General features: G+C 39.0%; 52 protein-coding genes and 2 pseudogenes (2 of these 54 running past the window's edge). 44 read left to right on the top strand and 10 right to left on the bottom strand.

Going from position 1 to position 57,671, the window contains the following annotated elements; genetic code table 11:
• From ACR42H_RS15940 to ACR42H_RS15920, 5 genes are all read left to right on the top strand, one after another.
• Window positions 1-354: the final stretch of a PD-(D/E)XK motif protein gene (locus ACR42H_RS15940; protein ID WP_436371779.1), read on the top strand. Its footprint begins 582 nt before the window's first position; only the last 354 of its 936 coding nucleotides appear in the window; the start codon falls outside the window, past its left edge; the stop codon is at window positions 352-354.
• Between the two features lie 15 nt (window positions 355-369).
• Window positions 370-2,445, top strand: coding sequence for an AIPR family protein (locus ACR42H_RS15935; RefSeq protein WP_436371777.1), 2,076 nt, complete (start codon window positions 370-372; stop codon window positions 2,443-2,445).
• A 354-nt stretch (window positions 2,446-2,799) separates the two neighbouring features.
• Window positions 2,800-5,187: an AAA family ATPase gene (locus ACR42H_RS15930; protein WP_436371775.1), complete on the top strand. Its 2,388-nt coding sequence runs from the start codon at window positions 2,800-2,802 to the stop codon at window positions 5,185-5,187.
• The gene (locus ACR42H_RS15925) at window positions 5,159-7,639 is read left to right on the top strand and encodes a DUF2357 domain-containing protein (protein WP_436371773.1); all 2,481 of its coding nucleotides are present in this window, start codon (window positions 5,159-5,161) and stop codon (window positions 7,637-7,639) included. Before ACR42H_RS15930 ends, ACR42H_RS15925 begins: the two co-directional genes overlap by 29 nt.
• Window positions 7,640-7,669: 30 nt before the next feature.
• Entirely contained in the window at window positions 7,670-7,993 is a 324-nt protein-coding gene (locus ACR42H_RS15920; RefSeq protein WP_436371771.1) for a nucleoside triphosphate pyrophosphohydrolase, read from the top strand.
• A 266-nt stretch (window positions 7,994-8,259) separates the two neighbouring features.
• On the opposite strand, the gene ACR42H_RS15915 is transcribed toward ACR42H_RS15920, so the two are convergent.
• The 3 genes from ACR42H_RS15915 to ACR42H_RS15905 are packed head-to-tail and all read right to left on the bottom strand — an operon-like array spanning window position 8,260 to window position 11,208.
• Window positions 8,260-9,438 carry an MFS transporter gene (locus ACR42H_RS15915; protein WP_436371769.1) on the bottom strand — a complete coding sequence of 393 codons (1,179 nt, stop codon included), beginning with the start codon at window positions 9,436-9,438 and terminating at the stop codon, window positions 8,260-8,262.
• 25 nt (window positions 9,439-9,463) lie between these two features.
• Window positions 9,464-9,964, bottom strand: a complete 501-nt coding sequence (locus ACR42H_RS15910) for a 3-isopropylmalate dehydratase small subunit (RefSeq protein ID WP_436371767.1) — start codon at window positions 9,962-9,964, stop codon at window positions 9,464-9,466.
• Window positions 9,961-11,208, bottom strand: coding sequence for a 3-isopropylmalate dehydratase large subunit (locus ACR42H_RS15905; RefSeq protein ID WP_436371765.1), 1,248 nt, complete (start codon window positions 11,206-11,208; stop codon window positions 9,961-9,963). The genes ACR42H_RS15910 and ACR42H_RS15905 overlap by 4 nt, the downstream gene beginning before the upstream one ends.
• Before the next feature lie 356 nt (window positions 11,209-11,564).
• On the opposite strand from ACR42H_RS15905, the gene ACR42H_RS15900 reads away from it, so the two are divergent.
• The 7 genes from ACR42H_RS15900 (at window position 11,565) to ACR42H_RS15870 (ending at window position 20,298) form a co-directional block, all read left to right on the top strand.
• Window positions 11,565-12,338, top strand: coding sequence for an IclR family transcriptional regulator (locus ACR42H_RS15900; protein WP_436371763.1), 774 nt, complete (start codon window positions 11,565-11,567; stop codon window positions 12,336-12,338).
• Window positions 12,339-12,362: 24 nt separating this feature from the next.
• Window positions 12,363-14,030, top strand: a complete 1,668-nt coding sequence (locus ACR42H_RS15895; RefSeq protein ID WP_436371761.1) for an L-aspartate oxidase — start codon at window positions 12,363-12,365, stop codon at window positions 14,028-14,030.
• Window positions 14,031-14,049: 19 nt separating this feature from the next.
• Window positions 14,050-15,027 (top strand): TAXI family TRAP transporter solute-binding subunit, encoded by a 978-nt coding sequence (locus ACR42H_RS15890; protein WP_159344519.1) that lies wholly within the window; start codon window positions 14,050-14,052, stop codon window positions 15,025-15,027.
• Window positions 15,028-15,042: 15 nt separating this feature from the next.
• The gene (locus ACR42H_RS15885; RefSeq protein ID WP_436371759.1) at window positions 15,043-16,980 is read left to right on the top strand and encodes a TRAP transporter permease; all 1,938 of its coding nucleotides are present in this window, start codon (window positions 15,043-15,045) and stop codon (window positions 16,978-16,980) included.
• Window positions 16,981-17,064: 84 nt separating this feature from the next.
• Window positions 17,065-18,273 (top strand): CaiB/BaiF CoA transferase family protein, encoded by a 1,209-nt coding sequence (locus tag ACR42H_RS15880; protein WP_436371758.1) that lies wholly within the window; start codon window positions 17,065-17,067, stop codon window positions 18,271-18,273.
• Between the two features lie 28 nt (window positions 18,274-18,301).
• Complete coding sequence (locus ACR42H_RS15875) at window positions 18,302-19,243, top strand: hydroxymethylglutaryl-CoA lyase (RefSeq protein WP_436371756.1); 942 nt, start codon at window positions 18,302-18,304, stop codon at window positions 19,241-19,243.
• 578 nt (window positions 19,244-19,821) lie between these two features.
• On the top strand, window positions 19,822-20,298 hold the full coding sequence (locus ACR42H_RS15870; RefSeq protein ID WP_436371754.1) for a carboxymuconolactone decarboxylase family protein: 477 nt from the start codon (window positions 19,822-19,824) through the stop codon (window positions 20,296-20,298).
• Between the two features lie 122 nt (window positions 20,299-20,420).
• Here ACR42H_RS15870 and sigJ read toward each other — a convergent pair whose 3' ends face one another.
• The gene (gene sigJ / locus ACR42H_RS15865) at window positions 20,421-21,290 is read right to left on the bottom strand and encodes an RNA polymerase sigma factor SigJ (RefSeq protein WP_436376963.1); all 870 of its coding nucleotides are present in this window, start codon (window positions 21,288-21,290) and stop codon (window positions 20,421-20,423) included.
• 359 nt (window positions 21,291-21,649) lie between these two features.
• On the opposite strand from sigJ, the gene ACR42H_RS15860 reads away from it, so the two are divergent.
• The 5 genes from ACR42H_RS15860 (at window position 21,650) to ACR42H_RS15840 (ending at window position 27,050) form a co-directional block, all read left to right on the top strand.
• Window positions 21,650-22,771: a sensor histidine kinase gene (locus ACR42H_RS15860; protein WP_436371752.1), complete on the top strand. Its 1,122-nt coding sequence runs from the start codon at window positions 21,650-21,652 to the stop codon at window positions 22,769-22,771.
• A gap of 215 nt (window positions 22,772-22,986) precedes the next feature.
• On the top strand, window positions 22,987-23,619 hold the full coding sequence (locus ACR42H_RS15855) for a response regulator transcription factor (protein ID WP_436371750.1): 633 nt from the start codon (window positions 22,987-22,989) through the stop codon (window positions 23,617-23,619).
• Between the two features lie 116 nt (window positions 23,620-23,735).
• Window positions 23,736-24,668, top strand: a complete 933-nt coding sequence (locus tag ACR42H_RS15850) for an ATP-binding cassette domain-containing protein (protein WP_436371748.1) — start codon at window positions 23,736-23,738, stop codon at window positions 24,666-24,668.
• Window positions 24,669-24,681: 13 nt separating this feature from the next.
• Window positions 24,682-25,947, top strand: a complete 1,266-nt coding sequence (locus ACR42H_RS15845; RefSeq protein ID WP_436371746.1) for an ABC transporter permease — start codon at window positions 24,682-24,684, stop codon at window positions 25,945-25,947.
• Window positions 25,947-27,050, top strand: a complete 1,104-nt coding sequence (locus ACR42H_RS15840; protein WP_436371744.1) for an ABC transporter permease — start codon at window positions 25,947-25,949, stop codon at window positions 27,048-27,050. Before ACR42H_RS15845 ends, ACR42H_RS15840 begins: the two co-directional genes overlap by 1 nt.
• Before the next feature lie 272 nt (window positions 27,051-27,322).
• Here ACR42H_RS15840 and ACR42H_RS15835 read toward each other — a convergent pair whose 3' ends face one another.
• Window positions 27,323-27,856 carry a DUF3231 family protein gene (locus ACR42H_RS15835; RefSeq protein ID WP_436371742.1) on the bottom strand — a complete coding sequence of 178 codons (534 nt, stop codon included), beginning with the start codon at window positions 27,854-27,856 and terminating at the stop codon, window positions 27,323-27,325.
• Window positions 27,857-28,352: 496 nt separating this feature from the next.
• On the opposite strand from ACR42H_RS15835, the pseudogene ACR42H_RS15830 reads away from it, so the two are divergent.
• The 4 genes and pseudogenes from ACR42H_RS15830 to ACR42H_RS15815 all read left to right on the top strand — a co-directional run.
• Window positions 28,353-28,544: pseudogene (locus tag ACR42H_RS15830) on the top strand (thiamine pyrophosphate-dependent enzyme); the annotation flags it as partial.
• A complete protein-coding gene (locus ACR42H_RS15825) occupies window positions 28,522-28,650 on the top strand; it encodes a helix-turn-helix domain-containing protein (protein ID WP_347876532.1) in 129 nt (42 codons plus the stop codon). The pseudogene ACR42H_RS15830 and the gene ACR42H_RS15825, both read left to right, overlap by 23 nt.
• A 248-nt stretch (window positions 28,651-28,898) precedes the next feature.
• Window positions 28,899-29,798 carry a formyltetrahydrofolate deformylase gene (purU, locus tag ACR42H_RS15820; RefSeq protein ID WP_436371740.1) on the top strand — a complete coding sequence of 300 codons (900 nt, stop codon included), beginning with the start codon at window positions 28,899-28,901 and terminating at the stop codon, window positions 29,796-29,798.
• A 424-nt stretch (window positions 29,799-30,222) separates the two neighbouring features.
• Window positions 30,223-30,711: a DinB family protein gene (locus ACR42H_RS15815; RefSeq protein ID WP_436371738.1), complete on the top strand. Its 489-nt coding sequence runs from the start codon at window positions 30,223-30,225 to the stop codon at window positions 30,709-30,711.
• Between the two features lie 89 nt (window positions 30,712-30,800).
• On the opposite strand, the gene ACR42H_RS15810 is transcribed toward ACR42H_RS15815, so the two are convergent.
• Window positions 30,801-31,271 carry a DinB family protein gene (locus ACR42H_RS15810; protein ID WP_436371736.1) on the bottom strand — a complete coding sequence of 157 codons (471 nt, stop codon included), beginning with the start codon at window positions 31,269-31,271 and terminating at the stop codon, window positions 30,801-30,803.
• 146 nt (window positions 31,272-31,417) lie between these two features.
• On the opposite strand from ACR42H_RS15810, the gene ACR42H_RS15805 reads away from it, so the two are divergent.
• Complete coding sequence (locus ACR42H_RS15805) at window positions 31,418-31,618, top strand: hypothetical protein (protein WP_436371734.1); 201 nt, start codon at window positions 31,418-31,420, stop codon at window positions 31,616-31,618.
• Here the strand turns inward: ACR42H_RS15805 and ACR42H_RS15800 are convergent.
• The gene (locus ACR42H_RS15800) at window positions 31,615-32,958 is read right to left on the bottom strand and encodes a short-chain fatty acid transporter (RefSeq protein WP_436371732.1); all 1,344 of its coding nucleotides are present in this window, start codon (window positions 32,956-32,958) and stop codon (window positions 31,615-31,617) included. The genes ACR42H_RS15805 and ACR42H_RS15800 overlap by 4 nt on opposite strands.
• Before the next feature lie 201 nt (window positions 32,959-33,159).
• On the opposite strand from ACR42H_RS15800, the gene ACR42H_RS15795 reads away from it, so the two are divergent.
• The 6 genes from ACR42H_RS15795 (at window position 33,160) to ACR42H_RS15770 (ending at window position 39,035) form a co-directional block, all read left to right on the top strand.
• On the top strand, window positions 33,160-33,753 hold the full coding sequence (locus tag ACR42H_RS15795; protein ID WP_071155415.1) for a TetR/AcrR family transcriptional regulator: 594 nt from the start codon (window positions 33,160-33,162) through the stop codon (window positions 33,751-33,753).
• A gap of 226 nt (window positions 33,754-33,979) precedes the next feature.
• The gene (locus tag ACR42H_RS15790; RefSeq protein WP_436371730.1) at window positions 33,980-35,494 is read left to right on the top strand and encodes a class I adenylate-forming enzyme family protein; all 1,515 of its coding nucleotides are present in this window, start codon (window positions 33,980-33,982) and stop codon (window positions 35,492-35,494) included.
• 41 nt (window positions 35,495-35,535) lie between these two features.
• Window positions 35,536-36,495, top strand: a complete 960-nt coding sequence (locus ACR42H_RS15785; protein WP_436371728.1) for a GntP family permease — start codon at window positions 35,536-35,538, stop codon at window positions 36,493-36,495.
• Entirely contained in the window at window positions 36,455-36,838 is a 384-nt protein-coding gene (locus ACR42H_RS15780; protein WP_436371726.1) for a hypothetical protein, read from the top strand. Before ACR42H_RS15785 ends, ACR42H_RS15780 begins: the two co-directional genes overlap by 41 nt.
• 17 nt (window positions 36,839-36,855) lie before the next feature.
• Window positions 36,856-37,803, top strand: coding sequence for a 3-hydroxyacyl-CoA dehydrogenase family protein (locus ACR42H_RS15775; protein WP_436371724.1), 948 nt, complete (start codon window positions 36,856-36,858; stop codon window positions 37,801-37,803).
• A 53-nt stretch (window positions 37,804-37,856) separates the two neighbouring features.
• Window positions 37,857-39,035, top strand: coding sequence for a thiolase family protein (locus ACR42H_RS15770; protein ID WP_436371722.1), 1,179 nt, complete (start codon window positions 37,857-37,859; stop codon window positions 39,033-39,035).
• A 134-nt stretch (window positions 39,036-39,169) separates the two neighbouring features.
• On the opposite strand, the gene ACR42H_RS15765 is transcribed toward ACR42H_RS15770, so the two are convergent.
• Window positions 39,170-39,727, bottom strand: a complete 558-nt coding sequence (locus ACR42H_RS15765; protein WP_436371720.1) for a helix-turn-helix domain-containing protein — start codon at window positions 39,725-39,727, stop codon at window positions 39,170-39,172.
• A 113-nt stretch (window positions 39,728-39,840) separates the two neighbouring features.
• Here ACR42H_RS15765 and ACR42H_RS15760 point away from each other — a divergent pair, with 113 nt between their 5' ends.
• From ACR42H_RS15760 to ACR42H_RS15720, 9 genes are all read left to right on the top strand, one after another.
• On the top strand, window positions 39,841-40,437 hold the full coding sequence (locus ACR42H_RS15760; RefSeq protein WP_436371718.1) for a LysE family transporter: 597 nt from the start codon (window positions 39,841-39,843) through the stop codon (window positions 40,435-40,437).
• 174 nt (window positions 40,438-40,611) lie between these two features.
• A complete protein-coding gene (locus ACR42H_RS15755; protein WP_436371716.1) occupies window positions 40,612-42,186 on the top strand; it encodes a helix-turn-helix domain-containing protein in 1,575 nt (524 codons plus the stop codon).
• Between the two features lie 110 nt (window positions 42,187-42,296).
• Entirely contained in the window at window positions 42,297-43,481 is a 1,185-nt protein-coding gene (locus tag ACR42H_RS15750) for an amidohydrolase family protein (protein ID WP_436371714.1), read from the top strand.
• A 201-nt stretch (window positions 43,482-43,682) separates the two neighbouring features.
• Window positions 43,683-45,089, top strand: coding sequence for a sodium:solute symporter family protein (locus ACR42H_RS15745; RefSeq protein ID WP_436371712.1), 1,407 nt, complete (start codon window positions 43,683-43,685; stop codon window positions 45,087-45,089).
• Window positions 45,090-45,128: 39 nt separating this feature from the next.
• On the top strand, window positions 45,129-46,250 hold the full coding sequence (locus ACR42H_RS15740; RefSeq protein ID WP_436376961.1) for a M24 family metallopeptidase: 1,122 nt from the start codon (window positions 45,129-45,131) through the stop codon (window positions 46,248-46,250).
• Between the two features lie 70 nt (window positions 46,251-46,320).
• Entirely contained in the window at window positions 46,321-47,487 is a 1,167-nt protein-coding gene (locus ACR42H_RS15735) for an amidohydrolase family protein (protein ID WP_436371710.1), read from the top strand.
• 232 nt (window positions 47,488-47,719) lie between these two features.
• Window positions 47,720-49,243 carry a spore germination protein gene (locus ACR42H_RS15730; protein WP_436371709.1) on the top strand — a complete coding sequence of 508 codons (1,524 nt, stop codon included), beginning with the start codon at window positions 47,720-47,722 and terminating at the stop codon, window positions 49,241-49,243.
• Window positions 49,243-50,340, top strand: coding sequence for a GerAB/ArcD/ProY family transporter (locus ACR42H_RS15725; RefSeq protein WP_436371707.1), 1,098 nt, complete (start codon window positions 49,243-49,245; stop codon window positions 50,338-50,340). The genes ACR42H_RS15730 and ACR42H_RS15725 overlap by 1 nt, the downstream gene beginning before the upstream one ends.
• A complete protein-coding gene (locus ACR42H_RS15720; protein WP_436371705.1) occupies window positions 50,337-51,452 on the top strand; it encodes a Ger(x)C family spore germination protein in 1,116 nt (371 codons plus the stop codon). The genes ACR42H_RS15725 and ACR42H_RS15720 overlap by 4 nt, the downstream gene beginning before the upstream one ends.
• A gap of 160 nt (window positions 51,453-51,612) precedes the next feature.
• Here the strand turns inward: ACR42H_RS15720 and ACR42H_RS15715 are convergent, their stop codons facing one another.
• Complete coding sequence (locus ACR42H_RS15715; protein WP_113881670.1) at window positions 51,613-52,011, bottom strand: DUF1259 domain-containing protein; 399 nt, start codon at window positions 52,009-52,011, stop codon at window positions 51,613-51,615.
• 277 nt (window positions 52,012-52,288) lie between these two features.
• Between ACR42H_RS15715 and ACR42H_RS15710 the strand changes: the two genes are divergently transcribed.
• The 3 genes from ACR42H_RS15710 to ACR42H_RS15700 all read left to right on the top strand — a co-directional run bounded on the left by ACR42H_RS15710 (window position 52,289) and on the right by ACR42H_RS15700 (window position 54,939).
• A complete protein-coding gene (locus tag ACR42H_RS15710) occupies window positions 52,289-52,651 on the top strand; it encodes a DUF2294 domain-containing protein (protein ID WP_436371703.1) in 363 nt (120 codons plus the stop codon).
• Window positions 52,652-52,777: 126 nt separating this feature from the next.
• Entirely contained in the window at window positions 52,778-53,800 is a 1,023-nt protein-coding gene (locus ACR42H_RS15705; RefSeq protein WP_436371701.1) for a Nif3-like dinuclear metal center hexameric protein, read from the top strand.
• Window positions 53,801-53,817: 17 nt separating this feature from the next.
• A complete protein-coding gene (locus tag ACR42H_RS15700) occupies window positions 53,818-54,939 on the top strand; it encodes a hypothetical protein (RefSeq protein WP_436371699.1) in 1,122 nt (373 codons plus the stop codon).
• A 48-nt stretch (window positions 54,940-54,987) separates the two neighbouring features.
• Here the strand turns inward: ACR42H_RS15700 and ACR42H_RS15695 are convergent, their stop codons facing one another.
• Window positions 54,988-55,452: a hypothetical protein gene (locus ACR42H_RS15695; RefSeq protein WP_436371697.1), complete on the bottom strand. Its 465-nt coding sequence runs from the start codon at window positions 55,450-55,452 to the stop codon at window positions 54,988-54,990.
• A 1,002-nt stretch (window positions 55,453-56,454) separates the two neighbouring features.
• On the opposite strand from ACR42H_RS15695, the pseudogene ACR42H_RS15690 reads away from it, so the two are divergent.
• The 4 genes and pseudogenes from ACR42H_RS15690 to ACR42H_RS15675 form a co-directional block, all read left to right on the top strand.
• Window positions 56,455-56,544 (top strand): annotated as a pseudogene (locus tag ACR42H_RS15690) (YjcZ family sporulation protein); the annotation flags it as partial.
• 52 nt (window positions 56,545-56,596) lie between these two features.
• Window positions 56,597-56,686, top strand: a complete 90-nt coding sequence (locus ACR42H_RS15685; protein ID WP_083390419.1) for a YjcZ family sporulation protein — start codon at window positions 56,597-56,599, stop codon at window positions 56,684-56,686.
• Window positions 56,687-56,863: 177 nt separating this feature from the next.
• The gene (locus ACR42H_RS15680; protein WP_436371695.1) at window positions 56,864-57,094 is read left to right on the top strand and encodes a hypothetical protein; all 231 of its coding nucleotides are present in this window, start codon (window positions 56,864-56,866) and stop codon (window positions 57,092-57,094) included.
• Between the two features lie 321 nt (window positions 57,095-57,415).
• On the top strand, window positions 57,416-57,671 hold the 5' portion of the coding sequence (locus tag ACR42H_RS15675) for a hypothetical protein (protein ID WP_436371693.1). The gene runs 95 nt beyond the window's last position; only the first 256 of its 351 coding nucleotides appear in the window; the start codon lies at window positions 57,416-57,418; its stop codon lies beyond the right edge, outside the window.

Below are 57,671 nucleotides of genomic sequence, written 5' to 3'. Positions count from 1 at the left end.
TCCTCTCTTGAACAATTAGACTCTCCGGTCCCTGGTGAATTAGTCATATATTTTTTAGAAAAGACCGCACATAACGATGTATATGGTTTTACACTCGAGAGCTTAATAAGTGAAATTAGGGAATGCTTAATGGAGAGCCTAGAAATAGTAAATATGTTTAATGAAAAACTTTTACAGTATGGGTATATTGATTTACCAGAATATCAAAAGCAATTTTATAGATTGAGAAAAGTCAGTAAGTATAAAGTGAATAGTAAGTTTCCTAAACTTGTTAAAGGTAATGTTCCTATTCAAATTGCAAGCGCAGGTTACCAACTTAGTATCCAGGCCATAGAACCTTGGAAATTGGTTTAGCAGGGGGAGTGTACTATGGATATTAAGGAATTTAGAAAAGAATTAATAGAGGATGTGCGTTCTACAGCTGCTGCTTATGGAGAAGGATCAAATACAGCGTTTGTAAATATTATAGCGGACAACTTAGTTTCGGCTGAGGTGATTCCTGATTTTACAAACGCATTTTATCTGGGGCAGGGAATAAGGAATAGAAAGGTGAGAATTGATGGTTATGCCTTAGATGAGTTTGATAATACTTTAAATCTAATAGTTTCTGATTATAATGCAAGTGAAGAAGGTGCCATTTTAACGCGTAAAGACGCCGAGCAGATATTTCAATGGCCGATCCGCTTTATTGATGAAGTGTATAAGAATAATTTAAGCCAAAGAATTGAAATAAGTACTTCTTCGGCTGATTTAATCGATTTGTTTGTTCGGAATAAAGGTAAAATTAATAAGTATCGAGTATTATTATTTACAGATCGATATATAAGTGGTCGAATTGAGAGCTTTGAATTTGGTGAATATGATGATATCCCTATCGAATATCAAATATGGGATATAGAACGTTTATTTAAGATATTCTTAGCCGAATCAGGTAGGGAAAGCATAGAGATAAATTTCACTAGCTTTTTACCGAATGGCATTCCTTGTTTGGAAGCAAGTAATGAAGGGATAATAGACTATCGCTGTTTTTTATGTATAATTCCTGGAAAGGTTTTAGCAGATATATATGACTTTCATGGAGCCCAATTATTAGAAGGAAATGTTAGATCATTCTTGAGTACCAAAGTAGCAGTCAATAAAAAAATAAGGCAGACAATATTAACTGAACCAAAAATGTTTTTTGCATTTAATAATGGTGTTTCTGCAACAGCAAATTCTGTAACTATAGAAAATAAACCTGAAGGGAAATTTATCACCCATGTTCGAGATTTTCAAATCATTAACGGGGGACAAACTACCGCTTCCCTTTCCAATGCAAGATTCCGAGATAAGGCAGATTTAAGCGATATTACGTTACAAATGAAATTGACAGAAGTTAATGAGGATATTGATGAAACCCAAGGGTTACTTCAAAAAATTTCTCGTTCCTCCAATAGTCAAAATAAAGTAAGTGACGCTGACTTTTTTTCCACACACCCTTTCCATATACGAATGGAACAAATTTCAAGAAGGCTGTTTGCACCAGCAGTTAAAGGCGCACAACATGATACTCATTGGTTTTATGAGAGAGCTAGGGGACAATATCTTCAAGCGCAAATGCGTATGAAAAAGAGAGAAAAGGATAGATTTTTATTGCAAAATCCTAAAAAGCAATTAATATCTAAAACCGATCTAGCAAAAGCTCAAAACTCTTGGCGATGTCTGCCTCATATAGTAAGTAAGGGAGCACAGAAAAATTTTAAAGAATTTGCAGAATGGGTAGACAAAGAATGGTCTTCATCATCAGAAAGTTTTAACGAAAGATATTTTCAAGAATCTGTGGCCCTATACATTTTTTTTAAACATGTTGAAAAGTTAGTTCCCAATCAGACTTGGTATGAGCAAGGTTACAGAGCGAATATTGTAACGTATTCCATTTCCTTATTTGCACACTTACTAAAGAAGCAGTACAATGATTACACTTTAGATTTACAAATAATTTGGAACAAACAAGAGGTACCTGAGGTAATTACTAACCAAATGGCAAAAATAACCAAATCGGTATACGAATCAATTACAGATCCATCTCGAGGGAATGCTAACGTGACACAATGGTGTAAACAGGAGGCTTGTTGGAAACGTGTAACAGATTTAGATATTGTGATCGATAACAAAATAGAATCTATTTTATTGCATAAAAGGGATGTTAAATCAGAAGTAAGACAAGCAGTTAGGGAACAAAAAGTTATAACAGGTATAGAAGCCCAAACTGAGGTTGTAAATAAGGGAGTGGAATATTGGAGCAATTTACATACCTTTATTATTGACAAAAAAATTGCAACCTTTCTCGAAATGCAAGCATTAAAAATAGCTTGCAAATTACCGCTAAAGCTACCAAACTCAGTACAGAGCCAATTATTACTTTCTTTAGTTGAAAAGGCGAAATTAGATGGCTGGAAAGAATAACTTTGTTTTTGAAAACATTTGTATTTAGATGCTATGATCAAATGGAGAAGCAATTCAAATAGTTTAGGAAAACTGGTGGAAACTGCCGCTAGTATAACATTAACATTAACTAACTGGGATCAAGCCCAAGTTCTTAAAAGTAGTTACTTCATTAGAAGATAGCAGCTTGCAGGTAAATGTCAAAAAAGACTTTTGCCTGTAGGCTTTTTATTTATTTTGATGAAGTAGTATTTTTAATAAGCATTTAGGAAAGTGGCTGTTGCCAAAATGGTTAGACACTATAAAACTGTATGAACTGACAAATCTTAGTGAGGCAAAAACTATAAGAGAAAATTTTATTGAGGAGCAGGAGTAATGGGCAAAGAAGATACAATATTAATTAAAATTGGAGTTTCGTTTAAAGAAGGTATGACACCTGAAGAGTTGTATCATGCAACTAGCGTTAGCTGGGTAATTAGTGAGAATAGACTCCGTTCTGGTGATCTGAAATACTTTTGTGCGGTTTATAATAACGAAATTAAAGAGATTTATAATCTAAATGATTATGAAAAGGATAATCATCCTGATAATAAAGGCCGTTTTATTTTGTTTGGCGAAATAGCTGAAGATCCAATTAGGTCAAAACTCCTAGACCTTAATATTCGAGATATACACAAAGGTTCAGGTAATCCAATTAAATATGTAAAAATGGAATGTTTATTATCAAAGGTTAATAACGATGGTCTGAGAGAAACAGAGATACCAGATAACTCAATGAAATCAATTTTTATGTCCATAGCCAAAAATAAATCGGAAATTAGAACTTTAAGTACAAATAAGCCTAACTGGATAACAAATTTTAACGAAGCAGAGATACTTGTTGAAACTGAATCGTCAAGAGAGAGGTTTTCGCGAGGTGAAGAACAAAACCCATATGCTGCTATTACTTACGATTCCCTTTCAACAGCATGGGAAGAGTTTTTAAATGTTAGGATAGCTTCACCAAATGACTTTATTAAGACAAAAGGCAGGTCTGGGTTTATCATGTCATTTTTTCATGAATTGCCTTTTGTTGATAAAGTAGTAAGTGACAACACACAATATATCAAATTGAAAGAGTTTACAACTGACCAGCTACCTGAAGCAAGTTTGGAGCAGACAATGCAGCTCTTAAACGACATTATTAACCAGGATATAGACCCAAAAGAAATATCTCAAAAATATAAAGAAGACTCAATAAAAAGGCTGAAGCTCCGTGCTCGTCAGGGGCTAAAATTATTGGGGTTCTTAAATGGAGAATATCAAATCCAGCAAAGTATTTTAAATGGATATATTGATGCTGTAAATAAGAACGAATATCTTTCAAAACTGATGCTGCACCATCCATACTTTTTGGTGATTTATCAGACACTTTCTTTATTAAAAGGAATAAATAAAACAGATAAGCTTTCATTACTTTCAGAAATTGGGATGATAATTGTCAGAAACTCCAAAGGCTCTAATTTAATGGAACCCTCTGTTTCCCAGTATAGGACAAGAAATATTCTGAATTGGCTTAGAGAAACAGATTTGGTGAATGAGGAGTGGGATGTGTTAGATGATAAGTTAGATGCAAAATATACCTTATCTACAAGTCCATCAATGGTGAGAGAAGATAAGTCTAAAATATTATCTTTCAATGAAATAATCAATCACATTTACTCTTACATAAATAGCAAAGGCTTTTACTACCCAAAAGAAGAAGTCATTAATTTATTCCTATCTCTAAAAACCAAACCCTTTGTGATCCTATCAGGTATCTCAGGAACAGGTAAAACCAAAATGGTGCAATGGTTTGCCGAGAGTATAGGAGCTACTGAGAAAAATGGACAGTTTACATTGATCCCTGTCCGTCCTGACTGGAGTGACGGATCAGATCTATTAGGATATGTAGATATCAAAGGCGATTTTAAAGAAGGACCTTTAACAAAAGCGATTAAAGCAGCAGAAGAGCATCCAGAGTTGCCTTACTTTGTTCTTTTAGATGAGATGAATTTAGCACGAGTGGAATATTACTTTAGTGATATTCTCAGTGTAATGGAGAGTAGAAGATGGGAGGATGGAAAGGTTGTTTCTTCTACTTTATTATCGGAGGAGGTCGCAAAAGGAGAGGTCACACTTCCTAATAATCTTTATGTTATTGGAACCGTTAATATGGATGAAACGACGCACCCTTTTAGTAAAAAGGTGTTAGACCGTGCTAATACAATTGAGTTTAATCGAGTTGAGTTGGATAATTTAATTTTTCTCCAGGATCTTGAGGACAAAGATCCATTAGAAATAGGTCAGAGTCAGCTTGCCTCAAAATATTTGCACTTAAAGGATCTGTACAAGGTAGATACAGAGATTATTGAAAAGGCTACAAGTGAGCTGGTAAGGATTAATAAGAGTCTTCTACTTATTAATGCACATATTGGGTACCGGGTTAGGGATGAGATTTGTTTCTTTCTGGCCTATAACAAAGAAGGTGATCTAATGACCTTTGAGGAAGCATTTGATCATTGCATCCTTCAGAAGATCCTGCCGCGTCTGTCTGGAAGTGACTCAAGAATTGATCAGCTGCTAAGGGAGTTATATCTACTATTTACAAATACTGAGTTTCAGGAGGATGAGAAATCTCAGTTCGATGAACAAAGTGCTATTTATCCTAAGAGCGCTCGAAAAGTGATTGAGATGCTTAGGAGGTTACAAGCGGATGGCTTCACATCCTTCTGGATCTCGTAACGAAGTTGAATTGGTTAAGATTGAAACCGATGATTTCTCTCTTGTGGTGAAAGGAAAACCGTATCATGTGAGATATGAGGGGTTAAAACAGTATCGTGCAATGGATATGCATGATGTCATGCAGTTTTCTGTTCATGGGGATCAGGTAAATCAGGTATTAGTCTATGATATTGAAACACAGCTGCTTCAGGAATCTACTCAATTAAGGCCTATCTTTTTCGAAAATGGAGTTTATCAGGTTATTGTCATACCTAAAACAAGCAGAGACTTATCCTTTTATCATGAGCATCCTGGTTTAAGGCAATCAATATCTAAAGTGGAAATCCCAAACACTTATATGTTAATGGGAAACTTACAATTCCAGAATGAAGTGGGATTTACGACCTTTGAAATTAGAGATGGTAGTAAAAAGCTGTTAGAAGTAACGTTAGAGATTTTTCCAGCAAAGCTTGACTACAAGAATGATTATAAAAAGCTACTAGAAGAAGTTAATGATGAAATTTATAATCTTGCCTTTCATTTTATCCGGAAAACCTATTTAGGAGCTAGAATGAAGCTTGACTGCAAGCCTTCCAGAAGTGAATTTTACCGGTTAATTAGCAAGCATTTTGATCAGTTTCTGCAGGCGATTACCCGTATTGAACGGCAGCCTCATCACCTTCTCCAGAAAACGTATGAAAAGGTAAGGGGAGACCAATTAAATAAGCTGGACACTAGAAGCAGGAGCTATTTGCAAAAAAGACCTCATCTATTTACTGAGGTTTCAAATGGCATCCATATCAATAACAAAACACTCATGCCAACCGAAGGTCTTCGTGTTAAAAAGGAGCTTACCTTTGATACATTAGAGAATCGATATGTGAAATGGATGATGCAGCGGGTTACACATAAGCTTTATGATTTGCTGAAGACATTAAGAAATAGAAACTCCAGGTGGGAAGTAGAACCTGATGCTGATCTTTTAGACAAGATGCTCGAAATGATTAAGCATTTGGAGGGTAAGCTGAAAAGTCCATTTTGGAAGGCAATAAAAAAGCTGGATCGCTCTATCCTAAGCCTGGTTTTGCAAATGGCCCCTGGCTACCGCGATGCTTTTCAGATCTATCTGACGGTTTCTAAAGGGTTAATGCTTCAAGGAAAGCTTTATCAAATGTCTGTTAAAGATGTAGCAACTCTATATGAATATTGGACATTCCTGAAGCTCGGGCAAATCCTTGATAAAAAGTATCAGCTTGTGAGCCAGGATATTATCCAGGTAAACCGTGAGGGACTGTTTGTGAATCTTCAAACCAATCGGTCTGCAACAAGAAAATATAAACATCCCTATACCAAAGAGGAAATTATTCTAACTTACCAAAAGTATGAAAGTGGTTTGCCGACCATTCCTCAAAAGCCCGATACCATGCTCAGCATCGCTAAAAAGGGGAAAGACTTTACCTATAATTATGTATTTGATGCCAAGTATCGAATCGATTACGCCCAGGAAGGAAGTTATTATCAAAACCGATATAAGCAACCCGGACCACTTGAAGATGATATTAACACCATGCACCGTTATCGAGATTCTATCGTTGTCTATAATGATGGGCCATATGAAAGAACCGCTTTTGGAGCCTATGTACTTTTTCCTTGGTCCTATGAAGAGCTTTACCAGGATCATCACTTCTATAAAAGTATTGATAATGTCAATATTGGAGGGCTTCCTTTTCTTCCGAATGCAACGGACCTTGTCGAAATGTTTGTGGAGAGGCTTATTGAAAAAAGCCCTGAGGAAATCCAGCAGGAAGGAATCTTGCCAAGGGGTACATTGGAAAATTGGAACTCCAGCCTGGAAGAGAAGGTTCTTATCGGGCTTGTTAGAGATCGAGAAGAATATATTAGCTATAAACTGACATGCAGCTACCGTATCCCTGTAAATAAACTAAAATCTGGATGGCAAGAGACAAAGTATATAGGTCTTTATGTGAGGAACGGTGTATTAGAGCATAATGGAGTTATTTGCTATGGCATGGTTACGGATATTAGGCCACAAAAATTAGGAATCGATGAATACATGCAATTTAAAGTTGAACATTGGATCAATTGTAATCCTATCATTAAACCTGTTGGATATGGTATCGCTGAATATATGCATACGACATTGAGCAATTTGAAAGAATCTACAGAGCTTCCAGAACTGTTTATGAAATCCAAGGAAGAAAAAACGTTATGGAGAATGCTCAGGAGGGTCTCAGACAGAATATCCCTTGAACTTGACTCAGTTAATCTTGATATGGCTACTAAGGTTGAGGAATATAAGATTAAAAATGTTGCGATAAAAATTAATAAAGAAAATAGAGAAGTTTATTTCATTGGTGAAGGTGATCAAAAAACTGTACTTTTTGATACTTTACAAAGGAATCCTTCTTCCATTTTTAGAGACTTGATTAACCTGTTAGGCGGTAAGCAGTAAGAAAACTAATCATTTTAAGTGAGGGGAATAATGCCTGCATATAACAAGCTAGTCCGTGACCGGATCCCAGAAATCATTGCAGAAACAGGCAAGAACTATTCAACAAGGATTCTTGATCAGTCAGAATTCATTCAAGAACTCAAGAAAAAGAGTATTGAAGAATTAGATGAATATTTAAACGCTAATAATGATGAAGAGGCGATTGAGGAATTATCCGATTTGCTTGAAGTAGTACATGCACTTGCTGAGACTCATGGGGCATCGATTGAGAAGGTGGAGGAATTGAGAAGACATAAGGCTAAAGAACGAGGTGGCTTTAAAGAAAAAATTTTATTAATCGATGTAGAAGATTAAAAATGAGAAAGGAACTATGCAATGTAGTGGTACTTTCAAAATGGGATGTTCAGTATTAAGAATACAGTGAATAGGAATTACACTAATAAGCATAAGCATGAAAACTGGGTAATAATAGTAGTTTAAACGGAAGTACCGATTAGGGAGAAAAAGACAACTGACTTGAACTCGAGTTAGGTACTTTGATTTATTTATGCAAGTTAGTTAATCTCTTAATCAAAAAGGAAAAGTCCTCATAAAAGGATTTTTCCTTTTTAATTTAATTTTTACATTGTTTTTTGCTTTGTACGAGAGACTGCTGCTTTTCTCTTTCTGTTGTGAGCAATGCCAGTTCCTGCAGCAATGACGGCTGAACTGACAATAAAGATATTGATCAAGCCAATGATATTAGCTAAGGCACCTAAAAAAATGGGGGTAACAACTTGGGTTAATCGATTAACAGTCAAGCGTATACCCAATGCTTCAGCTACACGTCCGTTAATAGCATTCTGAATGGTAAGTGATATTGAAAGTGGCTGACCAATACCTAGGCCAATCCCAAGAATAAATGCTATTATTCCTGCAATGAGGATTTGAGAAAAGAAGGGCAAAGCAATATAGGACACACATGTAATAATCATGGAACCTATAAAGACAGAAACAGTTCCGAAACGGTTAGTTAAAGGGTTTAGATAAAAACGAATAATAACACTGGCAATTCCGTTTATCGAAAGTAGAAAGCCAATCGTTAGGTTGCTGTAACCGAACTGCAGACCAAGAAGGGGGAAAAAAGTTAAATATAAATCCTTTGCAAATAATATTAGGGTACTAAAAAGCAATGCCAGTCTTAGACCAGGTATGTTAAGCAAGTCCAAAAAAGACGGGCGTCCGTTCTCTAATACTTCTTCTCCTTTTTTCAACCTGACTGGTTCTTGATTTGGAACAATATGAATTAGAATGCAGCTAAGAAAACCAACAAATGCCATGAAATAAAAGGTAATGGAAAAGCTAAAGTAGTCTGACAGCATTCCGCTCATAAGGGGTCCTATTAATGTTCCAATTGCAACTCCAAAGCTAAACCAAGAGACATATTGATTTCTGTTCCTTTTTGTGGATATCCTGCCTACATAATCTTGGGCAGCTAAAATTAAGATAGTTTGAGCGGAACCAGCAATAAGCTGTGATAATACCAGCCCGAAATAATTAGGAAACAACCCTGGCAAAATAATTCCTATAATGCCAAGGTAACCTCCTGCAAGCAGTGTTTTCTTGGAATTTAATTGGTCTATAAGCCTTCCTAAGAGTATTGCAAATAGGAGAGGAAACAATGAAAACAAACTAGTGATCAACCCAATTAGATTTATGCTTGCTCCCAAATCATGAGCAAAGAGAGAGACAGTCGGTCGAGTGCCCATAATCATCGACATATAGATCCCCGCTATACAAACGATTAAGACGATTTTCATTCTATTTACACCACTTTTTAGGAACTTATTTGGTTAATTGATAGGTTCCTCTATTCTTTAAATACTCTACTAATCCCCCATCTCTAATTATATCTATCATGACAGATGGCATATCTGCCCCCTTATATATTACTGACTTTGTTAGGTTGTTAACTTCTCCGGTACTTAAATTAACATTCAGGATATCTTTATCATTAATCGTGTGGTCCTTGATTTCGACGATTGGCAAACCAATATTAATGGCATTGCGATAAAATATCCGGGCAAATGATCTCGCTATCACGACTGAAACTCCTGCCTTTTTTAAAGCTAATGGAGCTTGCTCCCGTGAAGATCCGCATCCGAAGTTCGTCCCTGCAACCAAAATATCACCCAATTGGAGCTTTGAGCGGAAATCAGAATCCAAATCTTCAAATACATGATCAGCCAGTTCCTGCATATTTAATGTCTTTGTATATTTGCCGGCAATAATTCGATCTGTATCAATGTCATTTCCATAAACATGTGCTGTTCCTTTCAGGTTCATTTGATTGCCTCCTTTATTAGGGTCAGGGGGTTGGTTATTTTTCCATAAAGTGCAGATGCAGCAACAGTGGCAGGCGAACTAAGGTACACATTGGAATTTCTATTTCCCATTCTGCCCCTGAAGTTTCGATTAGTGGATGAGATGATTCCTTCATCATTCCCTGGAACCCCAAGGTGAGTACCTACACATGGACCGCATCCGGATGGAAGAAAAGTTGCTCCTGATCGTGTCAGTATTTCTGCTGTACCGTCTTGAAGCGCTTTTAAATAAACTTCTCTAGAAGCGGCAGCGACCATAAAACGCACCTCCGGATGAATGGTTTTTCCTTTTAAGATACTTGCTGCTTCGTGTAAGTCTTCTAACCTGCCATTTGTGCAGCTTCCTAGAAATGCTTGCTGTATGGTGATTCCTTCAACTTCTGAGATGGATTTTACATTGTCAGGTGAGTGTGGAATGGAAATTTGAGGTTCGAGATCTGATATATCAAAAGTATAGATTTTTTCATAAATGGCGTCATCGTCTGGCTTAATATCGTTAAATTCATAGGAAAGGTTTAATCCTTCGGTATCAACAAATCCAGCTTTTGCTCCCATTTCTATTGCCATATTGGCTACTGTTAGGCGGCTGTCCAGGCTGAAATTGGTTAAAGCTCCACCTGTAAATTCGATGGCTTTGTAAGTTGCCCCGTCAATTCCTAATTGTCCTACCAGAAATAGAATTAGGTCTTTAGCGGATACTCCAGGCTGCAGTTTGCCTGATAGTTCAATTTTAATAGTCGCAGGTACTTTAATCCATGTCTTTCCTGTCAGCAAAACAGCAGCGAGATCAGTAGATCCAACTCCTGTAGCAAAAGCCCCTAATGCTCCATATGTGCATGTATGTGAATCTGCCCCAAGCACCAATTGTCCCGGCTTTACGTGTCCATTCTCTACCATAAGCTGGTGACATATCCCGCTGCCTGCATCATATAGGGTTATTTCTTGTTCTTTTGCAAAATCCCGCATAAAACTATGTAGATTAGCAATCCGTTCATTAGGAGCAGGCGCTGCATGATCAATGACGAAAACCACTTTTGAAGAATCCCAAACTTTTGTTCCGCCCATTTCATGAAAGCCCTTAATGGTTAGAGGGGCAGTGGTGTCTGAGGCCATTACAGCATCCACATCAACAATAGCAATATCATTTTGGAAAGCGGGCTGATCTGCATGTGCTGAGATAATTTTTTCAATTAATGTTTGACCCATTATAAAACCTCCTTATCAAAAATAGAAACAAATCAAACCGTATAATGGATTATAAATTCATTCTACGGGATAGTAAAATGGTTAGTCAACGAATAAATTTAGAGTATTTCAATAATTACGAAAATAATTATTTTTAAAACCCCTTATTTATCAAGTATTTTATCATTTTTTATTTGATTTTTCAGAATTTTTTATTGACAGTCTAAATCAACTCCTTTACCATGAAGTCAAAGCAATTTTGGATTTGTGATCCGTACAGCGGAATGGATATTTCGATTCGTAAATCCCATTTCGTATAATGGATTGAAATCTTAATTACACCCATCCATTTTGGAACATAAGAGGAGAAATAGAAGATGAGTGAAACAGTCCGTTCAGTAGAAAGAGCCATTGACATCCTTACAAGCTTTACAATGGAGAATCCAACTCTAACCGTACCTAACATAAGCCAAAAAACAGGGTTAACAAAATCAACTGTTTTTAGATTATTGGCTTCTTTAGAGGCAAAAGGGATGGTAGAAAAAAACCCGTACACGCATGAATACAGGCTAGGGATTCAATTATTATCACTTGGCAATGTCGTACAAAGTTCTTTGGAGCTGATTGATGTGGCCAAGCCGATTATGAAGGGACTTTCAGAAAAGACGCAGGAAACAGTAAATATTAATATCGTTCATGGTACAAATAGGGTCTGCGTTGACCGGATTGACGGAAATCAGGCTTTAAGAAAAGTATCTGAAGTAGGAAAACTGCTTCCATTACATGTAGGGGCATCAGGAAAGCTGTTATTGGCTTTTTCAGATCCCGAAGTTATCACACATGTATTAAAGGAGCAAAAAGAATTAATGGAAGAATCTGCTTTAAACAGATTAAAGCTAGAGCTTTTTGATATTAGAGAAAAAGGTTATGCAGCAAGCTTTAATGAGCGACTTGAGGGAACTGCCTCTATTTCTGCACCTATAAGAGATTACACTGGAGCAGTTATTGCAGGGATTACGATCTCGGGTCCGCTTGTCAGATTTACAGAAGTAAAGGTAGAACATTTTATCAGTGAAATCCTTGATGCAAGTGATAAGATTTCAAGAGAAATGGGATTTATTAAAGAAAAATTAAAAAATAAATTATTGTAATTTCAAATCTCTGGGGGGGAGTTTATGGAAATAAAGAAGCTAGTTACTGATGTACTCGTGGTAGGAGGAGGCTCTACAGGGTTGATTGCTGCACTTGAAGCTGAAAAACACGGTGCAGATGTCACGATTATTTGCAAACAAAAGGCTGGAAGAAGCGGAAATACAATTGTTTCAGGATCCGCTTTTTCCGTTGTAGTACCAGAAGAAGGCAATCCAGATTCCGAGGAAATTTATTTTAATGATCTAATCCGCTCTGGAAAAGGCATTAATCAAAAAGAACTAACTAGGACATTGGCCTTTAATTCTGGTAAAACAATAGAATGGCTGGAAGATTATGGTATGGAATTTTTTAAAACAAATAACGAGTACGTTAAAAGACAGCCGCCAGGTCATTCCCATCCTCGTTCTGTACCAACTATATGGGATGGATACTCCTATTTAGCAAGAGGCTTGTCATTCATGAAACCTCTTTCGGAAAGTGTGATTAAGAGAAACATAAGAGTTATGGAACAAACAGTCGTTGCTCATTTACTTACAACAAACGGTAAAATTGCCGGAGCAATTGCTATTGATATAAATGAAAGCGAATTCATTGAGATCTCATGTAAGGCCATCATCTTAGCAAATGGCGGAGCTGGAGGAATGTTCTCTCATAATAACAACACGGTGGGGATTACAGGGGATTCTTATGCTCTTGCCTATGAAGCTGGTGCCGTTTTGAAAGATATGGAATTTGTCCAATTCTATCCTACTCAGATGATTAAGCCTTTGAAGATGCCTGCATCCAATCCGCTTTTTGGTGATGGAGCTGTATTAAGAGATAAAGATAAGGAGTTATTTATTCACAGATATGTTGAAGGCGGAGATAAGGCTGCGACGAGGGATAAAATGGCCCAGGCTATATTTCAGGAAGTAGAGAGAGGCTATGGAGTTGAAGGGGGAGTATACTTCGATTGCAGCGGAATTCCAAAAAAGGTTCTAGAATCAAAGTATAGTCACTTCTGTAATCAGCTTAAGAAAAAAGGTGTAGATCCTCATAAAGATATGGTGATCGTCTCTCCGACAACTCATTACTTTTTGGGCGGTGTTAAGATTAATACGAACTGCGAGAGCAGCATACCGGGCCTTTATGCCGCAGGAGAGGCTGCAACAGGGACACATGGTGCTAATAGACTTTCAGGAAGCTCTATTGCTGACACAGTAGTTTTTGGCAAAATTGCAGGTGAGTCGGCAGCTGAATATTCAGCAGTTAACCAGCATGCAAAGATAAACTCGCTGGATTTATCCAACAAACTAGAAAAATTAAAGGTGAATTCTAAAGGTGAAGAATCTCTTGCGGATAAGAAAGAATTAGTGCGAACGGTAATGTGGAGAAGTGCATCAGTTGTGAGGGAGGAATCAATACTTCGTGAAGGGCTTAAGCAGCTTTATGAAGTAGAATCCATCTTGGATAAAATTGCTGTTCGAAATTACAAGGCCATTGTTTCCTTTCATGAATTAGCAAATATGATTACAGTGGGCAAGCTTACCATAAAGGGTGCACTTGAAAGAAAGGAAAGCAGAGGGTCTCATTGGAGAAGGGATTATCCAAATCAGAGTGAAGACTACCTAGGGAATTTTGAATATTCAAAATCATCAGATGGTGACATAATCAATTACCGTCCATTGGATGGTTTATTAATAAATAATTAAATTTAGGAGGTACATATTAATGAAAAAAAGTTCACTTATTGGTCTTGTCCTTGTATTGGTCATGTCACTTTTGCTATCTGCCTGTTCATCTTCTTCTGAAGCGAATGGTTCCGAGGAAAAGTTTTTAAGAATTGGTACTGCTAGTATGGGAGGGAATTTCTTTCCGCTCGGAAGTGCTATTTCAACCATTATTTCTGACCATGTTGATGGGTTTGTTGGAAGCGCACAAGCAACAGGCGGTTCAGCTGAGAATGCAAATTTCTTAGGGACAAAAGAAGTAGAATTAGCCTTAGTCCAATCTGGAACTTTAAGGGAAGCTACTACAGGTACAGGAGCTTTTGAAGGGCGCAAAATAGAAAACATGAGAGGACTTACATCCATTTATTTTAATGAGTTTCATATTCTAGTCAGAAAAGATGCCGGCATTAATAGCATTGAAGATATAAAAGGTAAAAAGGTAGCAGTTGGGCCTGCTGCAAGCGGTATTGAGATTAATACCAATCAGCTGTTAGAACAATATGGTATTACTCCAGATGATTATAAAGCTGTTCATGGTACTAGGCAGGAAGCTACTGATGGTTTACAAACTGGTCAGGTTGACGTTCACATTTATGGGACTGGGGTAGGAAGTGCCCAGGTATCGGAACTCCTTCGTACAGGGGAAGTTAAATTACTGCCTATGAGCCAGGAGGCTATTGACAAAATGATTGAAGAATATCCTGATTTTGGAGCAGCTGTAATTCCTGCAGGTACGTATGAAAATCAGGAAGAAGATATTCCAACAGTTGCAGGATCATCCGTACTTGTTGCCCACGATGAAGTAGATGAAGAGGTAGTTTATAGTGTTATGAAACAATTATATGAAAATAAAGAAGACTTAATCAGTGCCCATCAATATTTTAAGCAGATGAATACTGAAACTGCTACAAACGGAATGGTTGTGGATCTGCATCCAGGAGCTGAGAAATATTTGAAGGAAGTTGGCGCAATAAAGTGATCGGAGGTGCAATAAATGGAAACGGGAAATGCTGAAAAGGTAGTTGAAAAGCTAAATAGCAAAAGAAGGCAATTCACTGGAAAGTGGAAAGTCTCCATCACTATATTGACCATACTGCTGTCTCTCTTTCAGCTTTATACAGCGGCATTTGGCACATTCGCTCCTTTAATCCAACGAAGTATTCACTTGAGTTTTATTCTAACATTAGTCTTCTTATTATTTCCTGCATCTAAGAAATCTCCAAAGAATAAAGTTACCTTCTTTGATTTTACTTTATTAATATTGGCAACAGGCACTACGCTTTATCTCGTTTGGAGATACCCTCAATATATCAGTACGGGCGGGCTGTCTAACCCGCTTGATACTTACGTGGGGATAGTCAATATCCTAATGGTCATTGAAGCTGCCAGAAGGGCAATTGGGAAGGCACTGCCTATTATTGCGTTTATATTTATTGTTTACATCTTTATGGGCCCAATGATACCTGGTCCCTTAAAGCATAGCGGCTTTTCACTTGATCGTATTGTTCAGCACCTTTACTTAACGAGTGAAGGAATCTATGGGCAGATTCTGGGTGTTTCTGCTACCTATATTTTCCTGTTCATCTTATTTGGTGCATTTCTATCAGTTACAGGAATGTCAAAGTTATTCAATGATGTCTCCATGGCGATAGCAGGTCATACAAAAGGCGGTCCCGCTAAGGTATCAGTTATTTCAAGTGCCTTTATGGGAACTATTAGCGGCAGCACCTCCGCCAATGTCGTAACAACAGGTACTTTCACGATCCCTTTGATGAAGAAGATCGGTTTTAAACCTCATTTTGCAGGCGGAGTTGAAGCAGCTGCATCGGCAGGAGGTCAAATCATGCCGCCAATTATGGGGGCAGCCGCTTTCATTATGGCAGATAGCCTTGGAATTCCATTCGTCCATATTCTTGGATACGCATTAATCCCTGCTATCCTTTACTTTTCAGGCATTCTGGTGATTCTTCATTTAAGATCTTCGAAGATGGGCTTAAAGGGACTGGATAAGAGTGAACTTCCGAGATTAAAGGATGTAATGAAAGAACAAGGACATTTGTTATTTCCAATCGCGGGCTTGGTTTATCTTTTAATTGAGGGATATGACGCCTTATATGCTGGTGTATGGGGGATTGTTCTAGCGATCATTTTCAGTTCATTTAGGAAAAGCACCAGAATTAATTTAAAAAAATTGATAGAAGCATTACAATCGGGTGCAATAAATGCTATCCCTGTAGCTGCAGCTTGTGCGGTTATCGGTATTGTTATCGGTGTTTCATCATTATCCGGTGCTATTTTGGCAATGGGAGCAGCAGTCTTAAAAATGAGCGGAGGGTATTTAGTAACCACTTTAATCCTTACTATGATCCTTGCAATATTAATTGGAATGGAGCTTCCTACAACAGCCAATTATATTCTGACTAGTGCCATTGCTGCTCCTGCAATAGTCTCATTGGGAATTGAGCCGATCTATGCACATATGTTTGTCTTCTATTACGGTATTCTTTCTACAGTAACGCCGCCTGTTGCAATTGGAGCGTTTGCTGCTGCTGGAATAGCAGGCAGTGATCCGAATAAAACCGGATTCTCAGCTTTAAAACTAGCGATAGTAGGGTTTATTATTCCTTACATGTTTATTTATTCTCCTAACTTGTTGTGGTCTCCAGATTCCACACTATTAGAACTCTTGCCTTCATTAGTAACGGCATTAATTGGAGTGTTATGTGTAGGATCTGTAATGGAAAAATATTTGTTAATCCGGATGACGATTCTAGAGCAAGTTATTATGGGGATTTCAGCACTTTGCCTTATTAAGAGTGGTCTAGTAACAGATATTATTGGAATCTCTTTATTTGCATTAGTCGTCGTAAATCAATTTAGACTTATAAAAAGCAAAAAAAGAACAAAAATTGATCAGGAAATAATTGTATGAGTGTAATGATGGAGACCAATAGACGCTCGTTACTTTCTATTGGTCTTTCTGATAAATAAAAGACATTATTAAAGGAGTTTTTCTATGAGTATGAACTCAAAAGGTCCGTTAGCTGGTATTAGGATATTAGATCTCTCAACGATGATTGCAGCACCATTTGGGGCCACCTTACTTGGGGATTTTGGTGCCGAAGTTATAAAAGTGGAAATGCCAGAAAAAGGAGATTCTCTTCGGCAAATGGGACCATTTCATGGGGAAGAACCACTTCGCTGGCCTGGACTTGCAAGAAATAAAAAGTCGATTACTTTAGATTTGCACACAGAAGAGGGGCAGCAAATCTTAAAAGAATTGGCAATGAAATCGGATGTAGTCATCGAAAACTTTAGGCCAAATACACTTGAAAAATGGAATTTAGGATATGAGCAGCTTAAAAAGGCAAATCCTGAACTAATCATGATTCGAGTAACAGGATATGGACAGACTGGTCCAAATTCAAGCAAGGCAGGGTTTGGCACACCTGCGACCGCTTATAGTGGATTTACATACCTTCATGGATACCCTGATCGCCCTCCAATCAGCCCTTCATTTTCATTATTAGACTATATTACCGGTATTTACGTAGCTTTTGCTACATCAACAGCTTTGTATTACCGGGATAGCCATGAAAACGGTACGGGGCAATATGTAGATATTGGCCTTTATGAAGCTATGTTTAGAATGATGGAGTTTCTGGTTGCTGACTACGATCAAAATGGGATTGTAAAAGAGAGATCACCTGGATTAAGCGGACATTCAAGTCCTGCGGGAACTTTTCAAACCAAGGATGGTCACTGGGTGGTGCTCGTAACAAGTTCAGACCGTACATTTAATCGTCTCGCTAAAGCAATGGGGCGTGAAGATATGCTTGAAGACGAAAGATATTATACAAATTCAGAGCGTCTTAAAAGATTTGAAGAAACGAATGGCATTGTTGCGGACTGGGTTAAAACGATGACCCGAAAAGAACTTCAGGGACTACTCGATGAATATGGTGTTCCAGTAAGCCCAATTCAATCTATCGAAGATATTTTTAATGATGAGCATGTAAAAGAACGTGAAAATATTATTGAAGTTGCCCATCCGCGTTTGGGGAAGATAAAAATGCCAGGAATTGTTCCTAAGTTTTCTGAGACTCCTGGATCAGTCTATCGGATTGCACCGGATTTAGGCGAGCACACGGAAGAAATCCTTAAGGGGATTCTTGAATTGGATGAAACTAGAGTTCAAGAGCTTAAAGAAAAGAAGGTTATCTAAAATAGAAAAAGGGAGGAGACGCTAAAGCATGTCTTATCCAACTGAAGTGACTATTACAGAGGTGTGTCCTAGAGATGGTTTTCAAAGCTTGCCAGAAGTCATTCCGACAGAAGAAAAAGTTGATTATGTTAATAGATTAATAATGTGCGGTTTTAAGCAAATTGAGGTAACTTCATTTGTACATCCGAAGGCAATACCTCAGCTAAGTGATGCGAGTGCTGTTTTAACTAAAATAAAACGTGTTCAAGGAGTTAAATTCCGAGCCCTCGTCCCAAACTTAAAAGGGCTGGAAAGAGCAATTGAAGCAAATGTTGATAAAGTGAAGTTAATGCTTTCTGCCACAGACTCACATAGTTTAAGCAATGCTAATTCCACAACATTTGAAGCAATGAAGGGTTTTGAGAAGCTCGTAAAAGCTGCTGAAGGCTCACATGTTTACATTGGAGGTTCCATTTCTGTTGCGTTCGGATGTCCTTATGAAGGAAATGTCCCTGTTGAAAGACATATCAAAATATGTGAGCGGTACGAGGAATTGGGAATTAAGGACATCTCATTAGCAGATACTACTGGTATGGCTAATCCAGTAAAAATTAAAACTCTAGTTTCAAGATTAAAGTCTCAGTTTCCTGATTTTAATTTTTCCTTGCACCTGCATAATACTAGAGGCATGGCTTTCGCGAATTCCGTTGCTGGGTTGGAAGCCGGGATAAAAGATTTTGATAGTGCAGTTGCAGGTCTTGGGGGATGTCCCTATGCACCAAATGCAAGCGGAAATATCGCAACTGAAGATCTTGTTCACGGGTTTCAGGAAATGGGAATAAGCACAGGAATTGATCTTGATAATGTAATAAAAATTGGTCATGAATTAAGAAATAGATTTCGAGAACACTCTAACAGTTTTATTCTAAAAGCGGGGAAATGTTCAGATCTTTATAAATCACCGAAGGAACAAGTTAAAATTGGAGAATGAAAATAGGAGCATTTTTATTAGAATGAAACTCAAATTTTTATTCCTGTAATTTATATTTATTGTATTTATCTGTTACCCGATATAATTCAGGAAAAAATATCGGGTAACAAGCTATTTTAATCACTTTGTATGTTATTCGATCTCTTATTTAACCCCCATCATACTACTGTTCATTAATGACCTCAATTTATTAAAACACCAACCAACAATATTAAAAAATCTTTTTAGCATTTTCTTACCCTTAGAAACCTAACGACCATGTTTTAACCCATGACTTGCCCTACATGCACTTATTTTTAATCTGGTTGACATTTGACAAAAATGGGCCTTAACTGAAACCTGTTGTAAATTAGTGAACTAATTAATTAAATCGCGAGTGTCACAAAAAGAAACCCAACATCGTTATATTTATGATCAGGATTAAGGGAGGGTGGTGCAACAAATCAAGGGAGAATGTTAAACAGAAAACGATGACACCTAGAAACATTAAATAAGCTTAAGTTTGAGGTCGTCAAAAAGTTATAGTCTTAGATTACTTGCAACTAAAATTAAATTAAAAAGAAAAGGGGTACAAAAATATGACACAACGTATTAATTACATGCAGCAATCTCCGGAATTTGTTAACAAGATGATGGCACTGAGCAATGCAGAGAAGGAAAGTTCAATTGAGGAAAAAATCCGTCATCTGGTCCACATTAGAGCTTCCCAAATGAATGGATGCGGATTTTGCCTGGATATGCATATCAAGGAGGCAAAAATCCATGGCGAGAGAGAGCTTCGCCTTTATCATATCCCGATTTGGCGCGAATCCACTCTATTTAGCCCACGCGAACGTGCAGCGCTTGAATGGACAGAGATTTTGACTAAGCTGCCGGCACACGGTGTTCCTGATGATATTTATGAAAGTGTTCGTGAGCAGCTATCAGAAAAAGAACTATCAGATCTTACCTTCTCCATCATGGCAATCAATGCCTGGAACCGTATCAGCATAGCTTTCAAAACGGAACCGGGTTCTGCTGACGCAGCTTTTGGATTGACTAAAGCTGGACTATGAGTGGTATAAACCCGTAATTATCATGGGCTTCTATAGTTTAAGCCGTACAAAAAAAGACCGGTAAGATGGAAGTGACCATCTTATCGGTCTCCTTATAAACAGAACACGGATGCAGTCTTTGTTTATATCCCGGTATGCTTCAGTTTGTCTGGGTTTCGGACAATGTATATGTTCCGGATCAAATTTCCCTCTGTATGAATGATTCCCACCGTATGAATGCCCTCATTAGAACGTTGTATAAAAGCAGGTTGTTCGTTAATTTGCCTGATTTCAATTTGCGGAATTCCCTCAATCGTTGATGCTTTGCGTAAAACGCCGAGAAGAAAGCGAACAACGTGATCACTCGTTTTAATTGGAAAAATAGCAGCCTTTGCTTTTCCTCCTCCATCAGAGACCAGTATAACATTAGGATCAAGCATAGAGACCATTCGCTTCATGTTCCCCTGTTTGAGTGCTGCCAGAAAGTCAGTAATCAGTTCATTCGGGGCTGATTCAGTATGAACAAGCTCTTCAGAGGTAATCCCCATTTTTGCACGGGCACGGCTGAACAGTTTACGGCAATTCACCGTACTTTTTTCCATAAGCTCTGCAATTTCCTCATAGTCAAAGCCCAGTGCCTCTCGCAAAACAAAAACAACACGCTCTGCTGGTGTAAGCCGTTCAAGAAGTACGATCATCGCATAAGACAATAAATCACCGCGCTCGACTGATTCTATGGATTCATCATTCGAACCCGATTGAAATAGGGGCTCTGGCAGCCATTCTCCAAAATACTGCTCCCGTTTTTTGCGCGCTGATTTTTGTAAGTCATAACATCGATTTGTGACCATTTTACAAAGATAAGCTTTAGGCTCAGATAGTTTCTCTTTAGGAACATCATATAATTTCAAAAAAACATCATGCACAACATCCTCTGCATCAGAGGCAGATCCTGTCAATTGATAGGCGAGTTTAAACAGCAATCCTTTATATTGCATGTACATTTCCTGCATCATTTCACTTCCAATCTTATTCTGCCAAATGCTGATTCAAAGCAAAAGGCTGCAAAAATAAAACGAGTAAAGGAGTATTTTTGTGACAAAGAGCAGAGGTGCTCCTTAAATTGTACACAACCTACGTGGTACTTATTATGTAATGGCCTAGGAAAAGTTTGTTTTTTAACTATCTATAAACGGCTGTGGAGTTGAAATGCAGCATTCGACCTTTTAATAAAAGGATGTATTACAATAAGACTTGTAATTTTATTTATATAATATCTGAGCCGCGTTGTCTGTAAGAACAAAATATGGTTAATTTGGTTATTAAATGATAAAATTTACAGTTGTAAACCCTAAAGAAATGGGGTCATAATATGAAATCCTACTGGCTATGGATCCTATTAAATGTGGTTGTTTGGCCTTTTGCTATTGCTTATCTTAACCTTCCTATAAACCAATTACCAGTATACATATTTGGAGTATCATTTTACTTCCTGCTTTTTTTTCTCGTTCCTTTAATCGAGAAAAAGCCAATTGTTTTATTGTTCATATTAGGTACTAATACGATTATTGCAGCAGCAACCCTATTTCCCTACAATGATCAATTTAATCCCTTTCTTATTCTCATCCTTTCCCTTCTAATCGCTGAGGGCTTTTATCGCCTTCCGTTTCGATACAGTATTGTGAATGGGGCAATTGGTGCATTCGCATTAGGGTTGACCACTTTACATAGTAATCTGGGCTGGTTCCTTCAGACTTTCATAACTGTATATATCATATTCCTTTTGCTTGCTCTCATCCATTATAAAAAAAACAAGGATCATCTGATGGATTTGGAAGCTCGCCACGAAGCTATTTTCAGTGAATTTCGCGATCTAAAACGGAGAGCTGTCTCTGAGGAGGAGCTTGCCAGGCAAGAGGAGCGGGTCCTGATTGCCCATGAAATCCATGATTCAGTTGGCCATAAGCTGACCGCCCTTATCATGCAGCTGGAAATGTTTCGTCTGCAAACCTCTGAGCACGAACAGAAAAGAGTGGAATCATTAAAGGAACTCGCTAACGAAAGCCTCAACGAAACACGCAGGGCCGTAAAATCTCTAAAGGCAAATGACACCGGCGGGCTACCAGGCATCCTGCGGTTAATTCGAAGGCTCGAATTGGAAAATATGATGCACATTCATTTCTCTGTCAAATACGGTGCCTTTTCTGCCCCGTTGACTGGTGAACAATCCTTTGTGATCTACAGATCAGTCCAGGAAGCATTAACCAATATCATGAAGCATAGTGATGCAAAAGAAGCAGAAATCACCTTCGAAGCACCAGGCGGCAGCATATTTCGATTCGAAATTCGGAACCCATCCACTGGAACGGATGGCTATCACGAAGGCTTCGGACTAAGCCAAATGAGGCAGCGATTAGAGAAGCATAATGGTGGTTTGAAGGTGTACCAAACTGAAGGACATTTCATAGTTAACGGATTCATTAAAATAAGGTAGTTCTCGAAAAGGCTTTTAAGCGCTCATTTAAGTATAATCACTGAGTTGATTGAAGCGGAAGGTGCGAGACTCCTACGGGAGCAGCGGGACAGGTGATACCCCGCAGACGCATAGCGTCGAGGAGGCTCAGCGCCCGCCCCGTGGAAAGCGAGTACCTGCAGCGGAAATCAACGAGCAAGTTTCAAAGACAATCTATAAGAATAGAGGTGATAACCATGATTCGAATACTCCTGGCAGAAGACCAGGTAATGGTAAGACAGGGCTTGAAAATGATGATTGAAACCGAACCTGAGTTCAAAGTCACAGGCGAAACAGATAACGGCAAAGAAGCCATCGCCCTTTGTGAAAAAAGGCAATTTGACATTGTGATCCTTGATATCCGCATGCCTGTTATGGATGGATTAAAAGCGGCGAAAATAATCCAATCCCGCTGGCCACAAACCAAGATTCTAATGCTGACAACCTTCGATGACGATAATTATGTCATGGAGGCGCTTCGAATAGGCGTGAGCGGCTACATCCTAAAAAACGGGGACACGGATTCACTGCTTCGTTCAATCCGAAGTGCACTAAAAGGCGGATTATCCATAGAAGAAGGGGTGGCTGCAAAGGTCGTCCCTCAATTAATGAAACAGCAAGACACCAAGGAACCGGATCCTTCTCTAACACCAAGGGAACGGGCCATCTTAAAGTGTATTGGGGAAGGGCTCAGCAATAACGAAATCGCAGAACGGCTTGCCATTTCCACAGGTACCGTAAAAAATAACACAAGCCAGATTTTGACGAAGCTGGATTTAAGAGACCGGACACAGCTCGCCATCTATGCCATCCGCCATAACCTTGTCTAATTCAGAAAAAATGATAAAAGTAATGGCGAAATACATAACTCGTGACGGGAGACAGTAGTGATGCTGTTTCCTTTTTTATATTTTAAAGGTATAACTCAATAAAGGAGTGTGGAACCATGCTCGAAACAGTAAAACTGACAAAAAGCTTTAAAGATAAAAAAGTGGTGGATGAAATTAACCTATACCTGCATACAGGCGAATCAGTCGGCCTGCTTGGACCAAACGGCGCAGGTAAATCAACAACAATTTCTATGATTGCATCCCTCATTAAGCCGACTTCCGGGGATGTGAAGCTTGACGGGAAAAGCACGATTCAAAACCCTTCTGATCTCAGAAAAGTTCTGGGGGTAGTACCACAGGAAATCGCGTTATACGAGGAGCTATCAGCCTATGAAAATCTGAAGTTCTTCGGAAAAGCCTACCGGGTGGAGAAAGAGAGCCTGGAAGTCCGTATTCAGGAAGTGCTGGATATGGTCGGCTTAAAGGATCGCCAAAAGGAGCTGATTAAAACCTTTTCCGGCGGAATGAAACGAAGAATCAACATCGCTGCTGCGCTGCTGCATAACCCAAAAATCCTCATACTCGATGAACCGACTGTCGGCATTGACCCCCAGTCACGAAACCATATATTAGAAACCGTTCGGGAATTAAATCAGACCCAAGGCACTACCGTCCTGTACACGAGCCATTACATGGAGGAAGTCGAGCAATTATGCAATCGGGTCTACATTATGGATCATGGGCAAATTATCGCAACTGGCAGCAAGGAAGAATTGCTGAGCATCTTATCCAGTGAAGATACCATCGGGGTTCAGCTCAGCAAGAGAAGTGAAGCATTCACGGATAAAATTAAAACACTGCCGGATGTCCTTCAAGTGGAACAAACGAATGAAGGGCTCCGCATTCTGGCGAAAAAGAATCATCATCTTTTAAGCAGCCTCGTGCATGCTGCTGAAAAAGAAGGCATTCAAATCATGAACTATCAAGTAGAAATTCCCAGCCTGGAGGACGTCTTTCTGCACCTGACAGGGAAAACATTGCGGGATTAAGGAGAGGTGAAAAATGGGCGCTTTTATTAAAAAAGATCTTCTCGTTTTCTGGAGAGACCGCAAAGAGATCTTAATGGCTTTAATGCTCCCCATCCTAATCATTGTGATCTTGAATTTTGCCTTTTCAGGCCTTTTTAAGGATGAAAAAGCCATGCAAATAGATATTTCAGTGGTGCAGGAGGATGATGTGAAGAAGGGGAAGGAGCAATTTGCTGCTGCTGTGGAAGCGAAGGGATTATCATCTGAAGAAAAAAGTGCAGTACTTGCAGAAGCAGATAAGCTTGATCCTGTACAGCTTATTCATGATTTTCTGAACAGCTCTGATCTGAAGGAATGGGTGACTGTAAAGGACTTCAGTGAAAAGGAAGCAGCGGAACAAGTGGAAAACGGGGAACTGGATGCGATTATTAAAATTCCAGAAGGGTTTACGTTCGAATCGCTATCACATGTTCTATTAGGGGATACATCTCAAGGATCCGTAACCATTTTAGCGGAGGAGGAATCGGCTGAGGTCAGCACCCTTCAAGAGGTCGTCCATAGCTTTATTAATACGGTAAATACGCAATTTGCCCTTGGGAGTAAAGGAGTCCAGGCCACGGCAGAACCCATTTTGCCGAAGGGTGGAAAGGAAGTGGTTGAAGGGGATGATGGTGCGGATGCGTATACGATTTCCCAATATTTCACGATCGCAATCGGCACCCTTTTTGCCTTATTTATGGCTCAAACGGTTTCGTTAAAAACGATGACAGAAAAGCGGGAGCAGGTGTTCAATCGGATTTTATTAACGAATAGCCATCCGTTGTCCTTCTTAATTGGGAAAACGGTATCCGCTTTTATTCTCGCCATTCTTCAATTCGCCATTACCCTGACGGTTGTTCAATTGCTGTTAAATGTATTCCCTGATAAATCATTCACGTTTTGGGCGGGATTAATGGTTGTCCTGATCGCATTTGCCTTAACGGTAGGGGGACTTTCCGCTTTATTTACGGCTCTAACACTCCATCTAAGCGACACCAACGCAGCAAGTGGTATATCTACCCTGGTCATTATGGGGTTTGGCGTTCTGGGCGGAAGCTTCTTCCCGCTTGAAGGACTTCCGGAGCCCATTCAAAAAATCGGCGAATGGACCCCGAATGGCCTGACACAGACAGCCCTTATTGAATGGGTTCAATATAGCCATTTCAATGACTTGCTATTCCCGATTATTTTTCTAATGGGTGTATTTATCATTTGTTTTGCCATCAGTGTGTCAATCTTTCCAAAAAGGGGGCGAAGCTGATGTATCCAGTGTTTTACGCTCAATTTCTAAAGGACAAACGAAAGCCGCTCCTAATCCTGACATTTATAGGCCTAAGCATTTTAGCTACTCTCATTTTTGGAAACTCAGCCTGGCAGACAAATACCACTGTTGCTGTGTTTGCCACTGGCCCAAATGCAGAGGAGATTGAACAAAAATGGGTAAAGTTATTAAATAAGGATAATGAAAATACCGAATATGTTATTTCAGAAGAAGGGGAAGCACGTGAACAGGTTAGAGAGGGAAAAAGGGATGTTGCGATTCTATTAATGGAACAGGATTATCGCCTAATAACCGCATCTGATATGCCCAATATTCAGCTCATAGAGCAGGAGGTTCATAAAGTATTTACGGAGGAAGCACAGCTTCAGGCGATCGCAGGTTCAGCTGATACAGCAGAATTAAGAGAAGAAATCGACCGCTACCTGGAAAAGCCGCCCTTGACCGTTAAAACCAAAAGCGTGAACAGCGGAGAATTGACCAGCCATAATATGGGGACCCAGCTGCTGTTTGGCTTTACCTTATTTATTGCCATGTTCACTATTGGATTTAAGGTTAATGGCATAAATGCGGATAAAGTCAGCGGGGTATGGAACCGTCTGAACCTTTCGCCTGTAAGTAAAACCAATATGTATACCGGTCATTTACTGTATAGCTTTTTCATTGGATTTTTTCAAATGGCCGCTGTTTTTCTGATATTCGAATATGTGATGAACTATGAAATAGGGCCGCTTTCCCTTATTCTGACGATTGCCGCCGTCTTTACATTAAGCAGCGTAAGCCTGGCTATGCTGGTTGCCGGCTTTACCAAAACGCCGGAAAAGTTCAATATGGTTTATCCATCTGTTATCCCCATTATCCCGATTATCAGCGGTGTGTATGTGCCGCCGGGTGTAATGGATAATCCAGTTTTCACCTTTATTGCGGACCTGTTCCCTATGGGTTATGCACTTGAAGCGATGATGGATGCTGCTCTTTTTGGTGCTGACTGGAGTGAGATCATGCTTCCGGTTTCATTAATGCTGTTAATTGCGGTTATCTATATGGGAATCGGAATAAATCTTGGGGAAAGAAGCAGGAGGTAAGAAACAGGCATGTTTGGATCACAAGATGGTATTTGATAAACCTGCATCGTGGAAGAGAAGAAGAAATTGGGTTCTGATAACGGGGTTCTTATAGAGAAAATATCATTTGCGATGTGTTGGGTACCAAAAAGGTCCCCAACCTCTGCTTTAAATCGTTTATGTCAAGGGTCCCGGCAAGGATACTGCCCTTTTTTAAACTCTTTTGCCCCGTTAGAAATAAGAAAAGCCGCCTGGTTTGGCAGCTGATTTATATCGTGAGTTCAACAGAATTTTCACTTGAAATTATTTATATACGGAGGAGCTTCCATAATCCAATTACGTTCTAACATAAGTTGTTTTAATGGTATTGAAACGGATATATGTTTGAGTAAAAACTTTGAGACCATAAATCCCACGTCTGCGCGTATTGATTCCGTTATTATTCTCATTCCTTGAGTCATGGCAATAAGAAGGTTAAAAGATAATAAATTAGCTATTTCCTGCTCCGTAAACTTTGCCCCATCAGGTATAGACTGATAATCAGCTATTGGCTTAGGTGCACTAGGTTTGGGTAATGGTACACCTTCTTGCAATAGAAATTCATTTAAATCATTTACAATTTCTTTATGAACATGGAAAACACTCGTAATTATCTCTTTAAATTCATTATCTTGAACTGTATTTATCCAAACTTCCTCAAGTCGTAATGTATTTTGACCCATTCCTGCATATAACCATAAATTACTTGCTTCTAATGTATTTAATGGCTTTTTTTCACCATCTAAAAAAGGTTTAATGGTATCAAATAATGTTTCAAAATAATTCATTTAGATCCTCCCGAAAATAGAACATTTTTGAGTTAATTTAACCTTAGATGTCACATTTATACAGATAGGGAATTAGATTACACTAAATTTCCCCATTAGCTAGTGGTCAAATCTTTTTTAACCTACCTGTCCTATTTGACTGACCCGCCCTGTTAATACAATAAGCACTGCTTGGCATTTACGTATAAGTATACGTTTATACAGTTTTTCATTGAGAAATTAGTAAACATACTGCCAAAACCTACATCATTTAAATGTAAGAAAAAATAGAAAACCTTTTAATTGAAACAAAAGTAGACAAATCGAGACACTGTCTTAATTTGTCTACTTTTTTTTGAGCATAAATTACCCTGAAGTGTTGAAATTAGAGCATTGGGTTCATGGCACGGTTCTTGCAATTAAGTTAGATGAAATCTATTTTTCCAAGGAGGCTGAAAAAATGAAAGCATTGTAAAGCAGTAAAGATGTAGCTTTAACGAAGGAAAAAGCCCAGTGGATGTATCAAAAATGGTTGAAATCCGAAATTTTGAGGAAGAGTTCATTAGTTGTTTGCAAAGCGAATCTTACCGGGATTTGTTCATTTATATGCTGTGGAGGAAGCTGTCGCTGTTGGGGTTAGTGCACATTTAAATGACAAGGACAGCATAACTAGCACCCTCGCGGACATGGTCACTGTATTGCAAAAGGCTTTCATGACAAGAAAGTTAAGTATGTCAGGGGTAACAGCAGCAGCAAAATTCCTGGGCATCCCAAGAAGTAGCTTTTATAAAAGGCTGAAGAAGTTTGGAATGTGAGTATAGGAAACGAGGGACGGTTCTTTTGCTTTCGGGAAGAAAGTAAGGGAACCGTTTTTGACATGTATCTGCATGCTGGAAGTTTCCATCACTTGGAGCTGGCTTTCTTTCATCTATAAGTTCCAGCATTACTCCATGTTTACTATCCCATAAACCCAAATAAATAACTTTATAAAAAATAAAAATATGCTTTTAAATCCAAACCAATAAGTCTATTATAGTTATTAAAATTAAAAAAGGAGATTCATATGAATTCATCTATTCAAGATCAACTTCAAGTATTTAGAGAAAGTCAAAAAAACAGGGGGCGGCTGCTTATCAATTGTCCTGATCAACCGGGTATTGTGGCTGCTGTATCCAAGTTTCTGTTCCAGCATGATGCTAATATTATTGAATCGAGTCAATATTCGACAAATCCAGAGGGTGGCACCTTTTTTATACGAATCGAGTTTGAATGTCCTGGTTTACAGTCGAAGGAAGAAGAATTGAAGAGTCAATTTAAGGAAATCGCAGAAACATTTTCAATGGAATGGAAATTAGCATTTGTTTATGAATTGAAGAAGACAGCTATTTTCGTATCAAAAGAACTTCATTGTTTACGTGAGCTGTTATGGGAATGCCAAAGTGGTGATTTGCTTACCGACATCGCTCTTATTGTGAGCAATCACGAGGAAGCAAGACAAATTGCAGAATCCTTGCATATTCCATTCTTTTACCTACCAGCAAGTAAAGAAAATAGAGAGGAAGTTGAAGAAAGACAGCTGCAGCTTTTAAAAGAATTTGATATTGACTTAATCATCTTAGCAAGATATATGCAAATTTTGACGCCAGCCTTTGTTGGGGCTCATCCATTCAAGATCATTAATATTCATCACTCTTTTCTTCCTGCATTTGTTGGTGCGAGGCCATATGATCGAGCCCATCAGCGCGGAGTAAAAATAATTGGGGCAACGTCTCACTATGTTACAAACGATCTTGACGAAGGACCAATCATTGAACAAGATATCAAGCGTGTTGACCACCGGGATCATATAGATGATTTAAAAAAGAGCGGACGTTCTATTGAACGAAGTGTTCTTGCCAGAGCGGTTAAATGGCATTTAGAAGACCGGATTATTGTTCATGAAAACAAAACAATTGTTTTTTAAGGAAAAGGAGCAGTAATGAGTGCCTGTCCCTTAGTTTAGTAATGCATTTTCATGTGATCTGTCCCCTGTCAAGTAGACAGTAGAAATAATAAAAAAGCTTTAGCCGGCTTTAGCTCTATATTCCATAGGGCTAAGGCGGTTTAAGTGTTTTTGGTTTTCTGCTGAAGATTTTACCGAAATGAAATGGCAAGAACTTGTACGACGATTAGACGAGGGATTAGCTAAGCGGCAAAATGAGATTAAGGCAGCCACGGAATCAAAATTGCATGAACAAATCCCCCATTTTCCTGTAGATGTGCTTTGGTGGGGGGCGTTATCAAATTTGTGCACACATAACACTTATCATATTGGACAGATCATCTATATTCGAAAAGTCCAGGGGTTCAAGGCAAAGTAAAGAGTAGAAAGAAAAGAGGAGGATACAATGGAGCGGAAAGAATATGAATTGGTCAAAGAGAATCGAGAAGTGCTTTTGGACTTTTGCAGTAAAATGGATCCAAAAGATTTTACGTGTGAAATGGGATTTGGCTGGCAGAGTATGCGTGACACACTTGTTCATGTAGCGAATTGTTATCATGGCTGGCTAGGATCATTTGTTTTATTAAAAACGAAGAAGCCTATCACGCCTAGAGAAAACATTCCGACAATCGGTATCGAGGAAATCAGGACACTGTTTGAACAAGCAGATGCTTATGTGTATGAAGTTCTTGAGTCATTTTCTCAAAAAATGGATGAGTCAATCGTGCAGCCTATTCCTTGGAGAGAATCAACTGAGGAGATTTCAATGACTCCTCGAAAACTGTTTATGCATACTGTCACTCACGAATACCATCACAAAGGACAGATAATGGCGATGGCCCGCCAGTTAGGGTATGAACCGCCAAATACAGATGTTCTGGGGACGAGAGATTAGATAAGAAAGGATGCCCAATGGTGCTGTACGTAATATCGATGGGCACCCTTTGTCACTTTTAAGACTAAAATTAAAATGATCTTTCTTTTTTAGTTCTTTACTCCAGTATGATGAATAACCCGTTCCATTGCTTGAATATGCCCCAAATGGTTTGCCTCATGAAACAACGCAAATTCGGCTAATTCACCAAAGGTTTCAAGTCCCAAAAATGGTTTATCCAGCTTTTCATTTAACCGTTCAGCTGGAATTTGCTGGATTCGGGCCAATTGATCCTTCAGCAGTATAATGAGCTCATCTGTTTCAGGTATATCACCTTTCCAATCAGCCGGCTTTGTACCGTTTCCAAATAATTCAATATAGTTTGCAGGGATATGGGTCGTTTTGCGGGGAAAGCCGAACATAAACTGTTCACAGACCGTTAATACATGGCCAATATGCCAATGGATCGTGTTGTTAAAACCGTCTGGCTGTATACTTGCTACATCCTTTGATACTGACTCGATCTTTTTAATAAAATAACCTCTTGTCTTCTCAAACTGTTTAAACACTAGTTCATTCATTCTTTTCTCCCCTTCCAAATATTCTCATCTGTTAATATACCAAAAATCCGGAAAGATTAGGAGTGTCAATGGACTGAAAAATTGATTATTGTTTTCTTTTATATACGGCGAGTTTTGTTTGAAATTAATAAACTTACATTTTGTAAATGGCAGGACCTTACATCCACTATAATGTCACTTACTCAACGTTAAGCAAACCCGTAAGCTTTTCTTTCTTTTCACACCCCTGCCACCCGCCTGTATTCAATGATGAAACCACTGAAGAAGCAAGTCGCGACTGCAATGGAGGGATTAAAGCAAGCAGGCTATTTGTAAGGCCATTTGTTATCATTCAATTTGGTGGTTAAAATATCATCGGAATAAAAGTAACCCCAACCACAGCAATCACAAACAAAATAATAAGCGATACTAAACAATATCCCCAAATATCTTTCAAAGATAACCCGGACAAACCTAAAGCAGGGAGAACAAAGAAGGGCTGCAGTAAGTTTGTTACTAGATCTCCTATGGAGACAGTGTTGATTGCTACTGATACAGGGATTCCCATGGTTTGTGCCGCTTCAACCATGATTGGGCCCTGGATTTGCCACTGGCCCCCGGCTGAAGGCACGAAAATATTAACAATAGAAGCAGACAACAGACTAAAAAACGGGAAAGTGAATTCATTTGAAATAGCCACAATGCCGTTTGATATCATTACAATTAAACCAGAGCCGATCATCATCCCCATGATTCCAGCGTAGAAAGGAAATTGCAGGGCGATTCCGCCGGCTGAAGGCATGGCGCTGGTAATCGCGCTAATATAGCTTTTTGGAGAACCATGTAAGGCCAGGCCAAGAATAATAAAGCCAAAGTTCAGAATGTTAAGGTTGAGATTGAACCCACTTTTTGAGAAATACATAAATAGCCAGATCGCACCAATTGCAACAATTAGATAGTTTAAAACTTTACTATTATCCAATCGATCTGCAATAGTTGGAGTTTCTCCAACTGTAACAGGAGATGCTTCCAAGCTGGCGGCGATTTCATCGTTTCTGTAAAATGGAACGACTTCATCCGATTTAGGCATCATTTTTATATAGGCAAAAATGACAGCTGCCAAGCCGACTAATGCCACAAACAGCATGGTCGGGCTTAAGATTGTTTCTGTTAATGGTATTAGTCCGATTTTCTCTTCTAAGGAGTGCTGTGGAGTATTCACTAGGAGAGGTGCAGTCAATGTAATGCTGATTGGGAGTATGGCGATTGTTGCGGTGTAAGCTGCAGCGATGAGAATTCGAAAGTCTGCTGTCTGGACGTTTCTAGCTACTTCCATTGCAAAGAGTGTTCCTAATACGAATCCTAATCCCCAGCTAAGATAACCGCCGAGAGCAGCGACAATCATCGTAATTATAATTGCTGACTTCTGTGTTTTAGGAATGGTCGCTCCTTTTTGAACCCATCTCTGGACAAGCGGTGCTTTAACGAGCGCATATCCAGTTATAATGATCAGGATCATTTGTGTTGTAAAAGCTAGAAAGCCCCAAAAACCGTTGTACCAGTGTTCAACCATGCCAAAGAAGCTTTCACCAGTCATAATCATACCCATTGCCAAAACAATTAGGGTCAGTAGCAGGGCAAAGATGAAGGCATTCGGTAAATACTTTTCAACACCAACTTTAAAACTCTGCGAAATCGTTCTTAACATCTAAATCCTCCTTAAATTTAATCTTCCGCCTATTTTTTGGTAACAGGCTTTTAATAAAGCGCTTACATTTACATAGAAAACAGGTTGACGAAGTATGGATCAATTGAGAATATATAAACTATAGTCTATGAATGTAGTTTTGCAAACCGTAGTCTATTTGTCAAGTTTATATTTAATTTTCTGAAAAGGAATGATAGTCCGGTGAATAAAAGGCAGCTGCAAGCATTGGAGACAAAGAAAAGAATTTTAAAAATTGCATTGGAATTGTTTCAGGAGAAGGGCTTCAGCAATGTGACTGTTGATGAAATCATTGAAAAATCCCAAACGTCCAAAGGCGCATTTTATAATCATTTTAAAAGCAAGCATGATATTTTCTTTGAAAAGTTTCAGGAAGTTGACCAATATTATGTGCAGAAATTAGAACCGGAATTTCATTTATTCAACTCTGCAGAGGAAAAACTCGGATGGTTTTTCTTCAAGCAGATGGAGTATATTGAGTTGAATCTTGGCTGGGATGTTATAAGAACCATATATGAGCACGAGCTTAATGTTGAAGCAGAAAGTTTTTTCTTAATACCTGACAGACCGCTTTATCAAATCCTAGGAAAGTTATGTGACGAAGGAAAACGGAATGGGGAGTTACGTACGGATCTTTCCACAGAGGAAATGGTTGACATTTTTGCCCGCACCATAAGAGGAATTCTTTATGACTGGGGGATCAATAAAGGTGCTTTTTCGCTGCAAAATGAACAGAGGTTTTTATTTGACGCGGTAATCAGAGGGTTAAAAAAGTAAAAGAATAAAAGTAAAAAGGCATCCCAAGAGGGGCCTTTTTATTTTTTAAAATTATAATCTAGAATTCTAAGATTTTGGGACAATGAACATAAATGAGTTGATTTCTGAATATAAAAAATATTGACACATAGACTACAGTCTGTAAAATAGCAATTAAAGACTATAGTCTATATAAAACACTTACTATTTTGAAAGCGTATTCAAAAAAAAGAAAGGTGGATCTATTTTGCTTACGTACGGAAACTTGACATTGCACTCATTACTGAAAAAACAAACAGAAAGATATCCTGATAAGGAATTCATTGTTTTTAAAGATGAATCCATCACCTATCGTGAATTCCTCAATCGAACAGAAAAGATGGCGGGCTGGCTGTTGGATAGAGGAATACGAAAAGGTGATACTGTCGCTGCTTTTCTCTCCAATTCTCCGTTGTTTTACGAGACCTGGTTCAGCTGTGCGGCCATCGGTGCTATTCTGTTGCCGATCAACACAGCTTCGACACCTTCTGAATTGGAGTATTTCTTAAGCCACTCTGATTCAAAGGGATTTATTTATGAAGAGAACCTAGTTAATGAGCAGCATTTGATGGTGGCAGAAGATCTATCTCTCCTTTTTATTCAAAAGGATGAAGAGAATTGGAAAAGAGAGAAGGAGGCAAGCCAGTTCACCCCATCGGATGAACCGATTGACCCTGATGATGTTGCCTGCATCATGTATACCTCCGGAACGACTGCAAAGCCCAAAGGTGTGCTCATTACACATGAAAATTACTTGTTTGCAGGTCATTCATCTGTCCTTTATCAGCAGCTGACTTCAGAAGATCGCTATCTAATCTTTTTGCCGCTATTCCATGCCAACTCACAGTACTATACTTCCATGGCCATGCTTGCTGCTGGTGGAACCATTATCTTACTGGAACGGTTTAAATCTTCAACATTTTGGGATGATGTAAATCGGTATCGCCCAACCGTCTCAAGTCTTGTGGCTACTGTTATTAAAATGCTGCTTGAATGTCCAAACCATCCAGCTGAAAAGGAGCATACCCTTTGCAAAGCTGGGTATGGTTTATTTATCACCCATCATGATTTGGTCAAATTTAAGGAAAGGTTTGGTATTAAGCTCTATCAATGGTATGGCATGACAGAATCGATCACCACTAACATTGTTACACCTCTTCATGAAGAAATGATTACGGACCCTGCTTCCGGGATTGTCCCGATTGGGAAGCCAGGCTTGGGCCATGAAATAAAGATTGTTAGGGAAGATGGCAAAGTGGCGAACCCTGGGGAAGTTGGAGAAATCATTATTAAAAGTCCATCTCTTATGAAAGGTTATTACAAGAATCCAGAGGCTACAGCCAAAACATTGCAGAATGGCTATCTTTATACAGGGGACAAAGGCTATTACAATGAGGAAGGATTTATTTGGTTTGTTGACCGGAACAAAGACATGATTAAACGTGCTGGGGAAAATATTTCTTCCATAGAAGTTGAGAATGTTCTATCAAACCACGATTCCGTGGAAGAGTGCGCCGTGATCGGGGAACCGGATTCATTGCGGGAAGAAGCAGTTATAGCCTATATTAGATGCTCAGAAGGAAAACAGGTTTCATCAGATGAGCTTTATGAATTCTGTAAAGATCGTCTATCCTATTTTAAAGTTCCGCAGGAGTTCCGATTTGTGGATGACTTCCCAAGAACCTCTATAGGGAAAATCCAAAAGAATTTATTAAGAAAATAAAAATAGATTAAGAGATTTTTATTTTAAAAGGGGGAAAAGGAGTGGAATTGTGGAGTGTCTTTACAATCCTGTTATCGTTGGGGCTTTTAATTTTCATGGCCTTGCGCGGATTCAGCATTATCATTATTGCTCCGATTGCGAGTATTATTGTCATCCTGTTAAATGGCATGCCTTTTCTTGAAGGGATGCAGGAAAGTTATATGGCAGGATTCATTAACTTTGCGAAAAACTATTATTTGATATTCCTTTTTGCTGCTCTTTTCGGCAAGTTCATGGAAGACAGCGGTGCAGCGAGAAAAATTGCAGAAGCACTTTTGAGGATAATTGGACGTGAAAGCAAGTTTAAAGTCCTCATCGCCGTAGTGGTTATTAGTGCCATTCTTACTTATGGCGGGATCAATGTTTTTGTGGTAATCTTCGCGATGCTTCCGATCGCAAAGCCATTATTCAAAGAGCTGGAAGTACCGTGGCACTTATTTGTCGGCGCATTCTTTTTTGGTATTGCGACCTTTACGATGACGATGACACCAGGAACCCCCTCCATCCAGAACATCATTCCCACTAAATATTTCGGTACAACGGTTACGGCAGCCCCGCTGCTTGGGATCATTGCTACGATTCTCGTCATTATCATCAATGTGTGGTACTTGCGTTTTGCATTAAAACGTGCAGAAAGTCGTGGAGAAACTTACAGCAATATGAAAAATCCGGATAAGAATCCAAAGCGGGAAATGACAGATCAGTATGCTGATAAAAAACTGCCTCCTTTATTTGTCAGCATCCTTCCACCCGTATTTTTACTTGTTGCTTTGAATGCCTTTAAGCTCGATATCCTTTTAACCCTAATGTTGTCAGTAGCTGTCTGCTTTGTGCTGTTTTGGCCATTTATTGAGAAGAAATTCAAGACTATCAATGTTGGTGCCACGAATACGGTTCTGCCAATCGTTAATACAAGTGCTGATGTGGGGTACGGTAACTGCAGGGTTTGCGGTTGTATCTGATTGGCTAACTAGTATACCGGGGTCTCCGTTAATTTCATTATACCTGGCGACTACATTACTTGCGGGAATTACTGGATCGGCTTCAGGGGGACTTGGCATTGCCATGGAAACGCTCGGAAAAACCTATTTTGATATGGGTCTGGATCCAGAAATTCTCCACCGAATTGCCGCTATGGCGTCGGGCGGATTTGATGCACTTCCGCACAATGGTGCTGTTATTACGATTCTGGCAGTGGTCGGTCTCACTCATAAAGATGCTTATCGTCATATTTTTGCAACCGCCGTTATTGCTCCTGTTATAGCTGCAATCCCGACTATTATTATTGCCTCATTATTCTATTAAGAAAGGATGTAATGACTATGTTTAAACAAATTGCCATTATTGGTGCTGGCACAATGGGATATGGCATTACCTTTCAATTTGCTCAAAACAATCAAAATGTTATTTTAGTTGACCAATCTGAAGATGCACTTGTAAAAGCGAAAGAAAAGATCGAAAAGTACGCGGAAATCTTTCATCGGAAGGATCCAGTGCAATATGCTCGTGCTAATAAAATTATGAAACAGTTGACGTTTACCACTTCCTTAAGAAACGCAGCAGAAGCCGATTTAGTCACAGAATGCGTAGTTGAAAACCTTGAAGTGAAACAGCGTCTTTTTAAAGAAATGGATGAATTATTTCCGGAAGATACGATCTTCGTCTCCAACACATCAAGCTTAAAATTATCAGACATTATTCGCGATGTTCAGAAGCATCGTTCGAGAAGCCTGCTGACACACTGGTTCAATCCTGCCCATATTGTCCCGCTTGTTGAAATGCTTCAGACGGATGAGACCGACCCGGCAGTGTATGCGAAAGTGAAGCAACTTTTAACTCAATGCGGAAAAGTCACGATTGATGTGAAAAAAGAGCTTCCTGGCCTTGTTGCGAACCGAATTCAAATTGCGATGGCCAGAGAAGTTTTGAGTCTTCTTGAAGATGATGTTGCAACAAAAGAGGATATTGACCGGGCTGTAGCCTATGGTCCAGGATTCCGATTGGCACAAAGCGGCCTATTGGAGATTATGGATTTCGGCGGTCTGGATGTTTGGATCAAGGTGATGGAACAGCTTCAGCCTGCCATTGCTTCAGATGTGAAGGAATATCCTACACTTACCAGCAAAGTGGAGGCAGGTAAGTTCGGAGTTAAGAATGGGGAAGGATTCTTTACTTATCCAAATGGAAGCATGGATGATTATATCTTTGAAAGAGATGAGAAACTCATTGACCAGATGCTATTAAAATCAAAGCAGCAAGAAAGAGTGTGAAAGGAAAGAACGGTCGGGCGGTATTTAATAGACATTTAAAGGAGGAAATCTTTATGCAAGGAATCTATATACTTGATGGTGCACGCACACCTTTTACTGAATTCGGAGGATCATTTAAAGACATAACCGATATTGATCTTGCTGTCCACGCAGCAAAAGAAGCGATAAAACGTAGTCAAGTGTCAGAGGAGGATATTAAGGATGTTACGTTTGGAAATGTCATTCATACGAATCAATCATCCTCCTATTTAGCTCGTCATATCGGTCTGAAGAGCGGTATTCCTCAGAGTACCCCCGCATTAACCGTGAACCGGCTTTGCGGTTCAGGGATGCAGGCGATTGTATCGAGTGCCATGACCATCTTACACGGAGATGCGGAGGTGGCACTTGCGGGAGGAACAGAGAATATGAGCCAATCACCGCATGTTCTTCGCCATACACGCTGGGGATCTCCAGGTGGGGCACCTCCAGTTGATGATATGCTTTGGGGAACTTTAACAGATTCCTATATTGGCTATGGGATGGGTGTTACGGCTGAAAATCTCGCTGAGCGCTATTCGACCTCGCGAGAAGAGCAGGACCGGTTTGCAGTGGAATCGCATAGAAAAGCGGCAAAAGCAGCTGAATCTGGACGCTTTGCAAAAGAAATCGTGCCCGTGACAGTTAAGCAAAAAAAGAAAGAAGTTGTGGTAGATCTGGATGAACATATTCGGCCGGATACAAATGTTGAAAAAATGAGCGGTCTAAAAACAGCATTTAAAAAGGATGGAACTGTAACGGCAGGGAATGCGAGCGGAATCAATGATGGAGCGGCTGCTGTTGTTCTGGCTAGTGAATCTTACGTCAAGAAGCACAGCAAAAAGCCGCTGGCTCGGATCGTTTCCTGGGGGATTGCCGGTGTGGATCCTGAAACAATGGGGATTGGTCCTGTCCCTGCTATGCAAATCGCTTTGAAAAAAGCGGGACTGGGCTGGAATGATATTGGATTAATTGAGATCAATGAAGCATTTGCGGCACAGTCATTGGCTGTGATCAAAGAATTGAAATTGGATCAGGAAGTCGTCAATGTGAATGGAGGAGCAGTCGCTCTGGGACATCCGGTTGGAACGAGTGGGGCCCGAATCAGTTATTCACTGGCAGTGGAGATGAATGAAAGGAATGTGAAATATGGGCTTGCGTCACTGTGTATTGGCGGTGGGCAAGGAATTGCTCTATTACTGGAAAAACCTTAGAATACAAACTTTACTGGTCAAATACACAGTATGAGAATGACAAAAGGAAAGCAGCCCCGGGAGGCTGCTTTTCGTGCGATAGAGTTTGTCAATTTAAGATTTCAGTTAAATTTACACCAATCATAGAAATGCTTTTATTCTGCCGGATAAAATAAAATCATATTTACACGTGCCAAAGACTTCCCTGAATTATGATAGGTATGGGGCTTATCCGCTTTGAATCTGATGGAGTCACCGCTTTCTAATGTATATTCATCGTTATTAACCCTTATGGTTATTTCCCCATCAAAGACCACAATCAGCTCCTCGGTTCCCTCGATATGTGGTTCAGCGCTAAGGTATCCTCCTTTGTCAATTTCGACGGTATACACTTCAAAACGCTTATCGTTTTCGGAAGGAAAGTAAGGATATACCCGATACCTGCCATGATCCTCTGATAATGTCTGAATGTCCTTCTTTAAAACAACTTGAGTATCCGGCTGCGGATGATTAATCAATGAGGTAAAAGAGATCTTTAAACCATTTGCAATCTTCCAAATGGTTGTGATGGTCGGGCTTGATTCGCCACGTTCAATTTGGCCGATCATCGTTTTGCTTACTCCCGTTAATTCAGCCACCTTCTCTAAACTTAATTTTTTATTTTCTCGAAATGCTTTTAAATTTTTAGCCAGAATTAAATGAATATCCTCCATAGCTGCATTCCTTTCATCTGTACAATATAACGTCCGTCATATACAATATGTAGTAAATCGTTATATTGTTGTTTTTGTACATTATAACATACATGGAAAGGAGGAAAGCAGCTATGTCTTTATTATCTTTTTTCTTATATGTTTTTGTTACCAGCTTTACACCAGGTCCAAACAATATTATGGCCATGGTATTCGCTAACCGGTTCGGTTTAAGAAAGACGATTCGATTTTGTTTGGGGGTAAGCGCAGGGTTCTTTTTCATAATGATACTTTGCAGTTATTTTAATCTATTGCTTCATCATTTCATTCCAAAGATTGAATTGATCATGACTATCATTGGGGTCATTTATATGCTGTTTTTGGCTTATAAAATCATGACCAGTAAATCGGATGACCAGAACAATAATGATGATAAGCATAATGGCTTTTTAATCGGGATGCTTTTACAATTTATTAATCCAAAGGGGATCTTATATGGGGTTACAGTAATATCAACCTTTATCCTCCCATACCACACCTCACATACGAGCCTGATTTTCTTTTCCATTTTCCTTGCATTTGTTGGTTTCCTGAGCACTTTTTGCTGGAGTGTTTTTGGATCGATTTTTCAATCCTTCCTGGCGAAGTATAGAAGTCAGTTTAATGTGATAATGGCTTTACTGCTGGTGTATAGTGCCGGGTCAATTCTTGTGGGGTATTTTATTCAGTAAAGATCAATCTTAATGATGGGGTACAGCCACAGCTGTACCCCATACATGTTTAAATCACCATTAGGTTTTATCCATTTTATTTAGCAGAAGTTGCCTTTATAATATAAACAAACTATTAGATATACATAACAAATTCATTAATGTTAATGTTTCATCTTTAAAGGGGGGAATATTATGATCACAGTGAAAGAATTTGCTGATGTGTTAGAACAGGATAATATTATGCTGGTAAGCGGCAGGCAAAATATAAATAAAGAGATTGCCTACTTAACAAGTATGGAGCTTACTGAAAAAACATCCCGAATGAAAGAAAAAGGGTTTGTTATGACCACGTTTCATGCTTTCAAAGATGTGAATCAGATGATTAGCCATTTAGAATGGATGCAGGAAATCGGAATTAGTGCTATTGGTTTTCATACAGCAGCTTTGAAAGCGATTCCAAAAGAAGTTGTTGACTACTCCAATACTCATTCCTTTCCGCTTTTTGAAATTCCCCAAGAGGTCCCTTACTATATCATCCACGAAAAATACAATCAGCTAGTAAATCAAAGGGAAAATGAACAGGCTGCGAAAATCCATAAATTAAATGAGAAACTAATGGAAATTGTTCTCCTGGAAAAGGATTTGAATTCAATTGTAAAAGTAATAGGAGAATATATAAACAATGTTGTGTGCGTGTTAGACCCGTATTTTGATTTGATGGCGTATTGGAAAACGAAAGACCACACCAGAAATGAGATTAAGCACCTGATTAATTTAATCATAAACCAGCATAAAGAGAACGTATTAAAAGTGCGCTTCACCAATCGTGAAACAAATATAGCTGTGAAAATGGATCGTGATCCTGATCAGACTTTCAAGGTAGCCCCTTTGTTCTCTAAGATGAACTTTCTTGGCTATCTCATTATTTGTCAAAATGGAGCGACGGATAAGTATTCAGAAGAGGTTATTAAGAATGGCATTCGTGCTTTAAGTTTGGCAGCCTATAATAAAAATACAATGCTTCACTATCAAAAAAGCAAAGATATCGAAATGCTTGAACGTATTTTTCAGGATGAATCCGATGATAAAAATCTATCAGATTTTTATATGGACCTTAAGAAAGTAAGATGTATTATCCAAGTGCAGTCCTCCTCTCCGGAAACACTTCAGTCAAAACTTCAAATGCTTTCTGAGCTTTTAATAGAAAATGAAACAAATTCGCGATTATGGATTTATAACAGAAAAATTGTTGGGGTGATCGATTCAATTTTAGACAGAGAGAGGGTAGCGGACATTCTGACAGACTATCCTGGAATCCGTATCGGTGTAAGTGCGATAGACGAAGTGAACCATTGCAGCAACATTAAGGCTATGTATGACCAGTCATCAATGGGGTTACTGCATGGTCAGATTCATGATGCACAATTGGTGTTTTGGGATGAGATGGGGATAGAGAAAATAGCCTATAATTTACAATCACATCATTTGTTTCAAAACTTCGATGAAGAATTACTGGGTCCTTTGATTGCCTATGATCAGGAAAAAAATGCTTCCTTAACCGAAACACTCTATACATATTTAAAACACTTTTTCAATTTGCAAAAATCGAGCGGCGAATTATTTGTGCATCCTAATACGGTCAAGTACCGATTGCAGAAAATAAGCGAATTACTGCATATGGATATACAAAATCCATCCAATTATTCAATGCTGATGGTGGCATTTTCTATGCACAGCTATAAACAGAAGGCAGTTCGATTTCAATAGAATTGTTTAAAAGAGACAAATTCATGTCTCTTTTTTGTTTGTAGTATACAATGATAAATAATCTTTCTATTGTTATGATTTTGAATAATCAAATAATAGGAGGCTTTAAAATGCCAGCTAACACGAAATGGATATTAAAAAATGGCAGCATTATTGACGGAGTTAATGATAAGGTGATGGAGAATGCGTACATCAAGGTTGAAAACGGGAAAATTTCAGAGGTGCAGCAAGGGGAGCCAAGGGAAACAGAAGGGTTTGAAATCATTGATTGTACCGGAAAACATATCCTTCCCGGCCTGATTGACTGCCATGTACATCTTGTTTGGAATGGAAGTGCAGACCCTCAATCTGTCATAAAAAATGAAGAAAATGACAGAATTGCTTTGGAAGCCTACAAACATGCATTAGATACACTTAAATTAGGAGTCACTACGGTCAGGGATTTGGGTGCACCGGATCGAACCGTGTTGCATGTAAGAAATGTCATTGATTCCGGCTTGCTTGAAGGACCTACCATTATTGCTTCCGGAGCACCTATTTGTATGACAGGGGGACATGTCTATTATTTAGGCTACGAATCGGACGGGCCGGATGAAGTGCGAAAGAATACAAGAAGGGTGCTCAAGGAAGGGGCAGACCTGGTGAAAGTGATGGCAACGGGCGGTATTTATACCAAAGGGGAGGAGCCTGGTTCCGTCCAATTAACAATTGAAGAACTAAGTGCGGCAAAAGAAGAGGCACTGAAGAAAAATAAGAAAGTCTCTGCTCATGCAGATGGAATTGAAGGAATTATGAATTGTTTAGAGGTCGGGATCGATACAATAGAACATGGAATTTACGCAGATCGTCAGGCACTTGAAATCATGAAAAATCAGGGTACTTTCTTAGTGCCGACAATGGCTGTCATGAGACAGCTTATAAGCAGCCCGGACATCCCGGCATTTGCTCTTGAAAAAGCTAAGCAAGTAGTGGGACCGCATTTCTCTATGCTGCAGGAGGCTGTCCAAATCGGAGTGAAGATTGCGACAGGTACTGACTGTGGGTCTCCATTAACCCCGCCCCGCTATTATTATGATGAATTAGCGATTATGCATGAAGCGGGAATGTCGGAAATGGATGTCATCAAAGCATCTACGGCTGTTGCCGCTGAATGTCTGGGGATTGAAGATCAGCGCGGCAGTATTTCACCAGGGAAATTCGCAGATCTTCTGATTGTAGACAGCAATCCTTTAAATGATTTAAATCGTTTGCGGGGAGACAAGCTGGTTATGAAAAACGGTGTTTTGGTCAGCTAACGTACACTAACGACAAATGTTTGGTGTCATGATTTCAGTATGCTGTAACGGAAAAAACAGGGCTCTGCAATTGCGGAGTCCCCCTTGTATACAACGTTCCTAAAGAAAATTAAATAGGAAACAAGGATCCCTGTTCCAGGATAAAATCTGCATTAAGCTTCCACACAGCCTTATATAAAAATAGTAAAAGGAGTGAGCTTATTGAACATTTACTTAGTTGCAGTCATTCTTTATCTGATTCTGATGGCGTTGATAGGTGTGTATTTCGCAAAAAAATCGGTGAAAAACAGTGATGATTTCATGGTTGCAGGACGAAGCTTGCCGCTTTTCGTCGTAATGGGAACTCTTCTGGCAACGTTTGTTGGATCAGGAACTGTGGTCGGCGGAGCGAGCTTTATTTACCAATACGGACCGTTTGCCGCTATTTTTAATCTTTCAGGCGGAATTGTTGGAGCTATCATTTTATACTTTATAGCTTCCAAGATTCGAAAGATTGAAATCTATACAGTACCGGAACTTTTGGAACGGCGTTTTGGAAAAACAGCTCTTTATATATCATCCATTATAATCATCTTTGCATTTGTCGGAATAACAGCCTACCAGTTTACAGGTGGAGCCTATGTGCTGCAATTAACCACCGGTATTCCACTGGAAGTTGGCGCCATCATTATGTGTGCTCTCGTCATCTTCTTAACTGTGAGCGGCGGGCTATTTTCGGTGGCGTATACGGATGCACTTAGTGCCATCTTAATTATCATTGGCTTTCTATTCGGGGTTCCCTTTGCATTGAATGCTGTAGGAGGCTTTGAAGGATTATCTCTATCCTTGCCTGAAATGAATAAGACCTGGAATGGAGGATTAACATTTCCTCAGCTTCTCGGCTTCTTCCTGCCATTGTTTTTACTCGTACTGGGTGATCAAAACATGTATCAGCGATTTTCCGCTGCGAAAGATCCGAACGTAGCCCGGAAATCCACTATCGGCTTTTTTGTTGGCAGTGTGTTTGTCATAAGTTTAACCATCATCTTAGCAACTACCTCCATTGTGCTTTTCCCAGATATAAAACCCGATACAGCCATTTTATCACTTGCGATCGATGGTGTACCCCTTGTAATCGGATTGCTCATTCTCTGCTCAGCCGTTGCTTTTATTATCACAACAGCTACTTCTTACCTGTTATCAGCATCAGGAAATATCGTCAGTGACTTAATCCAGCGTTCAAGCAAAAGGAAGCTGCCTGAAAGTAAACTTCTATGGTACAACCGTGTCATTGTCGTGATATTAGGGGTTCTCGCTTATGTATTAGGACAATTCTTCCCAAGTGTCCTGGCCATCCAAATGTATTCCTATACGATGTATGGCGCGTCCTTAACTCCTGCCATTCTTGCAACCGTATTATGGAAGAATGCAACAAAAGCAGGCGTGATTAGCTCCATGATTGTGGGTGGTTCAGCAACGATGATTTGGGAAATCGGTCTTAATCGGCCATTAGATTGGAATAGTGTCCTGTTTGCCTTGCCATTGTCCGTATTAACACTCATTATTGTCAGTTTGGCAACCAGAAACAAAAATGTCTCAGCAGACCTTACGACAGATCATACAAGCTAAAAAAATTTTTCAAAAAAGGAGCTGGATATCGTGGATTCAATGAAAAGAATCAATCGATTAAAAGAGTATATGAAGGATCACTCCATTTCTGCTGTATTTGTCTTTAATCCTGACCATCAATTTTATTTAACAAATTTTAAAGCACTCATTTACTCTCGGCCTATCATCTTTCATTTGCAGGAAAAGACAGCCATGATTGTTCCTGGCCTTGAAGAAACACATGCACTGGAACATTCACATGCAGATGATGTCTTGGTCTATTATGAGCATCCTGGTGCCGGCAGGGTTGAGACCTCACATATGGAGCATATAAGTACATTGGTAAAGCAAAGTCCTGACTCATCAAAAATTGGTGTGGATTTAGCGTTTATTCCGGGTGAGGCTTTGCTCTATCTTCAGAAATCAGGCTATCAGGTGGTTGACATCGGGCAATTTATTTATCAAATGCGATTTATCAAAGATGAAGAAGAAATTCATATGCTCGAGCAGGCCGGGCAATTAGTGAACCTGGCAGTAAGCAAGTCATTAGCGCAAATTCAAGCGGGAACTACAGAAATGGAAATAGATGCAGCGGGAAATGCGGCACTGTTTGAAGCAACTGCGGCACAATATCCCGACTCAGTGATTGATATTGTGGTTATGTCGCCTTCCGGGTTAAAACGAAGCATCATGCCGCACGTCTTTTCCAATACAAGAAAAATTGAAGCGGGAGATGTCATTATTCACAGCAGACAGGTTGGGCTCAATGGGTATCGAGCTGAGTTAGAGAGAACCGTGATTGTTGGAAAACCAACATCTGAACAGGAAAAGGCGTTTCAAGCTGCAATAGAAGCGCAGCAGCGTGCGATTGATTTTATTAAACCAGGTGTAAAATTTTCAGAGGTAGATAGTGTTGCCCGTCAAGTGTTTGAAAAGGCAGGACTTGAAAAATATGCAATTCACCGAACCGGACATGGAATAGGAGTATCAGCTCATGAGCAGCCATTTTTGCGTTATGACCATCATGATGTGGTAGAGGAAGGAATGGCATTCTCGATTGAACCGGGGATTTATATACCGGGGGTTGGCGGTTTTAGACACTCTGATACTGTTCTTATTACTACTGATGGATGCCGATTAATTACAGAATATCCGCGTGATATGCAGTCCCTGCTTTTTTAACTCATATACCAAACGAGAAAGGGAGAAGTATTGTACTTCTTCCTTTTAAAAGTGATAGGAGGAACATGTGATGGAGCTTGTGATATCAAATGTACAGCTATTATATGGCGAAGAATTGGAATGTAAGAAGGGTTTAGCTCTTTGGATAAAGGACGGTTTGATTAAAGACATTATCCCTGAATCCGAACTGCCAGCCAACGTAAAGGTCATCGATGGAAATCAAGGGTTCCTCGCTCCTGGCTTAATAGATTTACATATTCATATGATGTGGGACGGTTCATTAAATCCAGTTCAAACCTCCGAAACAGAAGGTTATGAGCAGATGCTGATACGGGCTGTTTCTAATTGCCAAACATATCTCAAGCACGGAATAACGACTGTCAGGGACATTGGCTCCATTGATGATATTGCCCTGCATGCAGCAAAAGGGATCAAAAGGGGGCTTATTTCAGGTCCCGATGTCATCGCCAGCGGAAAAACATTAACCATGACAGGAGGGCATGATCCGTTCTGGGCAAGATTTGTCGATGGGAAGGAAGAGGCTTTAAAGGGTGTGCGCGAACAAATCTTTAAGGGTGCTGAAGTGATTAAAGTAAGTGCTACTGGCGGGGTCTATGGAAGAATAGAAGGGGAACAGGTCGGCCATGCAGAGCTAAGCCTGGAAGAGCAGGAAGTCATCTGTAAAGAGGCGCATCGGTTTGGACTCAAAGTTGCGTCACATGCGATTGGGCGTGATGGAATACTTAATTCGATTCTTGCTGGCGTCGATACGATTGAGCACGGTCATTTTCTGGATGATGAACTAGTTGACTTAATGGAAGAACGGAATACCGCCTGGATTCCAACATTGTTCGTCTATAAGCAAATTGCTTCACAGGAAGGGATTCCTTCTTATGCACGAGACAAAGCAGAAGAAATCGTCAGCATTCATCGGAATGCATTTGAATCCTATTTTAACCGGAATATCCTGATTGGTGCCGGTTCAGATGCTGGTTCACCATGCACATCTCACCGGGCGCTGCTGGATGAATTGTATACGATGTATGAGATGATTCCTGATGCAAAAGAGGTGCTAAAGACAGCAACAGTAAATGCCGGGAAAATTTTAGGTCGTGACGTTGGGCAAATTAAAGAGGGCTACAGGGCAAACCTGATTTTGCTAAAAGAAAATCCGCTTGAGTGCCTGAGTAATCTAGAAAGCATAGAAATGGTTGTTGTAAGGGGAGAAATCATTTAATTATCCTAAAGATTAAGAAAAGACATTTCATGTTGGAATGTCTTTTCTTAATGAATAGTGTGAGCTTTTTATTTTATAAAGTTAAAACCAATTTTAGGTAGATGGTTAATGTTGTTTAGAGACGCTTCCGGCAAAATTCTTTTTAAATTTAATTGATATAAGAGGGACTAATTGCATGTTTTTCCAGCCTTAGATACAAACTAAGTTATCATAATTTAGGCGGGAACCTCTAATGAAATTCTTTCGGAAATACAATAATCAGCCCAATTTTACTCAGCAGCATAACCGCAATCTAATCAGCTTAGATTTAATGGAAAATATAGAAGAAATCCAGTCAATCTTTAGTGAAACACCTGATCTTGTTGTGAGGAATTTCGTTATAACACACTCAAATAGTCAAGCAGTACTTGTCTATCTGAGCGGAATAACCGATAGTCAGACGATTAATAACCATGTGTTAAAACCTCTTCTATTTGAGAACGGTAAGGATAATAGTGAAACGGAATTGAGGGTATCACTGAGTCACATAAAAGAAACAAATAAGTGGCAGCAGATTGAAAGTGCGATTTTGAATGGCGAATGTGTCTTATTTGTAGAAAAACGGACAGAGGCTTTTATTTATTTTACTTCTTCTTTTCCTAAAAGATCCATTGAAGACTCGCCAATAGAATCTTCCATACATGGGTCACATGTGGGATTTACAGAGACCGGTGGTGATAATGTAGCGTTAATCCGTAAGCAAATTTACAACCGGGAACTGAAAATAAAGGAAATGACTGTTGGCGAAAGGGGGAAGTCGAAGTTAGCTATCTTGTATCTGGCAGATGTCGCGAATCACGAAGTGCTGAAGGAGATTGAGGAACGAATTCAGAAAGTGAATGTTGATAGCGTAATAAACGCGGGCGTACTTGCTGAATACATTGAGGATAATCCATATTCTCCTTTTCCACAGCTATTATTGACAGAACGTCCTGATTTTGCGGCTTCGGAAATATTACAAGGAAGAATCGCAATAGTGGTAGATCGATCGCCTAATGTCATAATTGGCCCGGCAACATTTGATTCTTTTTTCAAAACTATAGATGATTATAGCTCCCGTTGGATGGTAGCTTCTTTTATTCGTCTAATGAGATATTTTGGTTTTTTAATCGCAATATTTCTGCCATCAATCTACATCGCCATCATTTTCTTTCATTTTGAAGTCATTCCTTTAAAGCTGCTATTATCCATAGGCGAATCAAGAGAACGTGTTCCCTTTCCCCCTTATATTGAGGCATTTATTATGGAGATTACTCTGGAAATGCTGAGGGAAGCGGGTGTTCGGCTTCCGGCAAAAATTGGACAAACAGTTGGTATTGTAGGTGGTATTGTCATTGGACAAGCAGCTGTGGAGGCAGGAATTGTAAGTAATGTAATGGTGATTGTTGTAGCTTTGACAGCCATAGCCTCTTTTATCATTCCAAATTATGAAATGGGTTCAGCCATTCGAATGGTCCGGTTCCCGATGATGATACTTGCTTCTCTTTTCGGATTTGTGGGACTTGCCATTGGATTAATGATCTTGCTTGCACACTTCATTGCGCTTGAATCATTAGGAATGCCTTATGGCAGTCCGATCGCACCATTACGATTTCCAGATTGGAATGATGTATTTATTCGACTTCCGCAGTGGTCTATCAAAAAACGCCCTTTAAGTACAAGTGCCGTTCAAATGAAAAAAGCAGATTCTCATCGTCCAAAGGGTGGCGAACAGTGATGATAAACATAAAAAATCAAATTACGCCGATGCAATTTATTTTATTGATTCATGGTGTGCAGATGGGAGTCGGAGTCTTAACACTGCCAAGGGAATTAGCTCAAAAAGCAGGGACAGATGGTTGGATTGCAATCATCATTTGCTGGTTTTTTTCGACAATGATTAGTTTAATCATTATACAAATTATGAAGAAGTATCCGAATGGAACGATCCTTGATCTGGTAACCCACTATTTTGGGAAATGGATAGGAAGGGCAAGTACCATTATATTTGCATTGTATTTTGCTATATTGACCCATGTTCTTTTTATTAGAGAGGCACTCTTTATTCAAGCGTGGATTTTACCTCATACCAATATCTTGATATTAATTTTGTTGTTATCGATTCCTAGCTATTTAATTGTTCGAAAAAACATCAGTATATTAGCCAGGTATTCTGAATTCGTTTATTTCATGACATTATGGGCAATTCTTATTTATTTAATTCCTATGAAACATGCTGAGTGGCTTCATTTGCTCCCTGTTCTTAAGGAAGGCTGGGTTCCAATTTTTACGGCTGTAAAAACGGCCATTCTTTCTTTTGTAGGTTTTGAAATTGCCTTTTTTCTCTATCCTTACTTACAAAAGAAGGATAAAGCCTCTTTGGGTATTGTAGTTGCTAATACACTTTCACTCCTCATGTACTTGATGATAACCATAGGAGCCTTTGCATTTTTTAGCCCTGACGAAATTACCATATATAATGAACCTACAATAATAATTTTAAAGGTCATTGAATTTGAATTTATCGAACGGCTGGAAATTGTGTTTTTTTCTTTTTATATATTTGTTATTTCTACAACAGTCCTTCCATTAATGTTTATGACAGTATTTTGTACAAGTCAGCTGGCTGGAAGACAAGATCATAGTAGACATATAGCGTGGTTTTTACTGCTTGAATGTATATTTGCTGTGTTGTTTCCCCCAACTTTCGATAATAATTTCCTTCTTCAAAAAATGATCGATCAAGCTGGGCTAATACTTGCGTTTGCTTTTCCTATATGTTTATGGGGATATGTCTGGCTGCACGGATTGTTTAAAAGGAGGGCAAATAAATGAAACGTTGGTTCCTTGTGATTCTTTTCTTTTTTCTTGCTGCAATACTTTCAAGCTGTGGACGAAGTATTCCTATAGAGGATTTAGCGATTTCCTTAATACTTGGTGTTGATCTCGATGAGGAAGATAATCTAATCATTTCTGAATCAAGTCCTGTGTTCAATAGTGAAGCCAAGAAAAAAATTGAAACATATGAATTAAAAGCAAAAACAATACGGGATTCCAGGAGGCATTTTGACGCTTTGACACCAGGTGCGGTCACTGCCGGGAAAATTCAAGTGCTTTTGATAGGAAAACGAGTACTGGAACATGAAGATTGGTTTAATGTCTTAGATACGATATATCGGAATCCCACATTTTCCGTAAATTCAAGAATCATAGTGGTTGATGGTCCTGTATCTGATGTTATTCATTATGAACCGGAAGATAAACCACAATTACCTTTGTTTTTGAAGGAAGTTATTGATAAGAACATTGATAGATCGAGGACTGTATTAGCTACTCCTCAGTCACTCCATAGGCAAATGTACGAGAAGGGCATGACTCCTTTGATATCAGAATTAAAAAAAGGCCAAGATGTTGAAATAGTTGGAGTATCATTGATGGATCAGTATGGAAAGTATGTTGACACTCTGGGTATGCAAGAGACGTCACTCCTAATTATCTTAAAGGATAAACAAACAGAAGAATTAACCATTTCCATTCCACTTCCAGCGTTAGGGGATGAGGGAGGAATCTTTAATAAGAACGAATTAAGTATAGATCTTAGCAGGATTAAATCTAAAGTAAAGACTACATATAACCAGGATAAATTTCATTTCAACTATAAGATTCATATGACCGCAAGTGTTGTGGAACAGCTATTTACTTCAGGTAATGTAAAAGAAAATGAACTTGAGAAGATGATTGAGCAAGAATTGAAATCCCGATTTGAAGGTCTTATTAAGAAAATCCAGAAAAACAAAATTGATCCAATCGGGCTCGGTATTTATGCTAGAGCCTATCAATATGAACAATATAAAAAAGTTGAAGGACATTGGGGCGAAGCTCTAGCGGATTCAAACATTGATGTTTCCGTAGACGTCACGATAAAATCAACGGGTGCTATAAGGTAATAAAGGAAAATTCTCAGAGGTTTTACCCTCTTGTAATTATCTCTTGCAATTATCATTCAAATAATATCTTAAAAAGCCTAATTTTTTCACTTTCAGCACCAAGAATTAGGCTTTTTAAAAAGAATTGATTATGCGTGTGGCTAATGGCTCATCTTGAAATCTATCCATACATCTTAATTGCATTAAATGCTTCAGCAGCTTTTTGCGCAAACGATAAAGGAGGTTCAACTGATTGAAAATGAATATAAAGGATATGGGGCTTAGCGAACAGCCAGTGGTTGTGCAGGGCACTGATGCTGACTCCATTTCTGACTAATACTTGTGTGAAAAGAGGAATTTCTTCTTCCAGAAGAACTGTTTCACCAAGGTTAAGTGCAATTCCTTGATGGTCCAAAGACTCAAACGAAAGCTCAGCACCTACTTCCCCTTTGCTGGGCCGTCCCTGAATGGAAACGTCCAGGTTCCGTTTTATTTCCACAGAGCATACTCCATCTTCAAGCTTCATGCTTCCCTTTAATATATGGGCGTATTGATGGCATAATGTTAGGTATCCGTTCACGCTGAATGACCACCTTATCTATCTTTTTATATAGAAGCTATGAATATACTCTTTTTTTTATGACATAAAAGATAATGGGAATCGCTGAAAGATCCTGCTTTACTTCAAGAATCAGGAATGAACAGTTCTGTTTTTAGTATTGATTCTAAATGAGAACTTGAAATATATCATTTAACTGCTAATAGATTTTTAATATAAACACTTTACAGATAGTATTATCTATGATAAATTCTATTTATCTAATGATTCTGAAATTTCAAAAAGATGGTGTGGGTAAATGAGTTGGACTGCTGGCCCATTTAAACAGGAGCTTATTAAGGACTATAATAATATCAACCTTATATTGTTTAACATTGGTGTCAAAAGTCAAAGAATCGACTTTTTGGGGGATAAGATATTAATTTTCGCCTATCATAAGAGAATTCCATCTCTTAAACATTTGGACGAGATTAATCGCTTTGTAACCCGAATGACTGACATTGCCATCATAGATAGTTATAAGGAACATTTAAGGAATGTCCTGGAAGAAAAATATGGGATGAAGGTACTTTCTATTTTAAAGGACTATGATCCCGTTACTGAGCTTTCAGGTACTATTATTACCCTGGATCGGGATACGAGTGCCTATATTTCCAGGTAACTAAATATTGGTGACTGGTCCATTGAACTCTTAAGAGTGCATAAAAACCGTCAGTACAAGCTTTCAGACTAGCGTCTGTTTGTTTTGTGCTGACGGTTTTTTTTATAAAAAAAAGGAGGCAACATTATGAAAACAGTAGAAGATGTATTGATTGCGCTGGATGACCTTACAGGAGGAAGAGTGATTAAATCACTAAATGATATTACAAGTGGTGAGCATCCCTTTGTCATCATGAAGTCTTCCAACCTTCCAGGAAAAGAAATCATAGAAACTCCTGGTCTTGTTTATGGTGAAATGAAAAAAGAAGTAAAAAAAGTAGCCGTTGCTATGACCATGACAGAAGGATGTATTGAACTTGCCGGCGCTACTGGTGTCGATGCCATTGTTGCTCATCACCCGATAGCTGAAGCGGCTAATTCAGGTGGTGTTATTTTGAAAAACTATCTGGATTTATATGATGTTGCTGCATTTGAATTACATGAAGCTTTCCATGGATTGCATCCTGGCATCCCTTTTTTGCACGGCCATCAGGTATACAGGACAGAGGTTTCTTATGGAGGAGTACATGGAAATATTTTATATGTAGGAAAAGCACTCCCGGAGGTGAAAACGCTAGGAGATATTTTAACTCGGCTGGACAATTTTATGGGTCTAAAAGATGAAGATGATCTATTACATACCGAAAAGGAAATACGCAATGCTTCATCTCTGACTGAAACAAGTACAGTGACACGCGGGCGGATTGTCTGTGGAGAAGAAACCAGCACCGTGAACAATATTGTGCACATTTTCCCGCATACGGGATTTTCCCCTGACCATTTGCGTCAAGTCATCCAAGAACACCCTGAAGCTGACACTGTTCTCGCTTCCATTAGCCGGGTTTATGATGGACATCCACTTATTGAAACGGCTAAGGAGTTAGGGCTTAATTTTATTATTGGCAACTGCCATGTGTTAGAAATACTGGAAAATGGTTTACCTTTAGCTTATGCCTTAGATATACTGCTTCCTGATGTAGAAGTCGTTGTTTTCCGGGAACGTGTGACAAGCATGTCCATAAATGAAATGGGCTCTCCGCATTTAAAGAAATATGCAGAAGAAATGGCTACTGGTTATCTATTGAAAAAAACGGCTGTCCATACACTATAAAAAAGGAGTGCAGGTAGATGAGCGAGGTTAAATCTTTAGTACAAAAAGATGTAGAAATAGAAGAGACTAGTGCCCCGATTCCTTTAACTAGAAAATGGACACAAATCGAAGTAGTAGGTCTTGGTTTAGTCATTATCTCACTGTTAGTATTGTTAATCACTCCAGGAACATTAGCCGGGTTATTTACTTCCATTGTCGATCAAGTTTTCCCGGTTATCGTAGAGATATTTTTAACCGGCACAGTAGGCGTTTCCATTATTGTTAGTGTCATTATTGGAAGGTTTCTGGAAAGGTTAGGCTTTACTGATGCGTTAATTCGGATATTTATTCCTGTTACAAAGCTGATGAAAGTGAATTCAGCTGTTATCATTCCAAGTATATATAATATTCTTGGTGATATAAATGCGGCTGGAAAAATTGCCGGACCGATTTTAATCCGTTCGGGAGCAACAAAAGCAGAGCAAAAAATAGCGGTAGCAACCATGGTTCAATCGCAGCAATCCTTTGCTACATTTATGTTAGGCATGGTCGCTTTAACGGCTGTAGGGGCCAATGCTTTTGTAGTCGTTGTGTTAGCTGTATTCATGCCTGTCATTATTGTCCCGTTTCTACTATCTAAAACCATTTACCGGGATACAAGAGCTGTCCAAATAGCAAAACTGCCTCAATTTACTCCCAAAACTGGTTTTTTGCCCACTCTATTTAATGCAGCCAGGGAGGGAGCAGAGCTTTTATTCCTTCTCATTATACCAGCTGCAGCTGTCGTGTTTGCTGTTATTGGTGTTTTGGACTATATCGGAATTTGGGCAAAATTTGAATCCGGCTTGTCAACCGTATTGTTAGCTCTGAATATTCATCCTGAGACAGGCATTCTTTCCATATTGGCCAGCCCGGCTCTGGCCATGGCCCAGTTGTCAGAAGTTGCGGGTACTTTGGATCCGCGTTTGGTGATTGGATCCTTCGTGCTGGCGTCATCTGGTTTGCCTTTGTCTACTATCTTTGGTCAGGTTCCGGTTATATGGGCAGCTAATTCTGACCTTAGTGAAAAGGAGGCCATGGGAGCAGCTGTATTAGGAATCGGTATGCGTATTTTGACAGCCTTTTTAATTGTTTATTTCTTAACGCCGATATTAGTTTAATGCTCGGTGTGTAGATGAAAAAATGGCATTAAGGATTGTTTATAAGTTCTAAATTTTACCCAGTAAAAAAGATAGATCGATAGAATATTGAACTGGAGGGTTCCATTCAATAGATTGGGGATCCAGGTGGAGCTCTGTATTGCTTAAAAGCTGTTTTTCCTCGCTCCATAAGCAAAGAACGGCCGTTTGATGAATGGGTTCCATAATACCTTTATTCGGCGCAAGAAGTTCAATTTTAAGGTCATCCAGAGGAATTTCCGGCCGGCAAATAAGGTAACAAGGCGCTGTTTGTAAAGGTTCATAGTGATTTATTGTATTTTCAGACAGATGGTGAATCCTCCCTGTAGCTGCAATTCTTTTATCAGGGAGAATCAGTCCAGGTTCATGATAGATGTCTCTTCCAATCGATGAAGGGATCTTTTTTTTGTTCCATAGAATGGACATTGAAAAAGTGTGGCCAGGCAAAATCGTCCATGCTCTCTTGGCTATCAGTTCAAATCCGATAAAGGACATGGCTATCCCTCTTTTCTATTACTCCATACTGATGTTTATGCTCTAAAAAGCCAAAATATCTGATATGTTTCCATCAACGTAAAACTTACTATTTAGGAACATAGGTATTATTAACGATCCATTCCGATTTTTTTAAGATGTATATATACCAACTAACTGGTATTCAACATGAGATATTCAATAACAGGGGAAGTTTGCGAAAAGGGCTAGAGTAATATGAAGTAAGGTTCTGGTTTAGGATACGGGGACTGGCGAAGCATTTGAAAAATTATTTATCCGATTCGATTAAAGAGACAGTCTTAAAACACCAATGAAAATTAATCAGACCATCATTTTTTTTAAAAAGTATTTCATGAAAATAAAGTTAAGAAAGCCAAGGGTTATGAAATTTCATCCCATTCTAATTTCTGAAATACTGTATGTTGTCGTAGCTGTCTAAGCAACACTAGATTATTAAGCTGAAAAAATGATAAAAAGGGGCATTCTTCGTTTCAGTCTGAAGTATGGCCATCGGTCCTTGAAAGGCACCAGTTGAGGTATGTAACTCTGCAAACAAGAAAAAAGCGTATCGCCGATATACGCTTTTTTCATCCATGAAAAAGTTTTGTCTTTCTATTGGAGAAGAAAGATGTGATTACTCACGTTACCACTATATGGGTTTTATTCCAGAGTGTATAGGCTAATAGCGGATATTTTACAGAAAAGTTTAGGCTAATGTTTTTCTGAGTTTATTAACTGGTTTGCTTTATTAGGGAGCGTGCATTGCCATTTATACAATTAGTACTTATCTTTCAGTAGTGGCACTGGAAAAATTTATGGGGATTAGCGAAGAATAGACAATTGCGGATATTATGGTCATTTTAGGTGTTTGTCCAGACCTATTTACAAGCTTTTCATATTGTATAGTGAGCTGAAAAATACAGCATTTAAAAATGGAGTTGGAGGTGACATTCTATGTGCTGGGGATTTAATGGCTGCGGATACGGCGGAGCTGGCTATGGCGGCGGATACGGCGGTGGAAACCGCGGGTTTGCTTTAATCGTTGTATTGTTTATTTTGCTGATTATTGTGGGTGCTGCAATTTTGAAATAATTGTTCAGCTACCACATATGAAGTAATTACTCCTTTTAGGAGGTGGAATAGAATGTCTGGAAATAGCAATGCTTTTGCTTTGATTGTTGTGCTTTTTGTTCTTTTGATTATCGTAGGCTGCTCTTGCACAGGAATCTACTAATTGATTGTTTGAAATCTAAATCATTGAAAGGAAGCAGGGTGAATTCATGCTCTGTTTCTTTTTTGTTTTCTTTCAGAAAATACCTAAATTATTAAATGTTTATATAATTCAACAGCCTATACCATATTATGCAAAAAGAATATGATGATATTAATCTCATGGAGGAGGGCGATATCAGTGTCAAAGGAAAAAAAAGAAAAAATCCTGCGTGTCCAAAATTTGGTTATCCATGCCGATAATGTTGAAATTATCCAGGAAAGGGATAGAAAGCATAAAGATCACCATGACCATATCGGACATGAACAACATAAGGAGCATGAACATATAAATTCAAGGAGAGACGTTTGGAGTTCTTTCTGGGGGAGACCTAGAATAAGCGGGAACGATGACAAAAAAGAGAATGAATAATCATGAAGGGGCAGAATTTCTGCACCCTGAATGTATGTTCTTTCCTTCTGATTTTACTGTACATTTAAGTTTTAGATTCTTTTATTTGGAGAAGGTGCCCATAAATGGATTGGGCACCTTCTTAGGAGGTGGTAGCCAGGAACTTGTCCTGGCGGAGCTGGTCTGAAAGGTTGTTCACCCTTCAATTTAATATATGCAGAAGCAACTAGAGTGATTGGACAATAGTATAAAACAAAAAAAATTTACATTTATTTTTTATTTGGCTTTTCAAAAATACCATATTCTGTTCTTACCTTTTAAAGGAGATAGGAGGAAAACTACTTGTCAGAAAAAGATAATCAACAAACAGAACCATTTACTAAACAAATTGATCCCTTTACAAGTCTAATGTTTGGTAAAGGACATGACGATGAATCCTACGGAGATCGTGAAACAAAGCAGAATATAGCAGCAGATAAGACCAGCCACTTTGATAATTGGATATTTGGCCCAAAACCCAAAGAGAAAAACTCAGAGAAAAGCACAGCCCAAAATCAGATAGAGGACTTTTTAAATGAAATAGATTTTATTTTATTAA

Origin of the sequence: Cytobacillus sp. BC1816, assembly GCF_051353635.1 — a bacterium.
Classification (GTDB): domain Bacteria; phylum Bacillota; class Bacilli; order Bacillales; family Cytobacillaceae; genus Cytobacillus; species Cytobacillus oceanisediminis_C.
Note: the sequence above shows the minus strand (reverse complement) of the source record. Positions and strands in the feature narration are given on the sequence as shown.

What these genes read in the sequence shown, in the direction of transcription:
- ACR42H_RS15710 (WP_436371703.1), top strand. Translation starts at nt 52,289, where the DNA reads ATGAGTTGGACTGCTGGCCCATTTAAACAGGAGCTTATTAAGGACTAT.
- ACR42H_RS15875 (WP_436371756.1), top strand. Translation starts at nt 18,302, where the DNA reads ATGTCTTATCCAACTGAAGTGACTATTACAGAGGTGTGTCCTAGAGAT.
- ACR42H_RS15775 (WP_436371724.1), top strand. Translation starts at nt 36,856, where the DNA reads ATGTTTAAACAAATTGCCATTATTGGTGCTGGCACAATGGGATATGGC.
- ACR42H_RS15750 (WP_436371714.1), top strand. Translation starts at nt 42,297, where the DNA reads ATGCCAGCTAACACGAAATGGATATTAAAAAATGGCAGCATTATTGAC.
- ACR42H_RS15770 (WP_436371722.1), top strand. Translation starts at nt 37,857, where the DNA reads ATGCAAGGAATCTATATACTTGATGGTGCACGCACACCTTTTACTGAA.
- sigJ (WP_436376963.1), bottom strand. Translation starts at nt 21,290, where the DNA reads ATGCAGGAAATGTACATGCAATATAAAGGATTGCTGTTTAAACTCGCC.
- ACR42H_RS15890 (WP_159344519.1), top strand. Translation starts at nt 14,050, where the DNA reads ATGAAAAAAAGTTCACTTATTGGTCTTGTCCTTGTATTGGTCATGTCA.
- ACR42H_RS15720 (WP_436371705.1), top strand. Translation starts at nt 50,337, where the DNA reads ATGAAACGTTGGTTCCTTGTGATTCTTTTCTTTTTTCTTGCTGCAATA.
- ACR42H_RS15920 (WP_436371771.1), top strand. Translation starts at nt 7,670, where the DNA reads ATGCCTGCATATAACAAGCTAGTCCGTGACCGGATCCCAGAAATCATT.
- ACR42H_RS15685 (WP_083390419.1), top strand. Translation starts at nt 56,597, where the DNA reads ATGTCTGGAAATAGCAATGCTTTTGCTTTGATTGTTGTGCTTTTTGTT.
- ACR42H_RS15740 (WP_436376961.1), top strand. Translation starts at nt 45,129, where the DNA reads ATGAAAAGAATCAATCGATTAAAAGAGTATATGAAGGATCACTCCATT.
- ACR42H_RS15780 (WP_436371726.1), top strand. Translation starts at nt 36,455, where the DNA reads ATGTGGGGTACGGTAACTGCAGGGTTTGCGGTTGTATCTGATTGGCTA.
- purU (WP_436371740.1), top strand. Translation starts at nt 28,899, where the DNA reads ATGAATTCATCTATTCAAGATCAACTTCAAGTATTTAGAGAAAGTCAA.
- ACR42H_RS15725 (WP_436371707.1), top strand. Translation starts at nt 49,243, where the DNA reads ATGATAAACATAAAAAATCAAATTACGCCGATGCAATTTATTTTATTG.
- ACR42H_RS15880 (WP_436371758.1), top strand. Translation starts at nt 17,065, where the DNA reads ATGAGTATGAACTCAAAAGGTCCGTTAGCTGGTATTAGGATATTAGAT.
- ACR42H_RS15805 (WP_436371734.1), top strand. Translation starts at nt 31,418, where the DNA reads ATGGCAGGACCTTACATCCACTATAATGTCACTTACTCAACGTTAAGC.
- ACR42H_RS15850 (WP_436371748.1), top strand. Translation starts at nt 23,736, where the DNA reads ATGCTCGAAACAGTAAAACTGACAAAAAGCTTTAAAGATAAAAAAGTG.
- ACR42H_RS15765 (WP_436371720.1), bottom strand. Translation starts at nt 39,727, where the DNA reads ATGGAGGATATTCATTTAATTCTGGCTAAAAATTTAAAAGCATTTCGA.
- ACR42H_RS15895 (WP_436371761.1), top strand. Translation starts at nt 12,363, where the DNA reads ATGGAAATAAAGAAGCTAGTTACTGATGTACTCGTGGTAGGAGGAGGC.
- ACR42H_RS15925 (WP_436371773.1), top strand. Translation starts at nt 5,159, where the DNA reads ATGGCTTCACATCCTTCTGGATCTCGTAACGAAGTTGAATTGGTTAAG.
- ACR42H_RS15905 (WP_436371765.1), bottom strand. Translation starts at nt 11,208, where the DNA reads ATGGGTCAAACATTAATTGAAAAAATTATCTCAGCACATGCAGATCAG.
- ACR42H_RS15855 (WP_436371750.1), top strand. Translation starts at nt 22,987, where the DNA reads ATGATTCGAATACTCCTGGCAGAAGACCAGGTAATGGTAAGACAGGGC.
- ACR42H_RS15810 (WP_436371736.1), bottom strand. Translation starts at nt 31,271, where the DNA reads ATGAATGAACTAGTGTTTAAACAGTTTGAGAAGACAAGAGGTTATTTT.
- ACR42H_RS15840 (WP_436371744.1), top strand. Translation starts at nt 25,947, where the DNA reads ATGTATCCAGTGTTTTACGCTCAATTTCTAAAGGACAAACGAAAGCCG.
- ACR42H_RS15695 (WP_436371697.1), bottom strand. Translation starts at nt 55,452, where the DNA reads ATGTCCTTTATCGGATTTGAACTGATAGCCAAGAGAGCATGGACGATT.
- ACR42H_RS15845 (WP_436371746.1), top strand. Translation starts at nt 24,682, where the DNA reads ATGGGCGCTTTTATTAAAAAAGATCTTCTCGTTTTCTGGAGAGACCGC.
- ACR42H_RS15815 (WP_436371738.1), top strand. Translation starts at nt 30,223, where the DNA reads ATGGAGCGGAAAGAATATGAATTGGTCAAAGAGAATCGAGAAGTGCTT.
- ACR42H_RS15705 (WP_436371701.1), top strand. Translation starts at nt 52,778, where the DNA reads ATGAAAACAGTAGAAGATGTATTGATTGCGCTGGATGACCTTACAGGA.
- ACR42H_RS15930 (WP_436371775.1), top strand. Translation starts at nt 2,800, where the DNA reads ATGGGCAAAGAAGATACAATATTAATTAAAATTGGAGTTTCGTTTAAA.
- ACR42H_RS15735 (WP_436371710.1), top strand. Translation starts at nt 46,321, where the DNA reads ATGGAGCTTGTGATATCAAATGTACAGCTATTATATGGCGAAGAATTG.
- ACR42H_RS15860 (WP_436371752.1), top strand. Translation starts at nt 21,650, where the DNA reads ATGAAATCCTACTGGCTATGGATCCTATTAAATGTGGTTGTTTGGCCT.
- ACR42H_RS15730 (WP_436371709.1), top strand. Translation starts at nt 47,720, where the DNA reads ATGAAATTCTTTCGGAAATACAATAATCAGCCCAATTTTACTCAGCAG.
- ACR42H_RS15935 (WP_436371777.1), top strand. Translation starts at nt 370, where the DNA reads ATGGATATTAAGGAATTTAGAAAAGAATTAATAGAGGATGTGCGTTCT.
- ACR42H_RS15915 (WP_436371769.1), bottom strand. Translation starts at nt 9,438, where the DNA reads ATGAAAATCGTCTTAATCGTTTGTATAGCGGGGATCTATATGTCGATG.
- ACR42H_RS15800 (WP_436371732.1), bottom strand. Translation starts at nt 32,958, where the DNA reads ATGTTAAGAACGATTTCGCAGAGTTTTAAAGTTGGTGTTGAAAAGTAT.
- ACR42H_RS15900 (WP_436371763.1), top strand. Translation starts at nt 11,565, where the DNA reads ATGAGTGAAACAGTCCGTTCAGTAGAAAGAGCCATTGACATCCTTACA.
- ACR42H_RS15835 (WP_436371742.1), bottom strand. Translation starts at nt 27,856, where the DNA reads ATGAATTATTTTGAAACATTATTTGATACCATTAAACCTTTTTTAGAT.
- ACR42H_RS15700 (WP_436371699.1), top strand. Translation starts at nt 53,818, where the DNA reads ATGAGCGAGGTTAAATCTTTAGTACAAAAAGATGTAGAAATAGAAGAG.
- ACR42H_RS15825 (WP_347876532.1), top strand. Translation starts at nt 28,522, where the DNA reads ATGGTCACTGTATTGCAAAAGGCTTTCATGACAAGAAAGTTAAGTATG.
- ACR42H_RS15885 (WP_436371759.1), top strand. Translation starts at nt 15,043, where the DNA reads ATGGAAACGGGAAATGCTGAAAAGGTAGTTGAAAAGCTAAATAGCAAA.
- ACR42H_RS15870 (WP_436371754.1), top strand. Translation starts at nt 19,822, where the DNA reads ATGACACAACGTATTAATTACATGCAGCAATCTCCGGAATTTGTTAAC.
- ACR42H_RS15755 (WP_436371716.1), top strand. Translation starts at nt 40,612, where the DNA reads ATGATCACAGTGAAAGAATTTGCTGATGTGTTAGAACAGGATAATATT.
- ACR42H_RS15910 (WP_436371767.1), bottom strand. Translation starts at nt 9,964, where the DNA reads ATGAACCTGAAAGGAACAGCACATGTTTATGGAAATGACATTGATACA.
- ACR42H_RS15760 (WP_436371718.1), top strand. Translation starts at nt 39,841, where the DNA reads ATGTCTTTATTATCTTTTTTCTTATATGTTTTTGTTACCAGCTTTACA.